General features: G+C 65.5%; 50 protein-coding genes and 1 other RNA gene (1 of these 51 running past the window's edge). 43 read left to right on the top strand and 8 right to left on the bottom strand.

The features are described from left to right. On the bottom strand, positions 1-1,372 hold the 5' portion of the coding sequence (locus VGQ44_03915; GenBank protein HEV8445934.1) for a serine hydrolase domain-containing protein. The gene continues 38 nt to the left of window position 1, outside the view; 1,372 of the gene's 1,410 nt are visible here — the first part of the coding sequence; it begins with the start codon at positions 1,370-1,372; its stop codon lies off the left edge, out of view. Between the two features lie 137 nt (positions 1,373-1,509). Here VGQ44_03915 and VGQ44_03910 point away from each other — a divergent pair, with 137 nt between their 5' ends. From VGQ44_03910 to VGQ44_03875, 8 genes are all read left to right on the top strand, one after another. Further along, a complete protein-coding gene (locus VGQ44_03910) occupies positions 1,510-2,562 on the top strand; it encodes a hypothetical protein (protein ID HEV8445933.1) in 1,053 nt (350 codons plus the stop codon). After that, positions 2,555-4,021, top strand: coding sequence for a hypothetical protein (locus VGQ44_03905; GenBank protein ID HEV8445932.1), 1,467 nt, complete (start codon positions 2,555-2,557; stop codon positions 4,019-4,021). Before VGQ44_03910 ends, VGQ44_03905 begins: the two co-directional genes overlap by 8 nt. A 76-nt stretch (positions 4,022-4,097) precedes the next feature. Further along, complete coding sequence (locus tag VGQ44_03900; GenBank protein ID HEV8445931.1) at positions 4,098-5,510, top strand: carboxypeptidase regulatory-like domain-containing protein; 1,413 nt, start codon at positions 4,098-4,100, stop codon at positions 5,508-5,510. A 65-nt stretch (positions 5,511-5,575) separates the two neighbouring features. Further along, positions 5,576-7,126: an acyl-CoA carboxylase subunit beta gene (locus tag VGQ44_03895; GenBank protein ID HEV8445930.1), complete on the top strand. Its 1,551-nt coding sequence runs from the start codon at positions 5,576-5,578 to the stop codon at positions 7,124-7,126. Continuing rightward, the gene (locus VGQ44_03890) at positions 7,123-8,652 is read left to right on the top strand and encodes an acetyl-CoA carboxylase biotin carboxylase subunit (GenBank protein HEV8445929.1); all 1,530 of its coding nucleotides are present in this window, start codon (positions 7,123-7,125) and stop codon (positions 8,650-8,652) included. The genes VGQ44_03895 and VGQ44_03890 overlap by 4 nt, the downstream gene beginning before the upstream one ends. Continuing rightward, entirely contained in the window at positions 8,649-9,908 is a 1,260-nt protein-coding gene (locus VGQ44_03885; protein HEV8445928.1) for a TRAM domain-containing protein, read from the top strand. Before VGQ44_03890 ends, VGQ44_03885 begins: the two co-directional genes overlap by 4 nt. Beyond that, complete coding sequence (locus VGQ44_03880; GenBank protein ID HEV8445927.1) at positions 9,869-10,402, top strand: biotin/lipoyl-containing protein; 534 nt, start codon at positions 9,869-9,871, stop codon at positions 10,400-10,402. Before VGQ44_03885 ends, VGQ44_03880 begins: the two co-directional genes overlap by 40 nt. A gap of 26 nt (positions 10,403-10,428) precedes the next feature. Further along, positions 10,429-11,325, top strand: a complete 897-nt coding sequence (locus VGQ44_03875; GenBank protein HEV8445926.1) for a hypothetical protein — start codon at positions 10,429-10,431, stop codon at positions 11,323-11,325. 3 nt (positions 11,326-11,328) lie between these two features. Here the strand turns inward: VGQ44_03875 and phoU are convergent, their stop codons facing one another. The 5 genes from phoU to pstC are packed head-to-tail and all read right to left on the bottom strand — an operon-like array spanning position 11,329 to position 15,487. Beyond that, positions 11,329-12,057 carry a phosphate signaling complex protein PhoU gene (gene phoU / locus VGQ44_03870; protein ID HEV8445925.1) on the bottom strand — a complete coding sequence of 243 codons (729 nt, stop codon included), beginning with the start codon at positions 12,055-12,057 and terminating at the stop codon, positions 11,329-11,331. Beyond that, positions 12,054-12,857: a phosphate ABC transporter ATP-binding protein PstB gene (pstB, locus tag VGQ44_03865; GenBank protein ID HEV8445924.1), complete on the bottom strand. Its 804-nt coding sequence runs from the start codon at positions 12,855-12,857 to the stop codon at positions 12,054-12,056. Before pstB ends, phoU begins: the two co-directional genes overlap by 4 nt. Beyond that, positions 12,854-13,609 (bottom strand): phosphate ABC transporter ATP-binding protein, encoded by a 756-nt coding sequence (locus VGQ44_03860; protein HEV8445923.1) that lies wholly within the window; start codon positions 13,607-13,609, stop codon positions 12,854-12,856. Before VGQ44_03860 ends, pstB begins: the two co-directional genes overlap by 4 nt. Before the next feature lie 31 nt (positions 13,610-13,640). Further along, on the bottom strand, positions 13,641-14,561 hold the full coding sequence (pstA, locus tag VGQ44_03855) for a phosphate ABC transporter permease PstA (GenBank protein ID HEV8445922.1): 921 nt from the start codon (positions 14,559-14,561) through the stop codon (positions 13,641-13,643). Beyond that, positions 14,558-15,487 (bottom strand): phosphate ABC transporter permease subunit PstC, encoded by a 930-nt coding sequence (gene pstC, locus VGQ44_03850; protein ID HEV8445921.1) that lies wholly within the window; start codon positions 15,485-15,487, stop codon positions 14,558-14,560. The genes pstA and pstC overlap by 4 nt, the downstream gene beginning before the upstream one ends. A 257-nt stretch (positions 15,488-15,744) precedes the next feature. On the opposite strand from pstC, the gene pstS reads away from it, so the two are divergent. The 28 genes from pstS to VGQ44_03710 all read left to right on the top strand — a co-directional run bounded on the left by pstS (position 15,745) and on the right by VGQ44_03710 (position 46,575). After that, entirely contained in the window at positions 15,745-16,770 is a 1,026-nt protein-coding gene (pstS, locus tag VGQ44_03845) for a phosphate ABC transporter substrate-binding protein PstS (GenBank protein ID HEV8445920.1), read from the top strand. Positions 16,771-16,807: 37 nt separating this feature from the next. Next, complete coding sequence (locus VGQ44_03840) at positions 16,808-18,145, top strand: hypothetical protein (GenBank protein HEV8445919.1); 1,338 nt, start codon at positions 16,808-16,810, stop codon at positions 18,143-18,145. Positions 18,146-18,285: 140 nt separating this feature from the next. Further along, positions 18,286-18,882, top strand: a complete 597-nt coding sequence (rplM, locus tag VGQ44_03835; GenBank protein ID HEV8445918.1) for a 50S ribosomal protein L13 — start codon at positions 18,286-18,288, stop codon at positions 18,880-18,882. 11 nt (positions 18,883-18,893) lie between these two features. Then, on the top strand, positions 18,894-19,280 hold the full coding sequence (gene rpsI, locus VGQ44_03830) for a 30S ribosomal protein S9 (protein HEV8445917.1): 387 nt from the start codon (positions 18,894-18,896) through the stop codon (positions 19,278-19,280). 211 nt (positions 19,281-19,491) lie between these two features. Continuing rightward, the gene (gene rpsB / locus VGQ44_03825; GenBank protein HEV8445916.1) at positions 19,492-20,412 is read left to right on the top strand and encodes a 30S ribosomal protein S2; all 921 of its coding nucleotides are present in this window, start codon (positions 19,492-19,494) and stop codon (positions 20,410-20,412) included. Positions 20,413-20,532: 120 nt separating this feature from the next. Then, the gene (gene tsf / locus VGQ44_03820; protein ID HEV8445915.1) at positions 20,533-21,132 is read left to right on the top strand and encodes a translation elongation factor Ts; all 600 of its coding nucleotides are present in this window, start codon (positions 20,533-20,535) and stop codon (positions 21,130-21,132) included. Positions 21,133-21,181: 49 nt separating this feature from the next. Next, positions 21,182-21,895, top strand: coding sequence for a UMP kinase (gene pyrH / locus VGQ44_03815; GenBank protein ID HEV8445914.1), 714 nt, complete (start codon positions 21,182-21,184; stop codon positions 21,893-21,895). Then, complete coding sequence (gene frr, locus VGQ44_03810) at positions 21,892-22,446, top strand: ribosome recycling factor (protein ID HEV8445913.1); 555 nt, start codon at positions 21,892-21,894, stop codon at positions 22,444-22,446. Before pyrH ends, frr begins: the two co-directional genes overlap by 4 nt. 7 nt (positions 22,447-22,453) lie before the next feature. Beyond that, positions 22,454-23,371, top strand: a complete 918-nt coding sequence (locus VGQ44_03805) for a phosphatidate cytidylyltransferase (GenBank protein ID HEV8445912.1) — start codon at positions 22,454-22,456, stop codon at positions 23,369-23,371. Continuing rightward, positions 23,368-24,522 carry a 1-deoxy-D-xylulose-5-phosphate reductoisomerase gene (dxr, locus tag VGQ44_03800; protein HEV8445911.1) on the top strand — a complete coding sequence of 385 codons (1,155 nt, stop codon included), beginning with the start codon at positions 23,368-23,370 and terminating at the stop codon, positions 24,520-24,522. The genes VGQ44_03805 and dxr overlap by 4 nt, the downstream gene beginning before the upstream one ends. Then, positions 24,516-25,961: an RIP metalloprotease RseP gene (rseP, locus tag VGQ44_03795; GenBank protein HEV8445910.1), complete on the top strand. Its 1,446-nt coding sequence runs from the start codon at positions 24,516-24,518 to the stop codon at positions 25,959-25,961. The genes dxr and rseP overlap by 7 nt, the downstream gene beginning before the upstream one ends. Before the next feature lie 125 nt (positions 25,962-26,086). After that, positions 26,087-26,347 (top strand): 30S ribosomal protein S15, encoded by a 261-nt coding sequence (rpsO, locus tag VGQ44_03790; GenBank protein HEV8445909.1) that lies wholly within the window; start codon positions 26,087-26,089, stop codon positions 26,345-26,347. Between the two features lie 111 nt (positions 26,348-26,458). Beyond that, positions 26,459-28,693: a polyribonucleotide nucleotidyltransferase gene (locus VGQ44_03785; GenBank protein ID HEV8445908.1), complete on the top strand. Its 2,235-nt coding sequence runs from the start codon at positions 26,459-26,461 to the stop codon at positions 28,691-28,693. Continuing rightward, positions 28,690-29,976 (top strand): pitrilysin family protein, encoded by a 1,287-nt coding sequence (locus VGQ44_03780; GenBank protein ID HEV8445907.1) that lies wholly within the window; start codon positions 28,690-28,692, stop codon positions 29,974-29,976. Before VGQ44_03785 ends, VGQ44_03780 begins: the two co-directional genes overlap by 4 nt. Positions 29,977-30,118: 142 nt before the next feature. Continuing rightward, positions 30,119-31,234, top strand: a complete 1,116-nt coding sequence (gene ald / locus VGQ44_03775; GenBank protein ID HEV8445906.1) for an alanine dehydrogenase — start codon at positions 30,119-30,121, stop codon at positions 31,232-31,234. Between the two features lie 28 nt (positions 31,235-31,262). After that, positions 31,263-32,300, top strand: a complete 1,038-nt coding sequence (locus VGQ44_03770; GenBank protein HEV8445905.1) for a rod shape-determining protein — start codon at positions 31,263-31,265, stop codon at positions 32,298-32,300. Between the two features lie 18 nt (positions 32,301-32,318). Then, positions 32,319-33,392, top strand: a complete 1,074-nt coding sequence (gene mreC / locus VGQ44_03765; protein HEV8445904.1) for a rod shape-determining protein MreC — start codon at positions 32,319-32,321, stop codon at positions 33,390-33,392. A 1-nt stretch (position 33,393) separates the two neighbouring features. Next, positions 33,394-33,882, top strand: coding sequence for a rod shape-determining protein MreD (gene mreD, locus VGQ44_03760; GenBank protein HEV8445903.1), 489 nt, complete (start codon positions 33,394-33,396; stop codon positions 33,880-33,882). Then, a complete protein-coding gene (gene mrdA, locus VGQ44_03755; GenBank protein HEV8445902.1) occupies positions 33,879-35,675 on the top strand; it encodes a penicillin-binding protein 2 in 1,797 nt (598 codons plus the stop codon). The genes mreD and mrdA overlap by 4 nt, the downstream gene beginning before the upstream one ends. After that, positions 35,675-36,934 carry a rod shape-determining protein RodA gene (rodA, locus tag VGQ44_03750; protein ID HEV8445901.1) on the top strand — a complete coding sequence of 420 codons (1,260 nt, stop codon included), beginning with the start codon at positions 35,675-35,677 and terminating at the stop codon, positions 36,932-36,934. Before mrdA ends, rodA begins: the two co-directional genes overlap by 1 nt. A 56-nt stretch (positions 36,935-36,990) precedes the next feature. Next, positions 36,991-37,857, top strand: coding sequence for an acetyl-CoA carboxylase, carboxyltransferase subunit beta (accD, locus tag VGQ44_03745; GenBank protein HEV8445900.1), 867 nt, complete (start codon positions 36,991-36,993; stop codon positions 37,855-37,857). Continuing rightward, positions 37,842-39,173 (top strand): folylpolyglutamate synthase/dihydrofolate synthase family protein, encoded by a 1,332-nt coding sequence (locus VGQ44_03740; GenBank protein HEV8445899.1) that lies wholly within the window; start codon positions 37,842-37,844, stop codon positions 39,171-39,173. Before accD ends, VGQ44_03740 begins: the two co-directional genes overlap by 16 nt. A gap of 9 nt (positions 39,174-39,182) precedes the next feature. Beyond that, positions 39,183-40,526 (top strand): histidine--tRNA ligase, encoded by a 1,344-nt coding sequence (hisS, locus tag VGQ44_03735; GenBank protein ID HEV8445898.1) that lies wholly within the window; start codon positions 39,183-39,185, stop codon positions 40,524-40,526. A 9-nt stretch (positions 40,527-40,535) separates the two neighbouring features. Next, the gene (gene proS / locus VGQ44_03730; GenBank protein HEV8445897.1) at positions 40,536-42,011 is read left to right on the top strand and encodes a proline--tRNA ligase; all 1,476 of its coding nucleotides are present in this window, start codon (positions 40,536-40,538) and stop codon (positions 42,009-42,011) included. Next, on the top strand, positions 41,993-43,288 hold the full coding sequence (gene lysA / locus VGQ44_03725) for a diaminopimelate decarboxylase (protein ID HEV8445896.1): 1,296 nt from the start codon (positions 41,993-41,995) through the stop codon (positions 43,286-43,288). The genes proS and lysA overlap by 19 nt, the downstream gene beginning before the upstream one ends. Further along, a complete protein-coding gene (locus VGQ44_03720) occupies positions 43,285-43,794 on the top strand; it encodes a metallophosphoesterase (GenBank protein ID HEV8445895.1) in 510 nt (169 codons plus the stop codon). Before lysA ends, VGQ44_03720 begins: the two co-directional genes overlap by 4 nt. Continuing rightward, positions 43,794-45,359: a glutamine-hydrolyzing GMP synthase gene (gene guaA / locus VGQ44_03715; protein HEV8445894.1), complete on the top strand. Its 1,566-nt coding sequence runs from the start codon at positions 43,794-43,796 to the stop codon at positions 45,357-45,359. Before VGQ44_03720 ends, guaA begins: the two co-directional genes overlap by 1 nt. Before the next feature lie 295 nt (positions 45,360-45,654). Further along, positions 45,655-46,575, top strand: a complete 921-nt coding sequence (locus VGQ44_03710) for a DUF3667 domain-containing protein (protein HEV8445893.1) — start codon at positions 45,655-45,657, stop codon at positions 46,573-46,575. 273 nt (positions 46,576-46,848) lie between these two features. Here the strand turns inward: VGQ44_03710 and VGQ44_03705 are convergent, their stop codons facing one another. Continuing rightward, positions 46,849-47,301 (bottom strand): PTS sugar transporter subunit IIA, encoded by a 453-nt coding sequence (locus VGQ44_03705; GenBank protein HEV8445892.1) that lies wholly within the window; start codon positions 47,299-47,301, stop codon positions 46,849-46,851. Positions 47,302-47,419: 118 nt separating this feature from the next. Between VGQ44_03705 and dusB the strand changes: the two genes are divergently transcribed. From dusB to VGQ44_03670, 7 genes are all read left to right on the top strand, one after another. Continuing rightward, a complete protein-coding gene (dusB, locus tag VGQ44_03700) occupies positions 47,420-48,460 on the top strand; it encodes a tRNA dihydrouridine synthase DusB (GenBank protein HEV8445891.1) in 1,041 nt (346 codons plus the stop codon). Positions 48,461-48,518: 58 nt separating this feature from the next. Then, positions 48,519-49,274: a nickel pincer cofactor biosynthesis protein LarB gene (larB, locus tag VGQ44_03695; GenBank protein ID HEV8445890.1), complete on the top strand. Its 756-nt coding sequence runs from the start codon at positions 48,519-48,521 to the stop codon at positions 49,272-49,274. Between the two features lie 112 nt (positions 49,275-49,386). After that, positions 49,387-52,713 (top strand): hypothetical protein, encoded by a 3,327-nt coding sequence (locus tag VGQ44_03690; GenBank protein ID HEV8445889.1) that lies wholly within the window; start codon positions 49,387-49,389, stop codon positions 52,711-52,713. A gap of 90 nt (positions 52,714-52,803) precedes the next feature. Beyond that, the gene (locus VGQ44_03685) at positions 52,804-53,751 is read left to right on the top strand and encodes a hypothetical protein (GenBank protein HEV8445888.1); all 948 of its coding nucleotides are present in this window, start codon (positions 52,804-52,806) and stop codon (positions 53,749-53,751) included. Between the two features lie 7 nt (positions 53,752-53,758). After that, on the top strand, positions 53,759-54,823 hold the full coding sequence (locus VGQ44_03680; GenBank protein ID HEV8445887.1) for a hypothetical protein: 1,065 nt from the start codon (positions 53,759-53,761) through the stop codon (positions 54,821-54,823). A gap of 250 nt (positions 54,824-55,073) precedes the next feature. Further along, positions 55,074-55,432: a transfer-messenger RNA gene (gene ssrA / locus VGQ44_03675) on the top strand. A gap of 85 nt (positions 55,433-55,517) precedes the next feature. Next, complete coding sequence (locus tag VGQ44_03670; GenBank protein HEV8445886.1) at positions 55,518-56,834, top strand: integrase arm-type DNA-binding domain-containing protein; 1,317 nt, start codon at positions 55,518-55,520, stop codon at positions 56,832-56,834. A 24-nt stretch (positions 56,835-56,858) separates the two neighbouring features. On the opposite strand, the gene VGQ44_03665 is transcribed toward VGQ44_03670, so the two are convergent. Further along, positions 56,859-57,671: helix-turn-helix domain-containing protein (locus VGQ44_03665; GenBank protein HEV8445885.1), on the bottom strand; the 813-nt coding region annotated here is incomplete at its 5' end.

Here is a 57,671-nt window from a genome sequence, read left to right as displayed (position 1 = left end):
CGGGCATGACGAACGTCGACACGGAGTAGGTCTTCGGGCCGCAGCGCACGGCGTAGTCGCGATAGGTCATTCCGCCGCGCAGCGACGTCGCTGTCTGCCGCACGTCGGTGACCGTGCCGCAGGGCGCCAGGCTCGATTGGAAATCCCGAATCGCCACGTCGCTGAACCAGGCGTTGGCGTTTGACGTGAAGAGCGATCGATCGAGGTGCCCCTTCTGCAAGCCGAGGAAGATCGCCTTTGCCTGCGCAACGGACTTCTCCGTCGCCTGATCGGTCGCCGAGAACAGCAGATCGGCGATTCGATTCGCGATCACGGCCTGCACGTCGGTCGCGAAGAGGTTCGCGAACACGACGATCGCCACGCGGTCGTCCGGGAAGATCATGTTCCGCGTGGAGAAGCCGGAGACCTCGCCGCCGTGCGAGATCAATCGATGTCCTTGGAACGATCCCACGTCGACGCCGAGTCCATAGCCGGTGGAGCGCCCGTCGGCGAGCAGGATCGTCGTCTGCTGGGTGTGGTACGACGGCGGAGTCATGAGCGATTGCTTGATGACGGAAATGTCCCACGTCGCGAGATCGCTCGACTTCATCGCGAGCTCGCCGGCCGCGTAGAGCCATCCCGCCCCCTCCTTCGGCGCGATGCGCGGCGGCCCGAGCCCGAACCGCTCGTATCGCTCGGGATCGCCGGGACCGAGCGGACCCTGGTCGATGATCATGACGGATTTCATGTCGAGCGGCGTGAAAATTCGTTGCTTGAGAAAATCGACGAGCGGAATTCCGCTCGCTTTCTCGACGATGAGGCCCGCGATGACGAAGTTCGTGTTGCTGTACTGCCATTTCGTGCCGGGCTCGAAGTCGAGCGGCTTCTTCGCCCATTGGTCGATGATCGCCTGCGCGGTGATCGGCTTCAGCATCGGCGGCATCACGTAGTCCTGCGGCCAGTAGTCCTGGTAGCCGGACGTCATCGACAGGATCTGGCGGATCGTCACTTCGTCGGCCCGCGTGAGCCCGGGGACGAAGCGCGACACCTTGTCGTCGAGCGACAGCTTGCCTTGCTCGGCGAGCATCAGGATCGCGGTCGCGGTGAACTGCTTGCTCACCGAACCGATGCTGTAGCGCATCGATGGCACCGCGCGCATCGGTGGCGCGAGTCGGGCCAAACCATAGGCGTTGGTGTAGGCGATGGCGCCGTCCTTCACGACGGCGAGCGAGACGCTCGGCGCGCCGCGCGCGGCCATCTCCTGCGTGGCAATGGAGTCGATGCGCGCGCGCATCGCGCTCGGAAGGGCTGCCGCGGATTGCGGCGCCGTGCGGGCCGTCGGAACGGCGAGCGCGGCCGCCAGCGCGAGCGCGCGTCTGATTAGATCGGTCATGACGGGGAATGTGCCGACGTCCGACGCTCCGCGCCAACGTCATCTCACGTCGATGCCGCGATCGTCGACGGTAGACCAGAGCGGTGTCTTGCGTTTGACTTCAAAGCGCCCTCGGCTTCTTCGCCGAGGGGTTTTGAGTGACCGCTCGAGGAGGTCAGTTGTACGACCGGGTCTGGGATCGCATCGGGGACGTCGCGCGGCTTGCACCCACGCCGCACAACACGCAGCCGTTTCGCATCGTGCCGCGCGGTCCGCGAAACGCGGATCTCGTCGTGGTCCGAGAGCGCCTGCTGCCGCGCGAGGACCATGGCAACCTCTACATGGCCGCCGCGTTCGGGATTTTCGCGACGGCGTTGGAGCACGCCGCCCGATACGTCGGGCGGGACATCGCGATCGACGTCGCGCCGCTCGTCGACATCGCGAACCTCCACACCGCGTCCCGGCGCGTGCTTCTCGGACGAGCAACGCTCAGCGAGCCCGGTCCCGTGGATCCCGCCGAGACACGCTGGACCATGCGCATCGAGCCGCGGGACGGTCTCCGCGCCCTACTCGAGACCCGGCGAACGTCTCGGTTGCCCTATCACGACCGGCCCGTGCTGGGAGCGAGCACGAGCGCGATGGCGCACGTGGCGGGCGTGTACGGCCACCGTTTTCTCTCGTTCGACGACGCGGCGCTCGTCCGGCGCGTCCTGCGTCTCAACACCGACGCGGTGATCGACAACTTGCAGCTCGGCGACGAGCGCGAAGAGATCCGCGGGTGGTACCGATACGGCGACACGCCGCCCGACGGCGATGGGCTCTGGGAACGGCCGATGAATCAGCCGGCATGGGAGCTTCGCTCCGCCTTCGCCACGCCGTGGTTGTACCGGCTTCCCGGGTTTCGCCAATTCGCGAGGCGACGCTACCTTCGCACGCAGCGCGGCACGCGCCACGTTGGGCTGCTCTGCGGCCCGTTCGTCGAGTGGCCGGATCTCGTCCACGCCGGACGCATGCTGATGGCGTTCTGGCTCGAGATGGCGGCGCACGACATCTACATGCAGCCCATGGGATCGATGCTCACGAACGCGAAGTACGCCGACGCCATCGCACGGCAATTCGACGTCGACGACTGCTGGCTGGTCTTTCGCTTCGGATACAGCGACGTCCCGCCGCGCGCGCCGCGGCTGCGGAGCATCGTCGAGCATGAATAGGACCTTCGATCCGCTCGCCGGGCGGGCGCTCAGCCGCTTGGGCGACGTCGCGTTGTCGTCGTGGGGCGCGTACCGGACGCTCTTCGCACCGGTGTTCTCGACCAAGACGCGGCACTGGGTCGCGCGCACGCGCGCGGCGGCGGCGTTCTTCAACGCGCGCCGGACCGTGCCCGCGTACGAGGAATTCCTGCGCGAGCACGGGGCATTCGACGCCAGGCGCTTCGAGGACGTGCCGCCGATGGACAAGGTCGGCTACATCAAGCGGTGGTCGTTGGAGAAGCTCTGCCAGGGCGGACGGCTGCCGCTCCACGGCGCGGTCATCGACGAGTCGTCGGGATCGAGCGGACAGGCGAGCAACTGGATCCGCGGCCCGAGCGAACGCGCGGCCGCGAGACGTCTCCTTCAGTTCGCGACGCGGTCGGCGTTCGGCGACGAGCCGTTCGTGCTGCTCAACGCGTTTGCGCTCGGCCCCTGGGCGACGGGCATGAACGTCTCCATGTCACTCGTCGACCTCTGCGTGCTCAAGTCGATCGGCCCGGATGCGGCGAAGGTGATCGGCACGCTCAAGCTGCTCGGCCCGAAATACAAGTACGTGATCACGGGGTACCCGCCGTTCCTGAAGGGACTCGTCGACACGGCGGACATCGATTGGGCCGAGTACGACGTGTGCGCCGTCGTTGGGGGCGAAGGGATGTCACAGCCGCTCCGCGCCGCGCTCAACCGGCGGTTTCGAAAGACGATCTCGAGCTTCGGCGCGTCGGACCTCGAGATCAACATCGCCGTCGAGACGGATTTCACGATCGCGGTGCGCGACGCGCTCGCGTCGAACGCATCGCTCGGCGACGACCTGTACGGGCGGGAAACGTTGCCCATGGTGTTTCAGTACGATCCGCTCAACTACTACATCGAGAGCGACGCGGACCGGAATCTTCTCATCACCGTCAACCGGCTGGAGAACGTGTCGCCGCGGATTCGCTACAACATCCGCGACCGGGGCGTCGTCCTGCCGATGCGCGAAGTCGCGGCCGCGGCGGCGCGTCATGGTGTCGATCTGCCCGCGCCGTTGGTCGACTTGCCGCTGCTCTTTCATTGGGGGCGGCAGGACAACGCCGTTGGGTTCTACGGTTGCAAGATCACGCCCGAGGACATCCAGCACGTGATACTGCGCGTCGACAGCCTCGGCGACCGCGTGACCAATTTCGCGTTGCACCCGTACGAGGACGACGACGCGAACAAACGCGTCGACGTCTGGTTCGAGCTGGAGGCGGACGCGATCCTGCCCGAGACCGAGCGACTTCGCGAGGCGGTGCTGGCCGAGCTTTCGGCCGTGAATCAGGATTTCCGCGAGTCGATCAAGATGGTCCCGACCGAGCGCCGTCCCGGCGTCAAAGTGTTTCGGCACGGGCAAAGCCCGATTCCATCGCAGGACATACGATTGAAGCGCCAGTACATCCTGTAGAGCACGCTCTCGTGTGACGCGAGCGCTTGCGTCGAACAGTCGCCAAGCCCATGTATCGGCCACTCATTCGAGACCGATGATTCTCGTCCGTGCAGCGGCGCTGTCGCTGATTCCTTGTTTGGTGGTCGCCCAGACCGGCCACGTCGTCGGCAGCGTCGTCGACAAGGTGGCGGCCGTCGCGCTTCCATTTTCCGGCGTTTCCGTCGCCGGCCTGTCGACGGATCGGCTCACCAGCGACAGCGGCGCGTTTCAGATCGACCTGCCGGCCGGAATGATTCGCCTGCGGGTCCGCCACGTCGGATTCACGCCGGTCGATACGCAGCTCGTCGTTCGTGCCAACGACACGACGCGCGTGAGAATCGAGCTTTCGCGAATTCCGGTGACGCTGGCCGCCGTGCGGGTCACGGACGAGGCGTGCCGCTCGCCGGGCGCGCCGACGGCGAGCGACGCGCTCGCGCAGGTGTTCCAACAGCTACAACTGAATGCCGAACAGTTCCGGCTGGTCAGCGCCCGCTACCCATTCACGTCCGTCGTCGAACGACGGTTCAGTCACCTGGTCGAGGAACCGAAACCGCGACAGAAATCAGATTCGGTTGCGCGGGCCGACACCATTTCGGTCATCACGAAGACCGATTCGATTCAGGTGCCGAGCGATCAGAAATGGCACTACAAGCCGGGCGACATCATCGTCGCCTCCGGAGTGTCCGTCCTTGGCGTGCGGTACGCCGTGATGATTCCGACACTCGCGGTCTTCGCCGACGCCGAATTCGTGAAGCACCACTGCTTCCACGACGTCGGTGAGACGACGGTGGACGGCCAGACGTTCAGGCGCGTCGACTTCAAGGCCGCGCAGGACATCGACGATCCGGACATCGATGGCACGATGTACCTCGACCCGGCGACCTACGTCATTCGACGATCCGCGATCTCGCTGTCAAAAAAGTCGCGGTACACCAGCTCGTACGACTCCGTCGTCGTCGAGACGACGTTCGACGAGTTGGTGAGCGGCGTGCCCGTGATCACGTTCTCGGTCGGGCGCAACGTGTTGCCGCGCAGCGGCGGACGGCCCGGACGAGCCAACAGTCTCCCCGACGGGTCTCGCATGCTCGACGACGAAGAGTCGCAGCGTGTCCGTGAGATACGATTCATCCACGACGTCCCCGGATTGGGCGACGCGTCGACCCCCGACGGGCACGCGCCACGCGTCGTCCGCCTGGGCGGATCGAGCAGCCGCCGTCGCGTGCTCGGGGTGTTCGATGCGGAATCAGGGGCACCGGTAGCCGGCGCCGCGGTTCGCGATTCCGCGAGCGGAAAATCGGCGCTCACCACGGCGACCGGTACGGTGAGCCTCGGGTTCGTCCCACGGTCGAGCGCGACGATCCAGGTCGAGCGTGCCGGCTACGAGCGGGCATCGATGCCCGTGTCGCTCACGTTGACCGACACGCTGCCGCTCACGGTCGTGCTTCGCCGAGTTCGCGCGCCACGCTAAGGCGGCGCCCCGCACGCATCGCAAGTCTAGAATGCCGCGTCGGGCGGTCGTAGCTTTTTCCGCCTATGACCATGCGAGACAAGCTCGACCTTCTCGAGCGCCGGGCAGCCGAGTCGGAGCAGGGAGGCGGCGAGCGCCGCGTCCAGGCCCAACACGCCAAGGGCAAGCTGTCGGCGCGAGAGCGGCTCGACCTTTTGCTGGATGAGGGGAGCTTCGTGGAGTTCGACCGCTTCGTCGTCCACCGGTCCACGGACTTCGGGCTCGAGGACGAGAAGTACTACGGCGACGGTGTCGTCACGGGATACGGCCGGATCGACGGACGGCTGGTCTACGTGTTCTCGCAGGATTTCACGGTCTTCGGGGGGTCGCTCTCCGAAGCCTTCGCCGAGAAGATCTGCAAGGTCATGGATCTCGCCGTGCGCAACGGCGCGCCGGTGATCGGGCTGAACGACTCCGGCGGCGCGCGCATTCAGGAAGGCGTGGTCTCGCTGGGCGGTTATGCCGAGATCTTTCTGCGCAACACGCTCGCGTCAGGCGTCGTTCCACAAATCTCGGCGGTGCTCGGTCCCTGCGCCGGCGGCGCGGTCTATTCGCCGGCGATCACGGATTTCATCTACATGACGCGCGGCACGTCGTACATGTTCGTGACCGGGCCGAACGTCGTAAAAACGGTCACGCACGAAGACGTGACGATGGAGCGCCTCGGCGGCGCCGACACGCACGCGGGCACGTCGGGCGTCGCGCATTTCGTGCACGAGTCGGAGCCGGCGTGTCTCGCCGCGATCCGCGAGCTGTTCGCGTTCATTCCGCAGAACAACCTCGACGACCCGCCGCGCGGCAAAGGCACCGATCCGCGCGACCGGCGAGACGAGGCGTTGCTCGACGTCGTGCCGGACCATCCGAACAAGCCGTACGACATTCACCACGTCATCAGCCGCGTCGTCGACGACGGCCGATTCTACGAAGTGCAGCGCGAGTACGCACAGAACATCGTGTGCGGGTTCGCCCATCTCGGTGGAATCAGCATCGGGATCGTCGCCAACCAGCCGGCCGTGCTCGCCGGCGTGTTGGACATCAGCGCGTCGCTCAAGGCGGCGCGTTTCATTCGCTTCTGCGACGCGTTCAACATCCCCATCGTGACGTTCGAGGACGTGCCCGGATTCCTGCCCGGCACCGCGCAGGAGCACGGCGGAATCATCAAGCACGGCGCCAAGCTGCTCTATGCGTATTGTGAAGCGACCGTGCCCAAGCTCACGGTGATCACGCGCAAGGCGTACGGCGGCGCATACGACGTCATGTCGTCCAAGCACATTCGCGGCGACTACAACGTCGCGTGGCCGACGGCGGAGATCGCCGTGATGGGCCCCAAGGGCGCGGTCGAGATTCTCTTCCGGAAAGAGATCAACGACAGCTCCGATCCGGCCAAGGCGACCGACGCGAAGGTGGCCGAGTACACGGAGAAGTTCGCGAATCCGTACGTCGCCGCCGGGCGCGGTTATGTGGACGACATCATCGATCCGCGCGACACGCGTCCCCGGCTCATCGGCGCGCTCGAAACGCTTCGGGCGAAGCGCGACCGCAACCCGCCGAAGAAACACGGCAACATTCCGCTGTGAGCTTTTCCAAGGTCCTCGTCGCCAACCGCGGCGAGATCGCGCTGCGCATCGTCCGCGCGTGCCGGGAAATGGGAATCGGCTCCGTCGCCGTGTACAGTGACGCCGACGCGCGCGCGCCGCACGTTCGGGAAGCGGACGAGGCTGTGAACATCGGGCCGCCGCCGTCGAGCGAGAGCTACCTTCGCGGAGAGAAGATCATCGAGGCCGCGAAACGCGCTGGCGCGCAGGCTATTCATCCCGGGTACGGATTCCTCTCCGAACGTGAGTGGTTCGCACGCGCGGTGCGCGACGCCGGACTCACGTTCATCGGGCCGCCGGCGGAAGCCATCGCCGCGATGGGGAGCAAGACCGCCGCGCGTCAGCTGGCGATCGGCGCCCAGGTCCCCGTCGTTCCCGGCACGACGACGCCGCTCGCCGACGCCGCGGACGCGCGCAAGATCGCCGACGAGTTCGGGTATCCGGTGCTGCTCAAGGCGGCGGCCGGCGGAGGCGGCAAAGGCATGCGCCTCGTTCGCGCCGCCGCGGACATGGAAACCGCGCTCGACTCGGCGCGGCGCGAAGCGAAGAACGCCTTCGGCGACGACGCGGTCTACGTCGAGAAGTACATCGTCGGCCCGCGCCACGTGGAGATTCAGGTCCTCGGCGACCAGCACGGTACGATGCTGTCGCTCAACGAGCGCGAATGCTCCGTGCAGCGCCGCCACCAGAAAATGATCGAGGAATCGCCGAGCGTCGCCGTGACTCCGGAGCTCCGCCGCGCAATGGGAGAGACAGCCGTGCGCGCGGCGCGCGCCGCGGGGTACTTCAACGCGGGTACCTGCGAGTTCTTGCTCGACCGCGACGGCAGGTTCTACTTCCTCGAGATGAACACGCGGCTCCAGGTCGAGCACCCCGTCACCGAGTTGGTAACGGGGATCGACCTCGTGCAGTGGCAGATTCGAATCGCGGCCGGCGAGCGCCTTCCGTATAGACAAGAAGAGATCGTCCCGCGCGGCTGGGCGATCGAGTGCCGCATTACCAGCGAAGATCCGAGCAATGGTTTTCTCCCATCGACCGGGCGGATCAGCTACCTCCACGTGCCCGGCGGCCCGGGCGTCCGCTGGGACGGCGGGATCGAAACGGGAAGTGAGATCGGACTCTTCTACGATCCGATGCTCGCGAAGCTCATCGTGCATGCGCCGACGCGCGAGGCTGCGGTGGCGCGCATGCACCGCGCGCTGCTCGAGCTGACGATCGAAGGCATCGAGAGCTCGCGCGACTTTCACCTGCGCGTGATGGAAGACGCCGAGTTCAAGGCAGGGGCGATCGAGATCCAGTGGCTCGAGCGTCGACTCGATTCGATCGTGCGCGCGCCGGCTCCGCCCGCAACGGCGAAGGCCGCCGCGCTCGTCGGCGCGCTGATCGCCGACCGCGACCGTCGCGCACTTCGACAAACGCCGGCCGCCGGCACCGCACGTGTCGATGGAGGGGGAGGCGGCCGTCGCGACGATTGGGTGCAGGTGGGGCGCCTCGAGGGATTGCGATGACGCTGGCCGAGCTGGACATCGACTCCATCGCGGCCGGCGGCGACGGCGTCGGGCGCTCGAATGGTGTCGTGGTGTTCGTGCCGCGCGCGGCTCCGGGCGACCGAGTACGGGCGCGCGTCGAGGTGCAACGCCGCTTCGCCCGCGGAGAGATCGATTCGATCGTTCGTCCGTCTCCGGACCGTGTGACGCCGGAATGCCCGCACTACGTCGCCGACAAGTGCGGCGGCTGCCAGCTTCAGCACATCGGCTACGATGCACAGTTGGAGGCCAAGCGCCGCATCATCCGCGATTCGCTGGCCCGCATCGGTAAGCGCTCCGCCGACCTGCCGTCGATCGAGGCAAGCCCGCGCCGCTGGCGATATCGGAGAAAGCTGACGCTCACCATGCGTCGCGCCGGCCAGTCCGACTCCTGGACGATGGGGCTGCGTCCGTACGACGACCCGGATCGGATCTTCGCGCTCCGCGACTGTCCGATCACCGACGAGCGCGTGCTGGCGGTGTGGAAGGACATCGCGGCGGCCGGGCGCTTGTTGCCCGACGCCGACGAGCTTCGGGGCGCCGTGCAATTGGCGGGAGAGGACGTGTCCGTCGTCGTGCGAGGCGGCAACGCGTGGCCCCGGCGAGCGGAGTTCTTCGAGGCCGTTCCGTCGGCGACGACGCTGTGGTGGCAACCGACGCACCGCGCGCGCAATCTCGTGGCGTCGCGCGGAACGAGCCCGGCTCGAGATGCGAGCGCGTCGTTCGCCCAGGTGAACACCGAGGTCGGCGCCGAACTACACGCGTACGTGCTCGAGCGCGCCAGGCGTTACCGGCCGGCGAGCGTGGTCGACGCGTACTCGGGCGCCGGGGCCACCGCGGTTCCGTTGGCGAGCGACGGCGCGCGCGTTACGGCCGTGGAAGCCGACCGCGACGCCGCCGCCGAATGTGCGGAGTCGCTCGCTCCGTTCGCGGGATCTCGATCGCTCACGGCGCGCGTCGAGGACGTCATCGAGCAGACGCTTCCGGCGGACGTCATTCTCCTCAACCCGCCGCGCGTCGGGGTGCACGAGCGCGTCACGGCGTCGATCGCCGCGGCCTCGCCGGCGCCGCGCGCCGTGATTTACGTGAGCTGCGATCCCGCCACGCTGGCGCGCGATGTGGCGCGTTTGCCCGGGTTTCGCGTGGCGTCGTTGCAGGCGTTCGACATGTTCCCGCAGACCGCGCACGTCGAAACGGTGTGCGAGCTCGTACCGGCGTCCGAGACCGAGGCCGCGTGAAGTACTACGTCACGGTGAACGGCGAGGACCACGAGGTCACGCTCGACGAGAATGGCGTGCAGGTCGACGGCGAGCGCGTCTCGGCAACCGTTGAATCGGTCAGCGGGACCCCCGTTCGAATGGTCACGATCGGCGACGAGGTTCACCGGGTAGTTGTGCGACCCGCCGCCCGCGGTGCATACACGTTGTGGCTGGACGGCTATCGGTTCGAGGTCGAGGCGCTCGACGAACGCGCCCGCGCGATTCGCGAGCTCTCGGGAAAAAACGCGGGGCCGTCTGGACCGGCGCCGTTGGTCGCGCCGATGCCGGGACTCATCGTACGAGTCAACGCGCATCCGGGCGACGAAGTGCGGGCCGGCCAAGGGTTGGTGGTGATGGAGGCGATGAAGATGGAGAACGAGCTTCGCGCGCCGGCCGCGGGTCGCGTGCGCGCGATTCTCGCCACGCCGGGCACGGCGGTGGAGAAGGGCGCGGTGCTCATCGAGCTGGAGTGAACGTCACGCCACTACGGAGGATGGACATGCGCGGTTCGATTCTTCGCTCGATGCTCGCCGCCGCCGCGGTTCGCGCCGCGGGCGCTCAAACCGCTCAGACTCCCCCGGCCACCGACATTTTCCTCGCTCCAATCTCGATCTCCTCGACCGACGGCCGTCCGACGATCGGAAAGCCGGTCAACGTCACGAACCGTCCCGGCTACGACAACCAGCCCGCGTTCACGCCGGACAGCAAAGCCATCCTCTTCACCTCGATTCACGAGGACGGGCAGTCCGACATCTACCGCTACGACCTCGGCACGAAGGCGATCACGCGCGTCACCTCGACGCCCGAGAGCGAGTACTCGGCCACGATCATGCCGGGCGGACAGCGGTTCTCGGTGATTCGCGTCGAGCGCGATTCCGCGCAGCGGCTGTGGAGCTTTGCGATGGACGGCTCGGATCCGCAGCTACTTGTGCCGACGGTGAAGCCGGTCGGTTACCACGCGTGGATCGACCCGGACAATCTCGCGCTGTTCGTGCTGGGCAACCCGAACGCCCTCGTGCACTACGATCTACGCTCCGGGCACGCCGACACGCTCGCGCGCAACATCGGCCGCTCGCTCGCGCCGACGATCGGCGGCGGCGGCTTTTCGTTCACCGCGCACGACTCGACGGGCGCCGTGAAGCTGACGACGATGTCATGGCCCTACCAGACGAAAACCGACCTCGTGGCTCTGCCCCGCGGCTCGGAAGACATCGTGTGGGCCGCGCGCGACCTCGTCATCTCCTCGAACGGGTCGAAGCTCGTCTCGTGGAAGCCCGGCACACCGGACTGGCAGGACGTGGTCGACCTCGGCCCGTTCGGGCTGTCGCGCCTCTCGAGGCTCGCCGTCAGTCAGGACGGCAAGTGGCTCGCGATCGTCGCCGTTCCCGCGCCCTGAGCGTCAGCCCGTCGCGCGGGTCGACTGGGCCGTTTGCGGAAGGTGCTCCGCGTTGTGCTTGATCGTTTTGCCCTCGGCGAGGAACACCGCGTCCTCGCCGATGTTCGTCGCGAGATCGGCCACGCGCTCGAGGTTGCGGCTCACGAGTAGCAGCTCGAGCGACGGCGTGATCGTGCGCGCGTCCTCCATCATGTGCGTCACGAGGATGCGGAACACGGAGTTGTGCATCGCGTCCACTTCGTCGTCGGCGCGGCAGACGTCGCGGCCGAGCGCACCATCGGCGCGGACGAACGCGGTGAGCGCGTCGCGCAGCATCTGGCGCGCGCGGCGCGACATCTCGGCGATCTCCGGATCCGGCGTGATCAGCGTGCTGTTCGACGCGAGCCGCAGCGCGCTTTGCGCGATGTTCACCGCGTGGTCGCCGACGCGCTCGAGGTCGTTGGCGACCTTGATCGACGCGATGATGAAGCGAAGGTCGCGCGCCATCGGCTGCTGGAGGGCCAGCAACCCGATCGCCTGGTCCTCGATCTCCAGCTCGAGCGCGTCCACGTCGCGATCGGTCGTCAGCACGGCGTCGGCGAGGCTTGCGTCGCGGCTCAGCAGCGCGTCGACCGAGAGGTCGAGCAGCGACGTCGCGAGATCCGACATGTCGAGCAGGCGCTGCTTCAGCTGCGCCAATTGATCGTGGAAATGGCGGAAGCCTGTGGTGCTTGGCTCTACCGACGTGGTCATCCGAACCTCCCCGTGATGTACGCCTCGGTGCGCTCGTTCTGGGGGCTCGTGAACATCCGGTCGGTCGGGCCCGATTCGATGAGCTGTCCAAGGTAGAAGAACGCGGTCACGTCGGAGACGCGCGCCGCCTGTTGCAAATTATGCGTGACGATGACGATCGTCAGATCGCGCCGCAATTCATACACCAACTCTTCGACGCTCTGCGTGGCGATCGGGTCCAACGCGCTCGCCGGTTCGTCGAGGAGCAGCACGTCGGGCTCGTTGGCCAGCGCGCGCGCGATGCAAAGCCGCTGCTGTTGGCCGCCGGACAGCGCGAGTGCGCTGTCGCGAAGGCGCGTCTTGACTTCTTCCCAGAGCGCCGCGCGACGCAGCGCCGACTCGACGATCGCGTCGAGATCTTCGCGCTTGTTCACGCCGCCGATGCGCGGCCCATAGGCCACGTTGTCGTAGATGGACTTCGGAAACGGGTTCCACCGCTGGAACACCATACCGACGCGGCGCCGCAGCGAGACGGGATCCTTGTCGGCGAAGACGTCGGTGCCGTCGACGCGAATGCTTCCCTCGTGTCGCACCCCGGGCAGCAGCGCATTCATGCGGTTGATCGAGCGCAGGAACGTCGACTTGCCGCACCCCGACGGCCCGACGAGCGCCGTCACGGTGCGCGGCTGCATGGAGAGCGTGATGCCGTGCAGCGCCTGCTTCTCGCCGTACCAGAACGAAAAATTGTCCGCTTCGACGGAGCCGCGTCCCGCGGCGGCCGACACGGCGTTCCTCGAGGGCTCGAGCGTGATCGCGCTCACCCAAACCGTCCGGTGACGTACGCTTCGGAGCGCGGATCGCTCGGCGCGGTGAACATCGTGTTCGTCGCCGTGAATTCGATCAGCTCTCCGTTCAGCATGAACGCCGTCTTGTCCGAGATGCGCGCCGCCTGCTGCATGTTGTGCGTCACGATGATGATCGTCACCTCGGCGCGGAGCTCGTAGACGAGCTCCTCGACGCGTTGGGTGCTGATCGGGTCGAGCGACGCGGTCGGCTCGTCGAGCAGGATCACCGTCGGCGACGTCGCGAGCGCGCGCGCGATGCAAAGACGCTGCTGCTGACCGCCCGAGAGCGCGACGGCGCTCGCCGACAGCCGGTCTTTCGCTTCTTCCCAGAGCGCGGCACGGCGCAGCGCGCGCTCGACGATGTCGTCGGTCTCACGCCGCGACGGACGCTCGCCGCGCGGCAGCACGGCGAGTCCGGCCGCGACGTTGTCTCGGATCGACATGGTCGGGAAGGGCGTCGGCCGCTGGAACACCATGCCGATGTGCCTGCGGACGGCTGCGGGAGACACTCCGCGACCATAGATGTCGCGGCCCTCGAAACGGATCTCGCCCTCGACGCGGGCGGTCGGAACCGTCTCGTGCATCCGGTTGATGCAGCGGAGCAGCGTCGACTTGCCGCATCCCGACGGGCCGATGATGGCCACGACCTGCTTCGGCTGCACGACGAAGGAGACGTCGCGCACGACGCGCACGGCGCCGAAGTAGGCGTCCAGCGACTCGATCGACACGCAGGGCGGCGGGGCCTCTGCCCGCGGCGCCTCAATCGCCGCCGAGGCCGTAGCGGGCACGCGTGGCGAACCGCGCCGCGAGACTGATGATGAAGACGAGCGCGAGGAGGACGAGCGCTCCGGCCCAGGCTTGTCTGTGCCAGTCGTCGTAGGGAGAAATCGCATAGGAATAGATGGACATCGGTAAGGCGGCGATCGGCTTGAACGGCGAGAACGACCAGAACTGGTTGCCGAACGCGGTGAAGATGAGCGGCGCCGTTTCGCCGGCGACGCGCGCGACGGCGACGAGCGCCCCCGTCACGATCCCCGGCAATGCGGTCCGCAGGACGACGCTCAGCGACGTCCGCCATTTGGTGTAGCCGAGCGCCAGCGCCGCTTCGCGTAGCGACGTCGGCACGACGCGAATCATCTCTTCCGTCGCGCGCGTCACGAGCGGGATCATCATCGCGCCGAGCGCCAATCCGCCGGCGAGCGCCGAGTAGTGGTGCAGCGGCCGCACGAGTACCTGCCACGCGAAGATGCCGATCACGATCGACGGCAATCCGTTGAGCACGTCGGAGAGAAAGCGTACGGCGTTGGCGGTTCGCGTCCCGCGCTGCTCCGCGAGGAACAACCCTGCGCCGATTCCGATCGGCAGTCCGACCAGACTGGCGATGGCGACAAGGATCAGCGTGCCGACCATCGCGTTCGCCATGCCGCCGCCAGGTTCACCCGCGGGCACGGGAGGCTGGGTGAAGAACGACCACCCGACCGACGACGCGCCCTGCTTGATGAGGTAGACGAGAATCAGAATGAGCGGCAGCGCTACGACGGCCGCCGACAAATAGCTGGCGCTCACCATGACGTAGTTGACCACGCGCCGTCGTCCCCTCGTCTGGCGCGCGCGTTTGGCGAGCAATTCGCGGTGCGAGCTCACCGCCTCCGCGCGAGGACGAGCGGTCGCCGCCGTCATGGTGCGCCCGCCGGTCCGCGCGCGGTGCGCCACACGAGCCACCGCGCGATCGCGTTCACGATGATCGTGACGACGAGCAGCCCGAATCCCACCGCCATCAGGGCCGAAACGTGGATCTCGTTCGTCGCCTCGCTGAACTCGTTCGCGATCACCGATGCCATCGTGTAGCCGGGTGCGAAGAGCGAGGCCGAGATCTCGTGGCGATTGCCGATGACCATGGTCACGGCCATCGTCTCACCGAGGGCGCGGCCGAGGCCGAGAATCACGCCGCCGATGATGCCCGATCGCGCGTAGGGAAGGACGGCGTCCCAAATCATTTCCCACCGCGTGGCGCCGAGCGCGAGCGCGGCTTCGCGCTGAGACCGCGGCACCGCCATCAGCACTTCGCGCGTCACGGCGGAGATGTACGGCAGGATCATGATCGCGAGGATGCAGCCCGCGGCGAGCATGCTCGGTCCGTACGCTGGTCCGGAGAAGAGCGGCAATCCACCGAGGTGCAGCGTGTCGCGGATGAACGACATCACCGACTCGCGCAGAAATGGCACGAGGACGATGATGCCCCACAATCCGTAGACGACGCTCGGGATCGCGGCGAGCAGGTCAACGAGAAACGCGATCGGCTGCCTCAGCCATCGCGGGGCGAACTCCGAGAGAAAAATCGCGACCCCGACGGCGAGCGGAGTCGCGATGATGAGGGCGAGAATCGAAGAGACGACGGTGCCGAACACGGCCGGGGCGGCGCCGAACCTCCCATTGACGTCGTCCCATTCGCTCGTCGTATAGAAGCTGAAGCCAAAATGCCGCAGCGCCGGCCACGCGCCGCGCAGCACTTCCCAGGCGATGAACAGGAGCAGCGCCGGGATGATGAGGGCGAACGCCGTCGTCACGCCCTGGTAGAGGCGGTCGCCCACGGGGGTGCTGTCCATGGCACGGCTGTCGGCTGACGACGGCCCTTCCCCCACGGCGGGGTCGCTCGGTCGAGATGCGATGGTGGTCACCGGGATGAACCTCACGCGCGACTGAAACCGTCGGGCGGACGTTCTGTAACGGCCGCGTAACGGACCGCGGAAAATCCAGCGACGGGACGGCCATGGTCGGGTGACGGAAGTGTTACGCCAAGCGGGGCCGCTCTTTACGGACTCTGAGTTCCTTCTTCGTCTGCCACCCCTCTCCAGGAGCAGACGTGATCGAACGACTTGGCAAACTCATCGGCGCCGCGGCCGCCGTGATGATGGCCGCCACGCCAGCGTGCAGTGCGCAGGATCTGAACGGTGCTGGTGCCACGTTCCCGCAGCCGATCTACAACAAGTGGTTCAACGAGTACAAGACCGCGAAGGGTGTCGCGATCAACTATCAGGGCATCGGTTCCGGCGGCGGAATCAAGGCACTGCAGGAAGGAACCGTCGACTTTGGCGCGAGCGACGCTCCGATGAGCGATGCGGAAATCGCCGCGCTGAAGACTCCCGCGCTTCACATCCCGACGGTGCTTGGCGCGGTCGTCATCACGTACAACCTGCCGGAAGTCACGAAGCAGCTCATGCTGACCGGTCCGGTGGTCGCCGACATCTTCCTCGGCAAGGTCACCAAATGGAATGCGCCCGAGATCGCCGCGCTGAACAAGGGCGTCGCGCTGCCGAACAAGGACATTCTCGTGGTGCATCGCACGGACGCGAGCGGCACGACGTACATCTTCACCGACTACCTCACGGCGGTGAGCCCCGCGTGGGCATCGGGACCGGGCAAGGGTAAAGACGTGAAGTGGGCGGTCGGGCTCGGGGGGGCTCAGAACGCCGGCGTCATGGGTCAGGTTCGGCAGCTCCCCGGATCGATTGGCTACGTCGAGCTCGCGTACGCCAAAGAGAACAAAGTTCCCTTCGCGGCGCTCAAGAACGCGGCCGGCAATTTCGTCGAGCCATCGATCGCGTCGGTCACGGCTGCCGCCGCGGGCGTCGCGGCAAAGCTGCCGCCGACGACGGACTTCCGCGTGTCGATCGTGAACTCACCGGCGCCGGATGCCTATCCGATCGCGTCGTTCACGTACCTGTTGGTCCCCGAGAAGTGGGCGGATGCAGCGAAGGCCAAGAAGTTCACCGACTTCTTGAAGTGGGCCCTGCACGACGGTGAAAAAGAAGTGGAGGCGCTGAACTACGCTCCGCTTCCGCCCAACGTCGTCGCGATTCTCGACAAGCGCATCGCTTCGGTCAAGTAGGTCGCAGTCAGGCGCAACTCCCCCACAAACTTTCCTAATGAAACCCTCCTTCCTGCGATTCCTTGCCGGCGGCGTCGCCGCGCCCGCCTTCCTCTCTTTCCTCGCGGGCGCGCAGACGCCAACCGCACCTTCAGCTCCGCCCGCGACCGCGGGATTCGATTTCTCCGGCGTCATTTTCGGCAACTGGCAGATCAAGACGGATTCGGCGTCGAAGGCAAATCTGGGTGGCTCGAGCCCGAACCTGTTCGACCTCGGCCGCGCCTACCTCACGTTCCGTATGCCGGCCGGGGAGAACGGCGCGATTCGTATCACGACTGATGTATTCCAAAACACGAATCCCGCGCAGAACACCTACTACCAGGGCTGGGTCATTCGGGCGAAGTACGCGTACCTGCAGTACACGGGTCTGAGGAACGAATTCGGGACGGGCTCGAGTTTGGTCGGTCGACTCGGCTTGTTGCACACGGTGATGATCGACTACGAGGAGCAGTTTTGGCCGCGGTATCTGCAGCAGACGGCCATCGAGAAGAACGGATTCTTCTCGTCGTCCGACATGGGTCTCGCCGGGGTCGCCACGCTTGGCAACCGCTGGGGCGAGATCTATGGCACGATCACGAACGGCAGCGGCTACACCTCGTACGACAACCCGGGAGCCGCCGGCCAGGCGCAGGCGGTCGGAACGAACCGGTTCAAAGATTTCGGCATTCGAGCGTCGATCACGCCGTTCGGGCACGATCAGAACCTCAACAGCTACATTCGCAACATCTCGATCACGCCGTGGGGATACTTGGGGTGCAACGGCAGTGCGTTCCAGTCCGGCGGCGCGGGACAGGTCGGACCGGGCACCAACGGCGCCATCACGGACTGCATGTCCCGCAATCGCTTCGGCGTGTTCGCGGCGATGAAGGATTCCACGATTTGCGACATGCGAAATGGCGGGCGCTGCCGACTGACCGCCGGCCTACAGTTCGCCCAGCGCCGCGACGAGAGCGATAACGGCGGCAACACGGTCGCGAGCCCGCGCGTCGTGCACGACTCGACGGGTCGGGTCTTCGACGGCTTCCTCTTCATTCGTCCGGTCGAGGTTTTCAATCCGTCGCAGCACTCGCCGTTCAGCCTGGTCGCGCGGTTCGACCACTTCACGCCGCAGACCGATCCGAGCTCGAGCGTCCCCGGTGCGGCCAACTATGGTGGGGACACGCCGGCCTACAATTTCTGGGTCCTCGGCGCCTCGTACGATGTGAACCAGAAAATCACGCTGACGGCGGACTATCAGAACCAGACGCCGACCGATTTTCCGCTGGCGATCGGGACGAACGTTCGCCCGACCCCGACGTCGTCGATCTTCTTCCTGCATTTCGTGGTGAATTTCTAGGGCACGGTATCAGGTGGCCGGTCACCGGTCACCGAAACGCAAAGGGGCAACGACGGCCCGGCGGTTCGCGCCGGGCCGTCGCGCTCGCTGCCTGCCATCGAGCCTCTAATCAGTTCCCGGTGACCGGTGACCGGAGACCAGTGACCGGTGACCGCAGTTTTCAGATTGACACTCTCTCTGCGCCTATCTACCTTAAAGGTCTGTCAAAAAAGGCCTTAGCCGGCCTTGCCGAGACCCGGGTTGCACTACGCACCGGTGAGGCGCTGGACCCACATCAGTTCGTCGGATCAATGAAAACGTTTTCCGCCACGCCGCGCGACATCGAGCAGCGGTGGTTCATCGTCGATGCGGACGGCATGGTGCTCGGGCGCCTCGCCGCCGAGGTCGCGCGTGTCATCCGCGGCAAGCACAAACCGATCTTCACCCCGCACATGGATACCGGTGACAACGTCATCGTGATCAACGCGTCGAAGGTGAAGGTGACCGGCAAGAAGAGTGAGCAGAAGCAATACTTTCGTCACACGGGCTACATGGGGCACGAGCGATTCACGCCGTTCGGCACGATGCTCGCCAAGCATCCCGAGCGCGTGATCGAGAAAGCGGTCCACGGTATGCTGCCGAAGACGGCGCTCGGCCGTCAGGTGCTGCGGCGCAAACTGCGCGTGTTCGCGGGTGCCGACCATCCGCATGCCGCGCAGCAGCCGACGCCGTTGACCTTCAAAAAGAGCGAGAAGTAGCAATGGCCGACATGCAATCCATTCACGCGATCGGCCGCCGCAAGGAAGCCGTCTGTCGTGTGTTCGTGAAGCCCGGCTCGGGCAAGTGGGATGTGAACGGCCGGACGCTCGGCGACTACTTCCCGCGGGCCGCGCTCGTGAGCGCGATCCAGCAGGCGTTCGTCGCGACCGACACGCTCGGCCGCTTCGACGTCCGGGCGAACGTGGACGGCGGCGGGCAGACCGGTCAGGCCGGCGCGCTCCGTCTCGCGGTGGCTCGTGCGCTGGTGAAGATCGACGAGGCGCATCGGCGCAAGCTGCGCGACCTCGGTCTGCTCACGCGCGACGCACGCTCGGTCGAGCGCAAGAAACCGGGCCGTCCGAAGGCCCGTAAGCGGTTCCAGTTCTCGAAACGGTAGGCGGACGGGTGGACCGGTGGACAGGTGGACCGGTCACGACGCAGCATCGAGGACGCAGGTCCGAGGTTGCAGTTGCGGTCCGCCGGTCTACCGGTCCCCCGGTCCACCGGATTTCACAGGGTGTTCGAGCAGTGGCCGGGTGCCGGATTTCTCCGGTCGGCCGAGCGGTGAAGACACCCGACGACAAAAAACCAAACGAGGTTCGTTTCGCATGGCAGATCAGCAAAACTCGCATTCACCCACGCTCGAGGCGCTTCTTGCCGCCGGCGTGCACTTCGGCCACCAGACCCGTCGGTGGAATCCGAAGATGCGCCGGTTCATCTTCGCCGAGCGCAACGGCATCCACATCATCGACCTGCAGAAGACCCTTCGGCAGATCGATCTGGCTCAGAAGCTGGCGCGCGATGTCGTGCTGCGCGGAGAGCACGTGCTCTTCGTGTGCACGAAGCCGCAGCTGGCGAGCCTCGTGAAGACGGAAGCCGAACGCGCCGGCGCGCTCTACATCACCGAGCGCTGGCTCGGCGGCCTGCTCACCAACTTCCAGACGGTGAAGAAGCAGGTGCGCCGCATGAAGGAGCTGGAGACGGGCGGCGAGGAAGGCGGCGAGTTCGAGAACTACACGAAGAAGGAACAGCTCATGCTTCGGCGTGAGCGCGAGAAGCTCTCGAAGTATCTCTACGGCATTCGCAACATGACGCGGCTGCCGGGCATTCTCTTCGTCGTGGACTCGAAGAAAGAGCGCATCGCCGTGAACGAGGCGAACAAGCTCGGCATTCCGATGATCGCCATCGTCGACACGAACGCCGATCCGGATCTCATCACGGTGCCGATCGCCGGCAACGACGACGCGATTCGTTCGGTCGAGCTGATCACGAAAGCGATCGCCGACGCCGTCATCGAGGCCCGCCGCGAGGCGCCGGTCCGCGAAGAGGTCGAAGAGGGCGAGAGCTACACGTACAGCTCGGACCGTGGCGCGGAGCCGGCCGGCGAAGAAGATCGCCGTCGTCGTCGCCGTCCACGCCGCCGCCGCGCCAAGCCCGAGGCGATCGCGGCGCGACTCAAGGGACCGGGCGAGGGCGGAGCGGGCGCGGAAGCAGGGGGAGAGGGGAGCGCGGAGGCGTCGGAGGGGTAATCCTCTGACCGGTTGTCTCCAACCGACCGTATCACCCGCCGCCGCCGGACTCGTTGCCGGCGGCGTTTCCATGACCAAGTACACTTCTGTCTGAACTTTTTGTCTGACTGGTATCCGACAATGACTGCTACGATCACCGCCAAAGACGTTGCCGCGCTGCGCGAGAAGACCGGCGCCGGCATGATGGATTGCAAGAAGGCCCTCGAGGAGACCGAAGGAAATCTCGACAGGGCCGTGGAGTTGCTGCGCTCGAAGGGCGCCGCGAAGGCCGAGAAGCGCGCGGGGAGGCAGACCATGGAAGGCGTCATCGCCAACTACGTCCACCACAACGGCAAGATCGCCGTGCTGGTCGAGGTGAACTGCGAGACGGACTTCGTGGCGCGCACCGAGGACTTCCAGCAGCTGGGGAAGTACCTCGCGGAGCACATCGCCGCCGCCGACCCGATCGCCATCGACAAGGAATCGATCCCGCAGGAGAAGATCGACTCCGAGCGCCGCATCTTCACCGAGCAGGTGAAGGCGGAGGGTAAGCCGGACCATCTCATCGACAAGATCGTCGAGGGGAAGGTGCAGGCGTTCTATAAGGACGTCGCGCTGCTGCACCAGGCTTGGGTGCGCGACACCGCCAAGACGATCGGCGATCTGGTGAAAGAGGTCTCGGCCAAGACGGGCGAGAACGTCAAGGTTCGCCGGTTCGTGCGGTATCAGCTGGGAGCGTAAGTCGGGAGGGCAACATTCGGACGCTGACACGAGGGATGAACACACCCGCATGCCAGAGCTGAAATACCCGCGCGTCTTGCTGAAACTGTCCGGCGAAGCCTTGGCCGGCGACAAGGGTTTCGGATACGACTTCGATACGGTGAGTCGACTCGCCGACGAAGTCGTTTCCGTGTTGAGCACCGGAGCATCCGTCGGCCTGGTGATCGGCGGCGGCAACATCGTGCGCGGTTCGCAACTGTCGAAGACCGGCATGGATCGCGTCGCCGCCGATTACATGGGCATGCTCGGCACGGTGATCAACGCGCTCGCGCTGCAGGACGTGCTCGAGCGCCGCGGCGTGGACACGCGCGTCATGACGGCGATCCGCATGGAGGAGTTGGCGGAGCCGTACATTCGCCGACGCGCGGTCCGCCACCTCGAGAAGGGGCGCCTGGTCATCTTCGCCGGCGGTACGGGCAATCCGTACTTCTCCACGGACACCGCGGCGGTATTGCGCGCGATTCAGATCAAGGCGAACGTCATCATCAAAGCGACGAGCGTGGAGGGCGTCTACTCGGCGGACCCGAAGCGCGAACCGAACGCGAAGTTCTACGACGAGATCAGCTTCCGCGATGTGATCGTGGAGGAGCTCAAAGTGATCGATCAGACGGCGATCACGCTCTGCCGCGAGAACGCGCTTCCGCTGATCGTTCTCAACATCCACCGTCCGGGCTCGGTCGTCGCGGCGATCCGCGGCGAACGGGTCGGCACCCTGGTTCGATGAGCAACATCCAACAAACGCTGAAGGACGCTCGCGCCGGCATGGACAAGGACATCGCGCACGTGAAGCACGAGTTCTCGTCCGTGCGCTCCGGCAAAGCCAGCCCCAACATGCTCGACACCGTTCGCGTCGAGATGTACGGGCAGCAGATGCAGCTCAACCAGGTCGCGACGATCAACGCGCCGGAGCCGCGCGTGCTCATCGTGACTCCGTTCGACAAGAGCCAGATCAAGATCGTCGAAAAGGCGATCCGCGAGGCCGAGCTGGGTCTCGAGCCGTCCGCGCAGGGCGCGATCATCCGCGTTCCGCTTCCGGCGATGAACGAACAGCGCCGCAAGGAGCTGGTGAAAGTCGTTCACAAATACGCGGAAGAAGGGAGGGTCGCGATCCGTCACGCGCGCACGCACGCGCGCGAAGCGCTCAAGAAGCTCGCCGGCGTTTCGGAGGACGACGTCAAGCACGCCGAGAAGGACCTCCAGAAGCTGCACGACGATTACATCCACAAAGTGGACGAGCTGATCAAGGCGAAAGAAGCCGAGATCATGGAAGTGTGAGCACCGTTTGAGCTCCGAGCTCGCGCGCCGCGTAGCATTTGGCGTCGTCGCCGCGCCGATCGCGGTTGCCATCGTGTTGTACGGCGGAGCGCCGCTCGCGGCGCTCCTCGCCATCGCCTCGGCGCTCGCGGCGTCGGAATTCTTTCGCATGGCGCGCGCGACCGGGCTGACGCCGATCGACAACGCGGGAGTCGTCATCGCCGGACTGACGCCGCTCGTCGTACACGCGCGCTTTCTGCACCTGTACGATCCGGACGCATCGATCGGCGTCCTGTCGCTGGCGTCGATCGCCATGCTCGTCGTGCTGACGCTGGCGATCTGGCTGCGCGGCGTGACCGGAAAGCCGATCGGCGCGGTGGGCGCCACGATCTTCGGCGCGGCGTACACGGGCGGGATGCTCAGCTTCGCCTACGGCATCCGCTATCACGACTACGCGTTCGCGCCGGCCGCCGTCACGCTGGGCGGCTGGAGCTTCTCGGTCGCGTCGGGCGGCCTGTTGCTCCTCGTTCCCGTGTTGGCGACTTGGGCGTCGGACACGGGCGCCTACGTCGTCGGGCGCACGATGGGGAAGCACAAGCTCATTCCTTCGGTGAGCCCGGGAAAGACGATCGAGGGTACAATCGGGGGATTGATCGCCAGCGTGCTCGTATCCTGGGTGCTCGTGCGATGGTTGCTGCGTCCCGCCGCGCATCTCGATTTCCGCTCGGCGCCGGTCGGCGTCATCGCGTACGGCATCGTGGTGAGCATCGTCGCTCAGATCGGCGACATCGCCGAGTCGTTGCTCAAGCGCGATGCGGGGGTCAAGGACAGTTCGACCCTCATTCCCGGCCACGGCGGTGTCCTCGACCGCGTCGATAGTCTTCTATTTGTGTTTCCCGTCTCGTACGTCCTTTTCGGTTGGTTGCTGACGTGGGCGCCGTCATGACCGCGGCGTCCGATCGCCCTCGTGGCGTCGCGATCCTCGGGTCGACGGGGTCGATCGGTACAACCGCGCTCCGTGTGCTCGAGCGCCAGCGCGATCGCTTTCGCGTGGCCGCGCTCACGGCATACGACAACGCGCGTCTGCTCGCCGAACAGGCCGATCGCTTCGCGCCGAATTTCGTCGGCATCGTCGGCAACGGAGGCGGCGCCGCATCGCACCCGGGCTGGCACCTCGGCGAGTCGTGTCTCGTCGACGCCGCGCGGCGCGACGACGTGGACATCGTCCTCAACGCCGTCGTCGGCGCGGCCGGACTCGAAGCGACGCTCGCCGCGCTGAGCGCCGGAAAGCGCGTCGCGCTCGCCAACAAGGAAACGCTGGTCATGGGCGGGCCGCTCGTGACCGAGGCGTGCCGGACGGGCGGCGGCGAAATCATCCCGGTGGACAGCGAGCACAGCGCGATTTTGCAGTGCATCACGGGCAAGCCGGGCGTCGAGGTTCGGAGAATCATCATCACCGCGTCGGGCGGGCCGTTCCGCGGATGGAGCGGTGAACGACTGGAGCGCGCGACGCTCGAGGACGCTCTTCGGCACCCGACGTGGCGGATGGGGCGGAAGATCACGGTCGACTGCGCCACGCTGGCGAACAAGGCGCTCGAGGTCATCGAGGCGCACTTCCTCTTCGGGCTGCCGTACGACAAGATCGAGGTCGTCGTACATCCGCAGAGTGTCGTCCACTCGATGGTCGAGTTCGTCGACGGCAGCGTGCTCGCACAGCTGGGGGTGCCAAGCATGGAGCTTCCCGTGCTTTATGCCCTCACGCATCCGGACCGCGTTCCGGACTCGGGGGTACCACCTTTTGACCCGGTCGCGCTGTCGCCGCTCACCTTCGAGCCGCTCTCGGTGGAGCGGTTTCCGGCGTTCGCGCTGGGGGTCGCCGCGGGCCGGCGCGGAGGGGTCGCGCCGGCGGTGTTCAATGCCGCGAACGAGGCGGCCGTGGCACTTTTCCTGTCGGGACGAATCCGGTTCGCCGAGATCGGTCCGGCGATTCGTGATACGCTGGACTCGCTCAGCCACGTCGGCGGCGACAATCGCGACGCGATCCTCGCCGCCGACGCGGCGGCGCGTGCTCATGTGAAGGAACGGTTCGGATGCTAGGTCACGTTGTTCAGGCGATTCTCGCGCCGGTGTTGGTCTTCGGCCTCGTGATTTTCGTTCACGAGTTCGGACACTTCATCGCGGCGAAGGCACTCGGCGTCTATGCGCCGCGGTTTTCGATCGGCTTCGGACCGGCCATCTTCCGCAAGCGCCGCGGCGAGACCGAATACGTGCTCGCATGGTTGCCGCTCGGCGGCTACGTGCGCATGGCGTCCCGCCACGATGCGGAGACCGCGTTTCTCGAGGGAGGCACGGAGGAAGGAACCGCCCGCACCGAGAACGATCCGGACTACGATCCGAACGCGATGATCCCGTTCGGACCCAAGAAGGTGCCGGAGGATCGCTGGTTCGAGAGCAAGCCGCTCTGGGCGCGCGTGGTCATCATGAGCGCCGGCGTGGCGATGAACACGGTGCTCGCCGTGGCGGTCGCGACGTGGATCGCTCTGCACTACGGTGTCGTCGTTTATCCGGCGTCGGTCGTTGGCGCCGTTCGCGCGCCATCGTCCGTTCCGGCTCTCGCGCAGCTGCAATCCGGTGACTCGATCGTCGCCGTGAATGGGCACACCGTCCGCGACTGGGACGAGGTGGACGAGAAGGTGCTCGAGTCGGCGGGGTCGGTCGAGCTGACGACGCAACGCGGACGCGTTTTGGTGCCGCTCGCCGACGCGACGACGCCCGTGACGGTGCTCGAGTCGCTGGTTCCGTTCCTGCCGCCCGTGATCGACACGGTGTTCCCGAACGATCGCGCGATGGCCGGCGGACTGCGCGAAGGTGACTCGGTTGTGAGCGTCGGGGGCGCGCCGGTGCGCTCGTGGAGCGACATCGTCGATCGCGTGTCACCGTCGGCGGAGCACTCGATCGATTTCGTCGTGCGCCGCGGCGCGGCCACGGACACGCTGCACATCACTCCGAAGGCCGTCACCGAAACGGATTCGGCGACGTCGCGTTCGAAGACCGTTGGCAAGATCGGCGCGGGCGCGAAGAATCCTGTGTACGTGTCGTCGGTGAACCTCGCGGGCGCGTTCCGGTGGGGCGCGAGAAAGACGAAGTCCGATGCGGGCGGCGTGTTCACCGTGTTGCACCAGATCGGCAGCGGTCAGCGGTCGGTTTCGGAGCTCGGCGGTCCGATCGCGATCACGCGACAAGCGGTGACGGCGGCGGGGCTGGGATTCGACAAGGTGCTCTACCTGATCGTGCTGTTGAGCATCAACGTCGCGGTGCTCAACCTGCTCCCGATTCCGATTTTGGACGGCGGTCAAATCCTGATCAACGTTCTGGAATCGGCGAAGGGGAGTCCGTTCAGTCTTCGGACGCGCGAGTACATCCTGCGCTTTGGGTTGCTGGCGATCGCGCTGTTGTTCGTGATCGTGATGTACAACGACACCCGCGCGGGATTCGTGAGCTTCTTCGGCTGGATTCAGCACCTCTTCGGCGCTTGAGTCGTGTCGCGTAAGGCGTTGCAAGCGGCCCCTTTACAACGGGTCCCAGCGCGCTTAACCTTCTCAGCTGTCAACGAAAACAGACACGCCGCCAGGCCGGCGGAGACATCGGGACACACCAGCACATGGCTTTTGCAAAGGGTTCGACGATCCAGAAGTACAAGTCGCACGAGACGGACACTGGATCGACGCGCGTTCAGGTGGCGTTGCTCACCGAGCGCATCAGGTTTCTGGAAGACCATTTCCGCGCGCACAAGAAGGATCACCACGGCCGACGTGGGCTCCTCAAGATGGTAGGCAAACGCCGCCGTCTACTGAACTACATGAAGCGCACGGATGTCTCCGGATACCGACAGACCGTTTCAGAGCTCGGACTCCGCTACTGACCGGCGGACGAGCATAACCGCGCGGGCGCACACTCGGTGCGACCCGCGCGTTTTGTCATTGTCGTCAATTTTTTTCCAGGCTGATCTCAGCCGCACTCAGGCACACAAGCAATGATGCATCGCGTTGAAAAGACCTTCGCCGGGCGCCGCCTCGTCATCGAGACCGGGCGCATGGCCAAGCAGGCCGCCGGTTCCGCGCTCGTTCAATTCGGCGACACGATGGTGCTCGCCGCCGTCACCGTGAGCGACACGCAGAGCCCGCTCGACTTCTTCCCGCTTCTCGTGGAGTACCGCGAGAAGACCTACGCCGCCGGAAAGATCCCCGGCGGCTACATCAAGCGCGAAGGCCGGCCGAGCGACACCGAGATCTTATCGGCGCGGATTGTCGATCGTTCTGTTCGCCCGCTCTTTCCCGAGGGCTTCAAGAACGAAGTCCAGGTCTTCATCTACGTGATCTCGGCCGACCAGGAGAACGCGCCCGACGTGCTCGCGCTCGTCGCCGCGTCGGCCGCGCTCAACGCGTCGAAGATTCCGTTCACGACGCCCGTCGCCGCGACGCGCATCGGCCGCATCCAGGACAAGTGGGTGCTCAACCCGACGTACGAGCAGCTCGCCTACAGCGACATGGAGCTCGTGGTCGCCGGCTCCGCCGACTCGATCAACATGGTCGAAGGCGGCGCGCTCGAGGTGAGCGAAGAAGACGTCGTCGAAGCGCTCACCGTCGCGCAGAAGGGCATCCGCGAGCTGATCGCCGCGCAGGAAGAGCTGTTCAAAGCGATGGCCAGCGAGCGGCCCGCCAAGATGGAGTGGACGAAGGCGCCGATCGATCACACGCTCCACGCCAAGGTGCAGGATCTCGCCAACGGCAAGATCAAGGACGCGCTCAATCAGAAGGACAAGCACGGGCGCATCGCCGCGGTCGAGCGGGTGAAGCAGGAGATTCAGACGCAGCTGCTCGTCGATTTCCCGGACGGCAGCAAGGACATCAAGTCGCTGCTCGGCGACGTCGAATACAACCAGCTTCGCTCCCAGGTGCTCGAGAGCGGTCACCGGGTGGACGGCCGCAAGCCGAACGAAGTCCGCCCGATCACGATCGACACCAGCGTGATTCCGCGTGCCCACGGCTCGGCGCTCTTCACCCGCGGGCAGACGCAGGCGCTCGTCGCGGCGACGCTGGGTACCGCGAACGACGTGCAGCGCTACGAGACCGTGAACGAGCCGAAAGAGTCGACCAAGTCGTTCATGCTGCACTACAACTTCCCGCCGTTCTCGACGGGCGAAGTGCGTCCGATGCGCGGCACCTCGCGTCGCGAGATCGGCCACGGCAACCTCGCTGAGCGCGCGCTGCAGGGGGTGCTCCCCGCGTTCGACGAGTTCCCGTACACGATCCGCATCGTCTCCGACATTCTCGAGTCGAACGGCTCGTCGTCGATGGCATCGGTGTGCGGCGGCTCGCTCGCGCTCTTCGACGCCGGCGTGCCGATTCGTTCGGCCGTGGCCGGCGTGGCGATGGGCCTCATCAAGGAAGGGAAGAAGTACGCGATCCTCACCGACATCCTCGGCACCGAGGATCACCTCGGCGACATGGACTTCAAGGTCGCCGGCACGAAGACCGGGATCACCTCGATTCAGATGGACATCAAGATCGAGGGACTCGATCTGAGCATCATGAAAGAGGCGCTCGCGCAGGCGAAGGAAGGCCGCCTTCACATCCTCGGCGAGATGGACAAAGCGCTCACCGCGGCGCGTCCGGATCTTTCGCCATTCGCGCCGCGCATCGTCACGATGCAGATCAGCCCCGAGAAGATCGGCGATCTCATCGGACCGAAGGGCAAGACGATTCGTGGGATTCAGGACGAGACGGGCGCCGAGCTCACGGTCGATGACACCGGTCTGGTGACGATCGCCGCTGTCGGCGGGGAGTCGATGGAACGCGCGCGTCAAATGGTTCAGGCTCTCACCGCCGAGCCGGTCGTCGGCGAGACGTACGAGGGTATGGTCAAGACGACGACGCCGTTCGGCGCGTTCGTGGAGATCATGCCGGGCACCGAAGGGCTCGTGCACATCTCGGAGATGCGCCACGAGCGCACCGAGAAGACCGAGGACGTGGTCAAGAAGGGCGACCGCGTGAAGGTCAAGCTCATCGACCGCGACGAACGCGGACGGCTCCGTCTGTCGATGAAGGCGCTCTTGCCGCGGCCTGAAGGGATGCCGGAGCCCGAGCCGGGCAACGGCGGCGGGGAGCAGGGCGGTCGCCGTGAAGGCGGCGACCGTGGCGAACGCGGTGATCGTGGCGGACGTCCGCGCCGCGGATCGCGGGGCGGGGAACGCTCGCGTCGGGAGTGAGCTCCTCGCTGGTGATCGGCTCCGCTTCGCGCGACGGCGGAAGCGGACTGCATCGAACAGTTCTGCCCAACGGACTGACCGTACTCTCGGAGCACATGCCTGGAGTGCGGTCCGTGTCGTTCGGCGCATGGGTGCGCGCCGCCTCGCTGCACGAGCCGCGGGAGAGGATGGGCGTGTCGCACCTGCTCGAGCACATGGTGTTCAAGGGGACGAGGCGCCGAAGCGCGCACGAGATCGCGCTGTCACTCGAGGCGCTGGGCGGTTCGCTCGACGCGTATACCTCGCGTGAACACACGGTGTACCAGGGGCGCGTCCTCGACGAACATCTGACGGAGGCGGCCGACGTGATCGCCGACATCGTGTTCCGCCCGACGTTGCGCGCCTCCGATCTCACCCTCGAGCGCAAAGTGATTCTCGAGGAGATCGGGATGGTCGAAGACACGCCCGACGATCTCGTATTCGAGATTCATAACGAAGCCCTCTGGGGGAACCATCCCTACGGCTACTCGATCCTCGGCACGCGCGACACGGTCAACGCGCTCGGCGTACCGGAGCTGAAGGAGCTTCACGCGCGAGCGTATCATCCAGGGCACGTCGTCGTGGCCGCGTCGGGAAACGTCGAACACGACCGGCTGCTCGAGGTGCTCGCGCGCACCGGCTGGACCGACGCCCAGAGCGGCGACGCATCGCCGCTCGTCTCACCGACGCCGACGGCGTCGGCACCGACCACCGTGCACATTTCACGCGACGGCGCGCAGACGCACGTCGTCGCCGGCTGCACCGGCGTCTCGCACTCCGATCCGGAACGATTTCCGTTCCTGCTCCTCAGCACGTTGCTTGGCGGCGGGATGAGCTCACGCCTCTTTCAGCGCGTGCGCGAGGAGATGGGACTCGCCTACGCCATTTACACCTTCCAGTCGTTCCACGCCGACAGCGGCATGCACGGGGTGTACGTGGCGACGGCTCCGGAATCCGCCGGTGCGGCGCTAGACGCGATTCGGCACGAGCTCCGCCAGGTCGTGAGCGAGGGGCTCCCCGCCGACGAGGTCGCGATGGGCCGCCAGCAGCTCAAGGGGCAGGTCACGCTGTCGCTCGAGAGTGTGTCGTCGCGTATGTACCGCGCCGCCTCCGTGGAGCTCTACGACGAGCCCTATCGCACGCTGGACGAGGTTTTGGCTCTCATCGACGCCATTTCCGTCGACGACGTGAGCCGCGTCGCACGCGCCTACTTCGCCCCCGAACGCATGACCGTCGTAAGTCTGGGGCCAAAAGGGACAGATTGACCGCGTGGTTGATTAGGTTGGTATCGAACTCAGGTCTCCGGTTTCCGGTCACCGGTATCCGGAACCAGCGTTTCCGGTGACCGGTGACCGGTGACCAGTGACCGAAACGAAAGACTCGTCCTCCGCACAGCACACGACCACCATGAAGATCGGCGTCCCGAAAGAGATCAAGACCAACGAGAACCGCATCGCGCTCGTGCCCGCGGGCGCTGAGGCCTTGGTAGCGGCTGGACATTCCGTGTCGATCGAAGAAGGGGCCGGGCTCGGAAGTGGCTTTGCCGACAAGGACTACACGGCGGTCGGCGCCTCGATCGCTCCCGACGCGGCCACCGTGTGGCGCGAGAGCGAAATGATCATGAAGGTGAAGGAGCCCATCGAGCGCGAATGGCGGCACATGCGCCGGGGCCAGCTGATCTTCACCTATTTCCACTTCGCCGCCGACGAAAAGCTCACCAAGGCCCACATCGCCAGCGGGGCCACCTGCGTGGCGTACGAGACGGTGGAGCTCCCGACCCACGAGCTGCCGCTCCTGACCCCGATGTCCGAAGTCGCGGGCCGGATGGCCGTCCAGGAGGGGGCCAAATATTTGGAGAAACTCTACGGCGGCCGAGGAGTCCTTCTGGGTGGAGTCCCCGGCGTCGCTCCCGCCAAGGTCGTGATCCTCGGCGGCGGCACCGTCGGAATCAACGCGGCGAAGATGGCCGCGGGGCTCGGCGCCAAGGTGACGATACTAGATCTGTCGCTCGAGCGTCTTCGTTACCTATCCGACGTAATGCCCGCCAACTGCGTGATGATCCACTCGAACCGACAAAACATCCTGGAGCAGATCGAGACGGCCGATCTGGTCGTCGGGGGCGTGCTCATCCCCGGGGCCAAGGCGCCCAAGCTCGTTCGCCGGGAGGATCTCAAGCGAATGCAGGCGGGGGCGGTCATCGTGGACGTGGCGATCGACCAGGGCGGGTGCGTCGAGACGATCAAGGCTACCACGCACGAGAACCCTACCTACGTCGTCGACGGGATCATCCACTACGGCGTGGCCAACATGCCGGGCGGCGTGCCCAGGACGTCCACGCTCGCTCTGACGAACGCGACGCTGCCGTACGCGGTCCAGCTGGCGAACAAGGGATGGAAGCAGGCGCTGCGCGACAATTCGGCGCTGCTGAAGGGGCTCAACATGACGGACGGCCACGTCACGTATCCGGGCGTCGCCGAAGCGTTTGGGTTGACTTACGAAAATCCTTCCGGTTTCATTTCCTAAGTACTGACGCCTCAATACCTTGAAGGGAATGCGCTGGCCTTTCCTCAAAGCGGGCTCACTCTTTCCCGCAAACGCGATCGGAGTCGACCTCGGGACCGCCAACACCCTCATCTATGTGAAGGGTGAAGGCATCGTCCTGAACGAACCCTCCGTCGTCGCGATCGACCGGGAGACCAAGAAGATCAAGGGCGTCGGGCTCGAGGCCAAGCGAATGCTCGGCCGAACCCCGGACGGCGTCATCGCCGTGCGCCCGATGAAAGACGGCGTTATTGCCGACTTCGACGTGACGGAAAAGATGTTGCGGTACTTCCTCACGCTCATCATCGAGAACCACGTGTTCAAGGTGAAACCGCGCGTCATCGTCTGTGTACCATCGGGCATCACCGAGGTCGAGAAGCGCGCCGTGCGCGACTCGGCTCTGGGCGCCGGCGCCAAGGAAGTGTTCATGGTCGCCGAGCCGATGGCAGCCGCGATCGGAGTGGGGCTGCCGGTGGAGACTCCGACGGGCAACATGGTGATCGACATCGGCGGGGGAACGACCGAGATCGCGGTCATCGCGCTCTCCGGCATCGTGAGCGACACCTCGATCCGCACCGGCGGCGACGAGCTCGACATCTCGATCGTTCAGTTCATGCGCAAGAACTACAACCTGCTCATCGGCGAGCCGACCGCCGAGCAGATCAAGATCACGATTGGGTCGGCGGCCCCGGTCGGGGACGACCGCGAGATGGAAGTGAAGGGGCGCGACCTGGTCTCCGGCATCCCGAAGACGGTTCGCGTGCACTCCAGCGAAATTCGCGAGGCGATCCAGGAACCGATTCAGCAGATCGTCGACGCCGTGCGGCGCGCGCTCGAAATCACGCCGCCCGAGTTGGCCAGCGACATCGTCGACCGCGGCATCGTCATGACGGGTGGGGGCGCGCTCATTCGCGGCCTCGACCTGCTGCTCAGCCAGGAAACGAGCCTGCCAATTCACGTCGACGAAGACCCGCTGACGTGTGTCGTACGAGGAACGGGTCGGATTCTCGACGACGAGGAAAAGTACTGGTCCGTCCTCAGCGCGTGAGGTAGGCGGGACACACCGGTGGCAAACCCTGCACGCCTTGGCAATCGAGTCGACGCCGGTCTTCTGATCGCGTGCGTCGGATTGTCGTTCATCGCCATCGTGCTCCGGGACCAAGACCGCGAGCCGATCGCCAGCGCGCTGCGCCGAACCGTCGTCGCGCCGCTCGTCGGGTTGCAGCGCGGCGCCGAACGTTGGCGCGTCGCCTACGTCACGAACGACGCCCGGCAGATGGCGGTCGATTCCGTCGTGATGCGCACCATGAACTCACAGGCGCTCCAAGTCGAGAACGACCAGCTGCGGCGGATTCTCGGACTGGGCTCGCGCCTCGAGTGGGGCTTCGTGCCCGCGGACGCGCTGCGCGGCACCGCGCCGAGCGAACAGCTCGTCACGACGCTCACGCTCACAGCGGGAAGCACCGCCGGCGTCACGCGCTACAGCCCGGTCGTCGCACCGGAAGGGTTGGTCGGCACGATCCAGACCGCCGACCCGACGATGAGCATCGCGATCCTCTACACGAATCCCGACTTCCGCGCGAGCGCGATGGCGGTGGACGGCTCGACGTTCGGGATCATCTACCCGCACGCGCAGCGCGGGAGCGGGAGCGACGCCTACATGCTCGAGATGCGCGGCGTCCCCACCAAGATCCAACTCAAGCCCGGAACGACGATCTACACGTCCGGGCTCGGCGGAACGTTCCCGCGCGGCATCACGATCGGCACGATCGTCGTCGAGCTCAAGACGTCGGAAGTGTGGACGCGAACGTATCTCGTGCGTCCGGCGGTGACCCCGTCGCAGGTGACGACGGTGCTGATTCTCACGCCAAAGCGCATCTCGCAGGGAACCGGCAACATCTGGGGCGCGGCGTCGGCGATGAACGCTGATTCCGCCTCGAAGCGTATCGCGACGGCGGGAGACTCGCTCGCCAAGCGGGCCGCGGCGGCCGACGCTCGCGCTCGCGCCACCGCGCTCGATTCGCTGCGCCAGGCGGCGGTAGACTCGGCCCTTCGATCCCTCGGCATGTCGGTGCCAAACCGAGCGCGCCCCGACTCCGTGAAATCCCGTCCCCCCCCCGACAGCGTCAGGCGGCCGTAAGGTGACCTGGAATACGGCCGTTCGGACGATCGTCGCCTGCGCGATCCTCATCGTGCTTCACTACACGCTCCGTCCGCTCCTCGCGTGGCGCGCGTCGATCGACTTTCTCGTCATCGCGCTGCTGATCGGATCGGTGCGGATGCGACCCGGCGCGGCCGCGGTGTACGGGTTCATGCTTGGCTTCGTCGCCGATTCCGTGGACGTGAGCGGTTTTGGCGCGGCAGCGCTCGCCATGTCGCTGGTCGGGTTCTCCGCGTCGTGGCTCAAGGCGGTATTCTTCGCTGATAATCTCGTGCTGAACGGATTCTTTCTGTTCATCGCGAAGTGGGTCTTCGATGTGCTGTTCCTGATTCTCGGCCGAAATGCGCATGGCACCGAGCTGATGGTCCAGATGTTCGTGTGGTCCCCGATCGCCGCCGCCGTCACGGCCGTAGCCGGCGTCGTAGTGTTGACGATTTTACGGCCGTTGATGGAGACGCGGACGGCATGAGCTTTCATCCGAACGACGTGATTCGCCGCGGCCGGGCGGCGAGCTTGATCGTTTCGGGCGTGGTGTTGTTTCTACTCGGTGCGTTCTTCCGCGCGCAGGTGATTCGGAACGAGGAGTCGCTGCTGCAGTCGGAGGAAAACCGGTTGCGCCAGGTTCCGACCGCCGCGCCGCGCGGACGCATTCTCGACCGCAATAACCGACCGATCGCCGAGAACGTGGTCGGGTACTCGGTCGCGCTGCTCGCGCTGTCCGAGGACACGCTGCGCGCGACGCTCGACCGGCTCAAGTCCACGATCCAGCTCACCCCCAAGCAGTACCAGGACGCGATTCGCCGCTACAGACAGGCTTCGAATCGTCCGACGGTGATCGTGCAAGACGCATCGCTCGACGTCGTGTCCGTGCTCGAAGAGCACCACATGGACTTCCCGAGCCTCATCATCCAGTCCGCACCGAAGCGGATCTATCCGGATGGCCAGGCGGTCGGCGCATTCGTCGGCTACGTGGCGGAGATCAGCGAGCCCGAGCTCGCCAACATGAGCGCGGACGGCTACAAGCCGGGCCAGCTCGTCGGCAAACAAGGGCTCGAGAAGCAGTATGAAAAGCTCTTGCACGGACGCGAGGGGATACAGTTCGTCGAGGTGGACGCGCACAACCGGGTGGTGACGAACGGCCGCGCCCGCGAAGCGGTGACGCCCCAAGAAGGGCCGCCGCTCTACACGAGCATCGATCTCGACCTTCAGGAATACATCCATTCGTTGTTCGGCGATTCCCTCGCCGCGGCCGCCGTCGCGATGGTTCCAACGACGGGAGAAGTACTCGCCCTCTATAGCTCGCCGGCGATCGATCCAAATCGGTTCGTGGGCGGCGTCTCGCAGTCGTACTACGACTCGCTGCGCACCGACCCGCGTCAACCGCTTTACAACAAGGCGCTGCAGGCGATTCAAGCGCCCGGCTCGACGTTCAAGCTGGCTACGTCGGTGATGGCGCTCGAGGACAGCCTCATCAACTTCGACTCACACATGCCCGAGCGGTGCACGGGGTTCTACTACTTCGGCAACCGCGCCTGGCACTGCTGGAAGAAGGAAGGACACGGGAGCCTGAACCTCCTCGGCGCGATCGCCCAATCGTGCGACGTCTATTTCTATCAGCTGGGCCAACGGCTCACACTGTCCCGGCTCGTTGCGGGCGGCGTCAGTCTCGGATTCGACAAGAAGACGGGCGTCGACTTGCCCGAAGAGAGCAAACCCAGATTCCCGAACAGCTATCCGGACTACTTCAACCAGCGGTACGGGCGCAACTGGACCGTGGGCTCGACCGAGTTGAACATGGCGATCGGCCAGGGTGAAAACGCGCAGACCGTGATCAACATGGCGCGGTTCTACAGTGCGCTCGCCACCGACGGCAGCGAGCCGACGCCGATGCTCAAGCGCGGCACCCCGAAGTTCACGAAAGCGATTCGACTGCCGCCCGACCAGATGACCCAACTCCGCAAAGCGATGATGGGCGTCGTTTCGGAGGGCGGCACGGCGGCCGGTGCGGCGATCAGCGGCGTCAACATCGCCGGCAAAACCGGCACGGCACAGGTACCCGGATTCAAGACGGACAAGAACGGCAAGTCGCTCTACTACGCCTGGTTCGCCGGCATGGCGCCCGCCGAGAGCCCGCAGATCGTGGTCGTCGTGATGGTGCCGAACGTGACGTTCGAAGGCGCCACGGCGGCGACCTTCGCCACGAAGATCATCGCGCACTTTCTACATAAGCAGATCAACAACACCATCGAGAACACGGGCTGATGCCAGCGGCGCGACGAATCAACGTCGATCTGCCGCTGCTCCTCACGGCGATCGCGCTCACGATCTACGGTCTGGCCGTCGTCTACTCGGCCGGGCAGACGGACGTGCGCACGCCGGCGACCGGCGCGTACAGGCTCCAGGCCATCTGGACGATGGTCGGCATCCTCGGCGCGTTTGCCGTGAGCCGAGCGTCCGTGCGGCTCGTCGAGTGGATGACGGTACCAGCCTACGCGTTGACACTCGTGATGCTCGTCGCGCTGCTCGCGGGTTTCGGATCCGGCGCCGGCACGGCAACGAGCACGTCGGGCTGGCTCACCGTCGCGGGACATCGCCTCGGACAACCGGCCGAGTTGGCAAAGCTCACCGTCGTGCTCATGCTCGCGCACGTGCTGAGTCAGAATCGCGTGACGCCGAAATCGATGATCGAGCTGTGGAAGCCGCTCGCCATCGCCGGCGTGCCGCTGCTGCTCATCATGGCGCAGGGCGACCTCGGCACGTCGATCGTATTCGTCGGAATCTTCTTCGCGATGTTGTTCTGGGCCGGCGTGCCGTGGCAGCTGCTCATTCTGCTCGCGAGCTTCGTGATCAGTCTGATCCTCGGCTTCGACCCGTACGTGTGGGGAGCCTGGTTCCTGTTGCTGCTCGGCCTCGTGCTTTGGTACAAGCCGTTCCTCGGCGAAGGACTGTTCGTCGTCGCGGGAAATGCGATGATGGGCATCGTCGGGCCGCTGCTCTGGGAGCACTTGAAGCCGTATCGGCAGAATCGGCTCAGAGTGTTCATCGATCCGTCGGTCGACCCGCGCGGCAGCGGCTATCACGTCATCCAGTCGATCACGGCGATCGGATCCGGCGGCTGGTTCGGGCGCGGCTACCTGCAGGGTCCGCAAAAGCGCGGCGGCTTTCTCCCCGAGCAGTACACCGACTTCATCTTCGCCGTGGTTGGCGAGGAGCTCGGATTCATCGGCGTGATGATCGCGCTCACGCTCTTTCTCTTTCTCTTTCTGCGCGTGATTCGCATCTCCGAACGAGCGAACGATTCGTTCAGCAGTCTCGTCGCGTTCGGTCTGCTCGCCAGCTGGTTCACGCACGTGTTGGAGAACGTGGGCATGACGCTCAACGTCATGCCGATCACCGGAATTCCGCTGCCCTTCTTCAGCTACGGCGGATCGTTCATGCTCGCGTGCTGGCTCTCCGTCGGATTGCTCGCGCGCATCTCGAGCGAAGGGCGCGGAGGGCTTGCTGGGCCCCTCAAGGTGTGACGGCGCGGCGACCTCGGCCCTAGCCGGGGGCTCCCGGTAACCCCCAAATTTCCACCATGGCTTGGTGGAACAAGAAAGACAAAAAGGCCCGGCAGCCGCGGCGCGAACGACTCGAGATTCCCGCGGACGTTTGGGAGAAGTGCGAGGCGTGCGGACACACGGACATCCGTGAAAAGTTCGCGCGCAATATGAACGTCTGCCCGAATTGCGACTATCACCGCCGCATTCGCGCCGCTGAATACTGCGCGCTGCTGTTGGACGAGGGGTCGATGGAAGAGGTGGAAGTCGACCTCAGGTCGACGGACCCGCTCGGCTTCCCGGAGTATCCGCAGCGTCTCAAGAAGGCGTCGGCGAAGGTCGGCGAGACCGACGCGCTCCTCGCGTGCACGGGCACGCTCGACGACCTCCCGGTCAACGCCGGGGTGATGGACTTCGCGTTCATGGGCGGGTCGATGGGGTCGGTCGTCGGCGAAAAGATCTCGCGCCTTGCCCAACGCTCGCTCGAGCGCAAGTATCCGCTCATCATCGTGTCGGCGTCCGGCGGCGCGCGCATGCAGGAAGGCGTGCTGTCGCTCATGCAGATGGCGAAGGTCTCGGCCGTGCTCGCGCAATTGGCCGAGCGCCGCATTCCGTACATCTCGATTCTCACGAACCCGACGACGGGCGGCGTGAGCGCCAGCTACGCGATGCTCGGCGATGCGATTCTCGCCGAACCGGGCGCCGTGATCGGCTTCGCCGGACCGCGCGTGATCAAGCAGACGCTCGGCCAGGATCTGCCGGAGGGATTCCAGACGTCGGAGTTCCTGCTCGATCACGGCATGCTCGACTCCGTCACGCACCGTCGCAATCTCAAGCGCACCGTCAGTCAGCTGCTGCGCCACATGTCCGGCCGCCCGGCGGCGTCAGGATGGACGTCGCCCTGAGCCTGCCTCCGCTGTCCGTGGCAACTCAACCGAAACTCGCCGACTACCGGGACGCGCTCGCGTTCTTGTTCGCGCGCACCACCGGCGCGTTCAAGTTCGGTCTCGAGCGGACGACCGCGCTGCTCGCCGCGCTCGGCAATCCCGAGCGGCGATATCCATCGATCCACGTGGCCGGCACGAATGGGAAGGGGAGCAGCGTGGCCACGATGTCGGCCTTGCTCACCGCGAAAGGGTTCAAGGTGGCAACGTATACGTCGCCACATCTCATGGATTTTCGCGAGCGCATGGTCGTCGGCGGTTCCATGATCTCGTCCGACGACGTCGTCGCGTTCGTGACCACCCACCTGCCGTTGATCGAAGAGATTGGCGCGAGCTTCTTCGAGGCGACGACGGCGATGGCGTTCGACTTCTTCGCTCGCGCCGCCGCCGACGTCGCCGTGATCGAGACGGGACTCGGCGGCCGTCTCGATTCGACGAACGTCCTGCGCCCGATCGTCGCCGGCGTGACCTCGATCGGCCTCGATCACACCGAGTATCTCGGAAACACGCTCGCGGCGATCGCCGCTGAGAAGGCCGGAATCTTCAAACCGGGACGCCCCGCGGTGATCGGCGAACGCGATCCGCGCATCCGCGACGTGCTCATCGAGCACGCCATGTACGCCGGCGCCTCCGTCGTTCGCGCCACCGACGAAGTCGGAGTCGATCGCGTGATCGTCGACGCGAGCGGCACGACGTGCGACGTCGATTGGCGCGGCCAGCGTACGACGCTGCACACGCCGCTTGCCGGAAGACATCAGGCGGACAATCTCGCGTTCGCGCTGGTCGCGCTCGATGCGGCCGGATCGGATTACGCGTTCTCGGCTACCGAGGCCTCGAAGCATCTCGGCGACGTGCAGGTGCCCGGCCGCTTTCAGCAGCACGGCCGCTTCATCTTCGACGTCGCGCACAACCCGGCCGGGATCGAAGTGCTGGTGCGGACGATCGGCGCCGTGTCACCGGCGCGCCCGATCACGGCTCTCGTCTGCGTGCTCGGCGACAAAGATTGGCGAGAGATGCTGCGCTTGCTGAGCGGCGTGGCGTCGCGATTCGTCTTGACGATGGCGCCGACCGCGCCGGCGAGCCGGGCGTGGAACCTCGACGAGGCGGCGGCGTTCGCGTGCTCGCTCGGTGTGGAGGTCGAAGCCATCGCCGATTTCGCCGCCGCGCTCGACCGCGCGGAATCCAGAGCGGGGGGCGGCACGGTGCTCGTCACCGGCTCGTTTCACACGGTAGGAGATGCTCTCGCGCTGTTGCACGTATCCCCAATGGCCCGATAGCTTTAGAGGATGGCCCAGGGCGCCCTCCCCGGCTTTCGCGACTTCTATCCCGAACAATTCGCCGAGCGCGCGCACCTGATGGGTGTGTGGCGCGAGGTGGCGCGTCGCTTCGCGTTCGTCGAATACGACGGACCGCCGCTCGAAACGCTCGAGCTCTACACCAAGAAGAGCGGCGACGAGATCGTCGGCCAACTGTACAATTTCACCGACAAGGGCGGCCGAGAGATCGCGCTGCGCCCCGAAATGACCCCCACGCTCGCGCGTATGGCGGCGGCGAAGGCGAACTCGTTGCGCAAGCCGGTGCGATGGTTCTCGGTGCCGCAGCTCTTCCGCTACGAGCGTCAGCAGCGCGGGCGTCTTCGCGAGCACTTCCAGCTCAATGTCGACATCATCGGCGAGGCCGACGTCACGGCCGACGCCGAGTTGCTCGCCGTGGCCATCGAGATCATGCGCGGCTGCGGCCTCACGTCCAACGACGTGCATGCGCGCGTTTCGGATCGGCGCCTCCTTCAGAGTGTGCTGTCGGGTCTCGGTGTCGAGGAAGCTCAGCTGCCGTTGGTGTTCGACGTGGTCGACAAGGTCGACCGGCGTCCCCGAGAGTCGTCGATCGAAAAGCTGGCGGCCGCGGGGATGTCGGGTGCATCCATCGAGGCTTTTCTTCGCCTGCTCGAACATTCGAGCCTCGACTATATCGAGCGTGAGTTTGCGAACTTCCCTGACGTGCGCACACGTACGGCCGAGATCCGCCGCTATTTCGGATTCCTGGATGGATTGGGGGTGTTCGAGTGGGTGAAGTTCGATCTCAAGATCGTCCGCGGCTTGGCGTATTACAGCGGCATCGTCTTCGAGCTGTTCGACAAGGCGGGCGAGATGCGCGCCATCTGCGGCGGGGGGCGCTACGATAGTCTGCTCAAGATCGTCGGCGACGCCGACTTGCCGGCGCTCGGATTCGGCATGGGCGACGTCGTGCTGAGCGATCTGCTGCGGGAGCGCGGGCTCATGCCGTCGAGGGTGCTTGGACCTGAAGTTTGGTTGGTCGGGTCGGACTCCGGCGACCGGTCCGCGGCGCGTGTTCGAGAGGTGGCGACGAACCTTCGTCGCTCGGGGCTGAGCGTCGAATACGCGTTGCGGCAGCAATCGCTCAACTCGCAGCGAAGCTCGGCGAAGCAAGCCGGTGCCACTTTCGTCGTTGCTCTGCCGACGGCCGCGGAGACAGAGTCGCTGTGGAACACGACCCAGGCCCAGATCCATTCGTTCGAGGACAAGGAGCCGCGCTCGTCCACGGTGCCTGAACTCGCCCAATATCTCCGCGCCGAAATCGACAAGCTTCGCGCGCCCAAACCAACCGACTAAGAAATCAGCATGGCCCCCCCCGACGACAAGAAGCTCACCACCCGCGAAGCCGACTTCAGCGCCTGGTACAACGAAGTCGTCCTGCGCGCCGAGCTCGCCGATTATTCGCCCGTCCGCGGATGCATGGTCATCCGTCCGAACGGCTACGGAATCTGGGAACGGATGCAGCGCGCCCTGGACGACATGTTCAAGGCGACAGGACACGAGAACGCCTACTTCCCGCTGTTCATTCCCGAGAGCTACCTGCACAAGGAAGCGCAGCACGTCGAGGGATTCGCGCCCGAGGTGGCGGTCGTCACGCACGGAGGCGGCAAGAAGCTCGAGGAACCGCTCATCATTCGGCCGACGTCCGAGACCATCATCTATTCGATGTTCGCCAAATGGGTGCAGAGCTACCGCGACTTGCCGCTGCTCATGAATCAGTGGGCGAACGTCGTCCGCTGGGAGATGCGCACGCGTCTCTTCCTGCGCACACTCGAGTTCCTCTGGCAGGAGGGACACACCGCTCACGCGACCCACGACGAGGCGGAAGAAGAGGCGCGTCGCATGCTCGGCGTGTACAGCGACTTCATGGAAGGCCACATGGCGATGCCCGTCATCACCGGCCTCAAGTCCAACGCCGAAAAGTTCGCCGGGGCGCTATGCACATACGCGTGCGAGGCGCTGATGCAGGACAACAAGGCGCTCCAGGCGGGCACGTCTCACGACCTCGGGCAGAACTTCGCCAAGGCGTTCGACCTCAAGTTCCAGGCGGAGCACGGCGGGCAGGAGTTCGCATGGAACACCAGTTGGGGCGTGTCCACGCGTCTCGTCGGCGGCCTGGTGATGACCCACGGCGACGACGTCGGCATTCGCATTCCTCCGCTGCTGGCTCCAACGGAGCTGGTCATCGTTCCGATCTACAGGAGCGACGACGAGCGCAATCGAGTCCTCGAAGCCGCCGACCGCGTCGAACAACGGCTGCTCGACTGGGAGCGCCGCGATCCCGGCCGTTTACGCGTGCACATCGATGACCGCGAAGGGGTAAAACCCGGCGCCAAGTACTACGACTGGGAGTTGCGCGGCGTCCCCCTGCGTATGGAGCTCGGCCCCCGCGACATCGATAGTAATCAGGGCGTCCTGGTGCGCCGAGATAACCGCGCCAAGAAGCCCGTCTCGCTTGACACAGTGGGCGAGGAAGTCGCCGAGCTGCTGATGCGCATTCAGGAAGACATGCTGATCGCGGCCCGTGACCGGCGTGAGGCGAACAGCATCCGACACAAGATCAGCTACGACGACTTCAAGGAGCTGATGGAAGGGAAGGGGGCGTTCGTCTACGCCGGCTGGTGCGGCGGCGAAGAGTGCGAGGCGAAGATCAAGGAGGAGACGAAGGCGACGATTCGCGTGCTCCCCGACGAGGAGTTCCGCTCGGCCGAAGCGCCGGCGACCTGCCTCAAATGCGGACGCGCGTCGGTCGCCGAGGCCGTATGGGCCAGAGCGTACTGACGACGGGGTTCGCCCGCGTTGATGGTGTGATGCGCTGCGAGGGCGTGTCCCTCGAGCACATCGCGCGCGAGGTGGGCACGCCGGTCTTCGTGTACAGCACCGCGACCATCCGCGACCGGTACGAGCGGCTTCAAAGGATGCTCGCGCCGGCCCCGCATCGCATTCACTACACGCTCAAGGCGAACTCGAGCCTCGGCCTTCTCCGCGTGATGCGCGAGCTCGGGGCCGGCGCGGACGTCGTGTCGGGCGGCGAGCTGCATCGCGCGCTCCGCGCGGGCTTCGCGCCGTCGGACATCATCTTCGGCGGTGTGGGCAAGACGGCCGCCGAGCTCGCGCAAGCGATCGACGCCGGAATCCTGTTCATCAACGTCGAGAGCGAAGGCGAAGTCCACCTGATCAGCCAGATCGCGGCCGAGCGAAACAAGACCGCCGGCGTCTCGATCCGGGTGAATCCGGAGATCACGCTCGACGCGCCGCACGACTACATCAAGACGGGCGGCAAGGGGCACAAGTTCGGGATTCCGTACGACGACGTCGTTCACGTCGCGCAGATCGCGACGTCGCTGCCGAACGTGCGGCTCGTGGGTCTCGACATGCACCTCGGATCGCAGCTCTCGCGAATCGATCCGTACCGCGAGGGCACGGAACGCCTGGCGTCGATCTTCGGCGAGCTGTCGAAGCGCGGAATCACCGGGCTTCGCTATCTCGACATCGGCGGCGGACTTGGCGTGCGCTACGACACCGAGCAGCCGCCAGATCTCGACCGGTTCGCGGAGCTCGTTCTGCCGACCGTGGCCGAGACCGGGCTTCAGCTCATCATGGAGCCGGGACGCTTCCTCGTCGGCAACGCCGGCGTGCTGGTCGGCCGCGTATTGTACAGAAAGCACAGCGGTGGAAAGGACTACGTCATCACCGACACCGGAATGACGGAGCTGTTGCGGCCGTCGCACTACGGCGCGTTTCATCGCGTGGACGCGATGCGTGAGCGCGGCCGCACGCGGCGCGTGGACGTCGTGGGGCCGGTGTGTGAGAGCGGCGACTTCCTCGCGCTCGACCGCGAGCTCGACGATCTCCAACCCGGCGACTTCATCGTCGTGTCGGACGTCGGCGCATACGGTTACGCGATGGCGTCGAACTACAACAGCCGCGGGCGGGCCGCCGAGGTGCTGGTCGATGAGGATCGCTTCGCGATCATCACCGCGCGCGAGTTGTACGACGATCTCACCCGCCTCGAGGTCGACGCACCAACGTGGGAAGCCGGAGAATCGCACGAATGAAGATCGGATTGATCGCCGACACCCACGACCGTCTTCCCGCCATCGCCGAGCTGGTGCGCCAACTTCAGGCCGGCGGCGCGAACATGCTGCTGCACGCCGGGGACTACTGCTCGCCCTTCTCGCTCACGCCGATCGAGGAAGCGCAGATTTCGCTCGCCGGCGTTTTCGGCCGTAACGACGGCGATCCGCAGGGACTCATCACGCGCGCACAGTCGGCCCTCGGCATCGAGCTGTTCGAATCGCCGCACAGCTTCGAAGTCGGCGGGCGGCGCATCCTTCTCGTCCACGACATCGGCGACGTCCACGAACGGTCGGTGCTCGGCCACGAGATCGTCGTGCACGGGCACACGCATCAGCAGGAAATGAAGACGCGCGGGGAGACGCTGATCGTGAATCCGGGCGAAGGATGCGGGTGGCTCTACGGCAAGCCGTCCGCCGCGTTGCTCGATCTCGACGCCCGACGCGTCGAGTTCCTGACGCTCTCCGGCCAGGAATGGGTCTATTGATGTCGCGTATTCTCATCATCGACTACGGATCGCAGTTCACCCAACTCATCGCGCGCCGCGTCCGTGAAGCCCGTGTCTACTCGGAGATTCATCCGCCGACGCGGTCGCTCGAGTGGATCCGCGAGTGGAAGCCTACCGGGATCATTCTGAGCGGCGGTCCGAACTCGGTGTACGAGGAAGGTGCGCCAACCGTCGATCCAGCGGTGCTCGACGTCGCTCCCGTGCTGGCGATCTGCTACGGCATGCAGGTCGTTGCCCGGGTCTCCGGCGGCGACGTGATCGGCGCCGGACGCCGCGAGTACGGCCGCGCCGAGCTGCGCGTGGACGAGAACTGCGGCCTGTTCGACGGATTCGCCGACCACGACAAGATGCAGGTCTGGATGAGCCACGGCGATCACGTCGACGCTCCGCCGCCGGACTACGTCGCGACGGCATCGAGCGCGAGCGTCGCGATCGCCGCGATGCGGCACAAGACCAAACCGATTCACGGCGTCCAGTTTCATCCCGAGGTCGCGCACACACCGCGCGGCGGCGAGATCATCGCGAACTTCCTCTTCGAGGTCTGCCACGCCGAGCCGAGTTGGACGCCGGGGGCGTTCGTCGAGAGCGAAGTGTCGACAATCAAACAACTCGTCGGCGACGCCCGCGTCGTGTGTGGCCTGTCGGGCGGCGTCGACTCGGCGGTGGCGGCGGCGCTCGTGCATCGGGCGATCGGCGATCAGCTCACGTGCGTGTTCGTCGACACCGGGTTGCTCCGCCTCCACGAGCGCGAGCAGGTCGAGCGCACGTTTCGCGCGAACCTCGGGATCAAGCTCATCACCGTGGACGCGTCCGAGATCTTTCTCGACAAGCTGGCCGGCGTCGACGACCCCGAGAAGAAGCGGACGATCATCGGCCACACCTTCATCGACGTCTTCGAGTCGACGACCGACGCGCTGCGCGACGACGGCAAAGGTTCGTCGGACGGCGAATACAAGTTCCTGGTGCAGGGCACGCTCTATCCCGACGTGATCGAGTCGTTCTCACCGCGCGGCGGACCGTCGGTGACGATCAAGACGCATCACAACGTCGGCGGCTTGAAGCCGGGCATGAAGTTCCAGCTCATCGAGCCGCTGCGCGAGCTGTTCAAGGACGAGGTGCGCAACGTCGGCCGAGAGTTGGGGCTGCCCGAAGAAATGGTCGGCCGGCACCCGTTCCCGGGGCCCGGTCTTGGCATCCGCGTCCTCGGTCCGGTCGACGTCGCGGCGCTCGACGTGCTGCGTCGCGCCGACGCGATCTACCTCGAGGAGATCCGCGACGCCGGTCTGTACAACGAGATCTGGCAAGCCTTCGCCGTGCTGCTCCCCGTGCGCAGCGTCGGCGTGATGGGCGACTTCCGAACGTACGAAAACGTCGTCGCGCTCCGTGCCGTGACGAGCACCGACGGCATGACCGCCGACTGGTACCACTTCCCTCACGATTTGCTCGGCAGGATTTCCACACGCATAATCAATGAAGTGAGGGGAGTGAATCGAGTGGTATACGACGTGAGCTCCAAGCCGCCCGCGACCATTGAGTGGGAATAGGGCTTGGCGGGTTTCGGAGTGAGATGGCCGAAGTCCGAAACGTCCGAACACCGACGTACTCCGAGACGGCCATACTCCGAGACTCCGAAACGGCCTAACTCCGAAAACGGCCATCCTCCGAAACTGCCGTACTCCGAACCAGAACAAAAGCGAGTGACGCCGGCGAATGGACTCGATTCGCGCGTGACGCCGTTCATGGGTCTTCGGCGTTAGGTCGTCTCGGAGTTTGGCAGTCTCGGAGTTCGGAAGTCTCGGTGGTCGACAATTTCGCTCAAAATGAGTCGACGAGGCCCGCATGAAGACCGGAGTCCAGCGCGAGACGAGCTGGGTCATGGAGTCCGACCGCGTGAGCGCCGAGATCGAGCATCTCTGTCTCAATTGCGGCGAGCCGCTACACGGCGCCTTCTGCTCGAACTGCGGGCAGCGCGCCGTTCCTCCGCGTCCATCGCTTCGCGAGCTGCTCGGCGAAGCGTTCGCGGAATTCTCGGGTTGGGATGGGAAACTGGCGGCGACGCTGCGGCTCCTCGTGACACGTCCCGGGCAGCTCACCGTCGATTTCCTCGACGGCAAGCGGGCGCGCTACATCACGCCGCTGCGTCTCTATCTGAGCGTGAGCCTCGTCTACTTTCTGCTCTCAGCGGCCGCGCCTTCGTCGATTGCCCCCGGAGAGTTGGCGAAGGTCGGCGACGTAGGGAACGCCAAGATCACGGTCGGACTCGGAAGCCACACGCCCGACCAGCTGACGGCCGATCAACGTGAAGTGATCCTCGCTTCAGTGCCCAGCGCTCCGAAGCCTCTCCGTCCCGCGTTGCGACGCCTCGGTACCGATCCGCAGGGGTTTCAGAAGGATTTCACCGAGGTCATGCCGAGGCTGATGTTCGCCTTGCTGCCCGTCTTCGCACTCATCGTGGCGCTCTTTTACCGCGGACGGGGTTTCGTCGAACATCTGTACTTCACGATCCACGTGCAGACCTTTTTCTTCGTCGCGCTGGGAATCGGCGTCCTTTCGCGATTCACGCACGTCATGGCACTGATCATCGCGGCCGGAATTCTTCAGTTCATTTGGGCGCCGCTCTACGCCCACTTTTCGTTGCGCCGCGTATACGGCGGAAGCAACGGAAGCACGCTGCTCAAAGAATTGGGGATCGGAGCGTTGTACGCCGCGGTGTATGTGCCGAGCGTGGTCTCACTGGCTGTTTGGATAGGAGGGAGGTGACGTGCGGCCGTCCGGTGAGAGGGCCATGCTCCGAAACTGCCTCACTCCCAAACGTCCGTGCTCCGAAAACTGCCGAACGCCGAGGGCCAAAGCCAAACAGCGCCAGGCGATCGGACTCGATCACGCTTGTCGCCCCTGGTCGGTCTCTCGGAGCTCGGTAGCCTCGAGCTGCGGCAGTCTCGGAGTCCGGAAGTTTCGCAGTCTCGGAGTTAGGACGTTTCGGAGTTCGGCAGTCTCGGACTTCGGCAGTCTCGGAGTCTGGCAGTCCTCAGCTCAGACTCCCTTTTCTTCCAATAACGCCAAGAACTGCTTCGGTTCCGTCAGCTCCAACAGCCTCGCCGGAACGTCAGCCTCTTTGCTGAACTGCGCGATCTTGCCGAGCACGGGGAGGTACTGATTCGAGACCTCGAGCGGCGGCGCGACGATGAGGAAAAAGAAATTGACCGGCTTCTCGTCGATCGCCTTGAAGTCGATCCCCTCTCTTCGGCGGCCGAAGGCGACGCGCAGCTTGTTCACGACGAGCGAGCGGCAGTGAGGAATCGCGATGCCTCGCCCGATTCCGGTCGAGCCGAGGTTCTCGCGCCGCTTGAGCATCTTGAACAGCATTCCCTCTGATTTCTCGTCGAGCTTGAGGAGCCCGATCAGCTCTTTGAGGACCTCGTCCTTGGTCGTCCCCTTGATGTTGAGCTCGATCGCGTCTTCGCTGAAAAACTCTCGCAGTTCCATCCGTTGCGGGTCGAAAGGAAGGCAGTCAGTAGGCGTGAACCTGCGAAGCTATTCGACCCCGGAACGTGTGTCAAATGCGCGCGTTGCTTGGACTTCGGGCGTCTCTTAGCTTTTGAGAATGGCGCCTTTCCCGTTTCCGCTCGATGCGGCCGTCCCGCTCTACCTCGCGCCGATGGCCGGCGTGTCGGAGTCGCCCTTCCGGCGGCTCTGCCGCGGCTTTGGCGCGGACGTCGTCATCACGGAATTTCTGTCCGCCGAAGGCATCCGGCGGGAGAACCCCGCGACCATCGACAAGCTCCGGTTCGGCCCCGACGAGCGGCCGATCGGCGTCCAGATCTTCGGGGCCGATCCCGCGGCGATGGGCGAAGCCGCCGCCTTCGTGACCGACGTGTTCCAGCCCGAGTTCATCGACATCAACTTCGGCTGCCCGGTCAAAAAGGTCGTGAAGCGAAATGGCGGCTCGGGCTGTCTAAAGGACCTCAACCTCGTGCAGGACGTCCTTCGCGCCGTCGCGCGGAGCACGTCGCTCCCCGTCACGTGCAAGATCCGCAGCGGGTGGAATGAGGAGATGCGCGATCCGGTAACGATCGCGCTACGCTGCCAGGATGCCGGCGCCCGCGTGCTCACGCTCCACCCGCGGACGCGCACACAGATGTACACCGGCAACGCGTGCTGGGAGGAGATCGCCGCCGTCGTCGACGCGCTCGACATCCCGGTCCTCGGCAACGGTGACATCAAGACGCCCGAGGACGCCGTGCGCATGTACCACGAGACCAAATGCGCCGGCGTCATGATCGCTCGAGGATCCTTCGGTCAACCATGGATCTTCGATCAAACGCGCGACCTGCTCGAGGGTCGGCCGATGCGCCCGGCGCCGACCATCGACGCGCGATTTGCAATCGCGCTGGATCACGCACGCATGGCGGCTGCCTACGAGCCCGACCGCCGCGGTGCGGCGATCGAGTTCCGCAAGCACCTCGGCTGGTACGTCAAGGGACTGCCGGCGTCGGCCGACCTCCGCAAGAAGCTCCACGCCGTGAACTCGCTCGACGAAGTCGAAGGCATCTTCGACGAGTATCTGCGCATGCGCGACACGTTGGTGATCGAGGGCTCGATCGATGGCGACGAGTCGGATTCGGTGGAGACCGCGGCGGCGTGACGGACCTCGCCCGGCGAGGCGGAAGAAGTCCGATGTGCGGAGACCTGGAACGGGTGCGGTGAGACGAGAACACGTTCGCGACCTATTGAAGCAAGTGGCCGACGGCACGCTCGACGTCTCGCGCGCGCTCGACGCGTTGGCCGTCGAACCGGCCGAGTCGCTCGGCTTCGCTACCATCGATCACCACCGCGGGCTCCGGCAGGGATTCCCCGAAGTGATCTATGGAGCGGGGAAGAGGCCCGAGCACATCGCCGAGATCGCCCGCCGCATCGCCGCGCGCGGCGACAGCGTCCTCGTGACTCGCATCGCCAGCGACGCTGCTCAGCATCTGCAGTCGGTGCTTCCCAACGTCGGGCTCAACGAGCTCGCGCGCACCGCGTTCATTCGCGGCAACTCTCCCGCGCCGCGCGGCACGGGAACGGTGGCCGTCGTCACCGCGGGGACGAGTGACCTGCCCGTCGCCGAAGAGGCCGCGGTCACCCTCGACGTGCTCGGCGACTGCATCATGCGGGTGACTGACGTCGGCGTCGCCGGGATTCATCGCGTGCTGGCCAAGCACCAGGAGCTCGCGTCGGCCGCCGTGGTGATCGTCGTCGCGGGCATGGACGGCGCGCTGCCGTCGGTCGTGGGCGGCATGGTCCGCGCGCCCGTCATCGCCGTGCCGACGAGCGTCGGCTACGGAGCGTCGTTCGGCGGTATCGCTGCGCTCCTTACAATGCTCAACAGCTGCGCCGCCGGCGTGACGGTGGTGAACATCGACAACGGCTTCGGCGCCGCTGTCGCCGCGTCCCGGATCACCCACGGAGTGAGCTGATCCAGCTTCCGAGCTGAGCAGGCACCCCGAGCCAGGCGCAGGGAATGCCGACCGTAGTTAGTGCGAATCGGCCAACGGGGCGTATCTTCCCGGCATCCTCACCCCGCTTGCCATGCCGCGCATTCCAGTTCTTAGACACGCCGCCGTAGCGATCGTCGTTTCGAGTTCGTTGAACGCGCTCGACGCGCAGACTCCGCCCGCATCGGCCGTTCCCACCTCGATCGACTCCGTGACGCTCGCCGGCTTCCGCTGGCGGAACGTCGGGCCGGCCAACTTCGGCGGGCGCGTCGCCGACATCGCGGCGATCCCCAGTCCGTCCAAGACCTTCTACGTCGCCACCGCCGGCGGCGGCATTTGGAAAACGACGAACGCCGGGACGACGTTCCGGTCGATCTTCGAGAACCAGCGCGTCGTGTCAATGGGCGCGCTCGCCATCGCGCCGTCGGACACGAACCAGGTATGGGCGGGGACGGGGGAGCAGAACTCGCGCAACACCATCGAGCCCGGCATGGGCATCTACAAATCCACGGACGGCGGGAAGACGTGGAAGCTCATGGGCCTCGAGAAGACGCAGCACATCGGGCGCATCGTCGTGCATCCGACGAACCCCAACATCGTCTACGTCGCGGCACTCGGCGCGGCGTGGAAGGCGAATCCGGAGCGCGGACTCTACAAGACCGAGGACGGCGGAGCGACCTGGACGCTCATCAAATTCATCAGCGACTCGACCGGCTTCGTCGACGTCGCGATGGATCCGTCGAATCCGAACGTGCTTTACGCCTCGGCCTACCAGCGCATCCGCGGCGCGTACTTCCTCACGTCGGGCGGTAGAGGGTCGGGGCTGTGGAAGACGACCGACGCCGGCGCGACGTGGACCGAGGTCAAAGGCGGCGGCTTCCCCGAGACGGCGAAGGGGCGGATCGGAATCACGATCTCGCGATCCAACCCGAACATCATCTATACGCTGGTCGAAGCCGACACGCTTCCGAACCCCAAGCCCGATCCGGCGGCGAAAGCACAGACGAAGAGTGGTCTGTATCGGTCTGACGACGGCGGCCAAACGTGGTCGTTCCGAAACGACCAGGACACGCGCCCTTTCTACTACTCGCAAGTGCGCGTGGACCCGAAGAATCCGGATCGCGTCTACTGGTCGTCGACGCCGATTCTATTCTCCGACGACGGTGGAAAAACGGCGCGGACGGCGACGGGTGGGGTGCACGTCGATCATCACGCGATGTGGATCGACCCGAACGACCCCGAGCACTTCATCGTCGGGAACGACGGCGGCATCGCACAGACGTGGGATCGCGGCGGCAACTTCGTCTCGAGCACGGTGCTGCCCGTAGGGCAGTTCTACGCCGTGAGCTTTGATTATGCGGTGCCGTACAACATCTGCGGTGGCGCTCAGGACAATGGGTCGTGGTGCGGCCCGAGCCGGCGCCGCAACGGCGGCGTGAGCAACGCGTACTGGTTCACCTATTCCGGCGGCGACGGATTCTGGACGGCGCAGGATCCGACCAACCCCAAGATCATCTACGGCGAATCGCAGGGCGGCTTCATCCAACGCTGGGATTTGGCGACCGGCGACGTCCGCGGCGTCTTCGCTCCGTCTTATCGGCCGCGCTACCGGCAGTATGAAGATTCCGTCATCATCGCGCGGGGCGACACGACGCAGCCCGAATCGCGCGACGTGCGGAATCGCGTCGCCGACCTCCGCAATCGTCAAAAGGCCGACTCGGTCGCGATGACCTCGCGGTTCAACTGGGAAACGCCGTTCTTCCTGTCGCCGCACAACAAGGACGTCGTATACGTCGGCGGCAACCACGTGTTCAAGTCGACGCAGCGCGGCGACAACGTCTACTCGATCTCGCCCGACCTGTCGAAGCAGGACGCGAAGAAGATCGACATCAGCATGAACAAGACCGGCGGCATCACACTCGACGCGACGGGCGCCGAGACCTATGGGACGGTCGTCGCGCTGGCGGAATCGCCGGTCAAGCCGGGGTTCCTCTATGCGGGGACCGACGACGGCAACGTGTGGTACACGGCGAACGACGGCGCGTCGTGGACACAGGTGGATTGGCGGAAGTTCCCGGGACTCCCGAACAACGAAGTCTATGTGAGTCGAGTCGAGCCTTCGCATTTCGACACGCTCACGTGGTACGTGTCGTTCGACAATCACCGGACCAACGACTTCACGCCGTACCTGTACGTGACGGCCGACGGCGGAGGCACCTTCAAGTCGCTCGCGGCCACGCTGCCAACCGGCGGGCCGGACTACGTTCGCGTGATCCGTGAGGATCCGTACAACCGCGATCTGCTCTTCGCCGGAACGTCGGTCGGGGCGTACGTATCCGTCGATCGGGGCGGACACTGGTCAAAGTTCATGGCTGGCATGCCGACGGTGCCGGTGTTCGACCTCAAGATTCATCCGCGGGACCGCGAGCTGATAGCGGCGACGCACGGCCGCAATTTCTTCATCGTCGACATCGCGCCGCTCGAGCAAATGGCCGGCAAGCAGATCGCGGATGTGACGCTGTTCGAGCCGAAACGAGCGTGGCAGTTCGGCGAGGCGCCGCGGATGGCGGCGTCGGGGAATGGAGACGGGCAGTACACCTACAGCTCGCCTCCCGCGCAGTACGGAGCGGAGATCGTCTATCGCATCGCGCCGAGCGCGACGGCCGGGCCGACGCTCGCCGGGTCGCCGGCGTCGCCAGCCGCTGCCCCGGCTCCCTCTGCGCCTACAAACGCTGCCGCCACTGCGACAACGCCGGCCGGCGGAGCTACGCCGCCTCGCATCCCCCCGCCGGCGCCGCTCAAGGTCGTGATCCAAGACGCGAGCGGGGACACGATCGCCACGCTCAACGGTTCGTCGTCTCCTGGATTGCAACGTGTGCTGTGGGGTTTCAACGGAACGCGACGACTGGCGACGGTGCCGCCGCTCGGCCCCGCCGATCTTCGCGACAGCATCGTGCGCGCTCGCAAGACGACGACGATCCTCGACTCGCTCGAGAAGGCGGGTTGGGACTCGACACTCATTCGTCAGGGACGACAACTGCTGCTCGGCCCCGGCGGACCGAACGCGCCGCAGATGAACATCAACTGCGGCGGTGGTCCGGGAGCCTCACCCGATCGTCCCGCGGAAGGCGCCGTGGTGCGAAGTGGGAGCGCGGCGGGCGGCTGCACGATGACGGTCGGCGGCGTCAACGTGGATTTCGACAAGTATCAGGAGGCACAACGCCTGATCAATCGCGCGATCAACGGACCGAACCCGAACGCCGGAGGCAACGTGTTCTTCTTCGGCGGACCGGGAAACCGAGGCACGCAAGGCTTCCAGGCGTCGACGGGCGACTACCTCGTGAGCATCAGCATAGGGGGAAAGACGTACAAGCAGGTGCTACACGTGGATCGTGTCACTCCAGGTGAATTGAAGTACTGACCACGACGACGACTTCCGTTCGGCCACGCTCGGCGAACGGTTCGTCCCGAACCGTTTGGCAGCGGGCGCGGCGAGGCACAAAAAGCCTTCATGCCCGCGACTGTCTTCTTGCCCGCGACGTTCGGGCTGATCGTCCTCGCGATCGGCCTTTGGACGTATCGCCGCGACCTGTTCGCCTTCGACGCGACGGGCGATACGCGACTCCGGTCCCTTGGTCCCGTCTTCATCGCGAGCGCAATCGCGACCTTCTCCGGCGAACACCTCTCGGCCGTCCACGACCTCGCGCAGATGGTCCCGAAGTGGTTTCCGCTTCCGATTCCCACGACGTATGTCGTCGGCGTATGTCTCCTCGCCGCGGGCGTCAGCATCGCGACGAAGCGAGGCGTCGAGTGGTCGGCGCCCTTGTTGGGATTGCTGTTCGCGCTCTTCGTGCTGCTGATCTACGCGCCCAGCGCGGCTCGTCATCCGCGCTTGCACCTCGTCTGGATTTTTCCGTTTCGCGAGGGGACGTTCGCGGTGGCCGGCTTCAGCCTATTCGTGTTTGCCACGAGACCCGCGTGGTCGGACGGATTCGCGCGCTTCGCGAGATTCTGGGCGGCGTTCGTCATCGCCTTCTACGGCGTGCTGCACCTCTTGTATCCCGCGTTTGCCCCCGGCGTGCCGAGCGAAGTGAAGACGGCAGCCTGGGTGCCGTTCCCGCAGGCGGTCGCGTACGTCACCGGCGTGATTCTCGTCGTCCTCGGAATGGCCGCGTCTTTCAGGAAGACCGCCGTGCCCGCCATAACGTCGGCCGGCGCTCTCATGACCGTGGCGACGGTCGTCCTTTACGTGCCCAATTTGTTTCTGGCCACGGGACCGGCGCAGGAGATCACGGCGATCAACTTCGTCGCCGACACTCTGCTCTTTGCGGGCGCGATGTTCGCCATCGCGACCGCCGTCGGCGCCGGACGGGGGGGCGGGGCCCTGACCGATTCGACGCGGCCGCTGCGTTTCAAGGGTAAGAGCTTCGAGCTCCAGTCCCAATTCAGCGGCGAATAACCGACAAGTGATTTCTTTTCGATCGAAGTACGGCGCGCCCAGTCGGCGCGCCGCGCGCGTGCTCGCGCTCGCATCCGTGTTTTCCGTGCTGGCTTGCAGCGATGAAGTCGCGCCGAACCGCGGGTCTCGTGCGTCGATTACCATCGTCGCGCCGGCCGACAGCGTCTTCGAGGGCGACGTGATTCACGTTACCGCGAGAGTGTTCGACGACGCCGGCGTCGAGATTCCGGGCGCACCGGTGTCGTGGACCGCCGGTGACACGGCGCTCGCGAGAGTGACTGCCGGCGATAGTCTCGCGCTCCTGCGTCCTGGCAGGGTACGCGTCACCGCGCGAAGCGGCGCGTCTACGGCGACCTACGATCTCGCCATCGGCCGGCTCGTCGCGGCCAACATCGAGCTCACGCCCCCAACGCTGAGCCTCGGCCGCGGCGACCGCGTGCAAGTCACGGCCCGCGTCGTGGGGCAGGGAAACAGGACGATTCAAGGACGACCGGTCGTATTCGGTTCGGCCGATTCGTCCGTCGCGATCATCGGCTCGCCGGCGAATACCGTCGGAGCGCCGGGTTTTCTCATCGCCGTCGGCCCTGGTTCGACGACGATCGCGGCGAGTGTGGATGGGATCACGGGAACAGCTCACGTCGGTGTCGTCGTCGCGGACACGAATTTCGTGCTGACGCACTTCAATGGCGCACCGCTCCCCGCGCTGATTGCCGCCGACTCGGTCACGTTCAACGGCGTGCCGGAGTTCGACGAGGTCTACGCCGATTCCGGAACGTTCGTGTTGTCGGGCCTCGCCCAAGAGCGCTACGCGCTCGCCGTGCACTTTTCGCAGTATCACGTCGTGCGCGACGGAGAAAACGTTCAGCGCGAGCTACGCTTCAGCTTCTTCGGCGAGATCGACCGCGGCGTCGTGACCGGCACTGCCGCGGGAAATCTCTCGATGCTCTCGGAGCTCATCGGCCCGCACCTCGAGCACAGCGCGGGGCTGCAGTCCGACGGTTATCTCGTACACTTCCACGAACCGGGCGACGACTTTTTCTTGGACCTCCGCTTCAAGCGGATGGCCCCGTAACGCCCCTACTCTGTGCCGTCTGTCCCGCCGAATCGGACGTCCCATGTCCGATATCAGACGTCCGATTTCGAGCGCAAATCCGTCCTTCCTGTGGCGCGCGATCTCGCGTGGGAGCTCTGACTTCTGAAGCTGAATGAGCTGTGCTGCCCAACCGCCCATCAGACGGTGACTTAGCCACAGCCTCGGTGCGCGCCACCAGGCGATGTTTTCGTTGCGCCGTCGGTCTAAATCGTCTAAATTTCGGTCTGTAGGGGGCGACTGGCTTCGACGGGGTATGTGAAGCCGTGGCTGCGTGCCGAGGTCGTGGGGCACCTCGTTAAACACTCCGCAAACATCCAACTGCGAACAACAACTTCGCCCTTGCCGCCTAACTTTTAGTTAGGCCCGCAAGTGCCTGAGAGGAAGCCCGCCCGGGGCGGCTTCTCAGGTATCGGAAATCCGGGATTGCTGGCTCGACCGCCTCCGGCGGGCCGGTGAAATCAAGGAGGCTCATCCGCGAGTGGGTCGTTCGCCAACCAGCGCGCGGAGACATCTAACGGCGGACTACGCACGTAGTAGCTGTGGTCGATCTATTCTCGGACCCGGGTTCAATTCCCGGCGCCTCCACTAGAAAGACAGTTCAAGACGATCCAGCGGCGTCCAGCAATGGGCGCCGCTGTTCGTTTTCCCTCTGAGAACGGCGTCTAGACGCATCTTGACCCGTCCGTCTGAATCCACCATCGTTGGGGGCATCAGAGGGGGGTATTTGGAAACAGCAGGGGGTATCGTCGAAAATCGCGTCGGTAGGGGGTACGATCGTTTGAGCGATCGCGCCGTCAAATCATTCGTCGCCAAGGCTCGAGCGGGGACGGCCACAAGGGGCAAATTGAGCGACGGCGGAGGCCTCTACCTGACGCTCACCCCGGCCGGTACGGCGGTGTGGCGGGTCAAATACCGCATCGACGGTAAGGAGCGTGTGTTCGCCGCGGGGATCTATCCCGACGTTTCGCTCGCAGCCGCCCGGGAGCAGCGTGCTGAGGTGAAAGCGCACCTACGCGCGGGCCGCGACCCGGTCCAGTCGCGGGTCCTCGAGCGTCATGCCGCCACGCTTTCCAGCAATAGCACGTTCAGTAGCGTGGCTTCGTTGTGGCTCGACAAGCAGAAGCGCGGCTGGTCTGGCATCCACTACAGCAAGTCTGAACGTGCTTTGAAGCGGGACGTACTGCCGATCATCGGCGAGCTCCCGATCGACCAGATCACGTCTGCCATGGTTGCCAACGTGGTCGAGAAGATCGCCGCACGTGGTGCCGAAGAGACGGCCGGGCGAATCCTTCAACACATCACTGGAATCTTCAGGCTGGCTCGCTCTCGGGGCCTCATCCACGAAAACGTCGCGATTGACGTTCGTGAGGTGTTGCCCAAGCGCAAGCGCCGGATGGGACGACCAGCGCTGATCGTCTTCGACGAGCTGCGAGATGTCCTACGGCGCGCCGACCTCGCTCCTGTTTCCCCGTCAGTCCGACTCGCCAATCGCCTCATCGCGTTCAGCGCACAGCGCATTGGCAATGTCGTTTCGGCAACATGGGACCAGTTCGATCTGGAGTTGACCGCGCCAACGTGGACGATTCCGCGCGAGCAGATGAAGGTGCGAGACCGCGACGGCGACCATCGCGTGCCGCTCGGGCCCACGATCGTTGCCGAATTGCTCGCCTGGCGGAAAGCGACGGGAGGGAAGGGCGTAGTGTTTCCGTCCCCATCGGGAAAGCGCCCGTTTGTTGGCCGCGAAGCGATTGAAAAGCTCTACTCGGAAGTACTCGAGCTAGATGGCCGACACAGTCCCCACTCGTGGCGCACGGCATTCAGCACGCTGAGTCACGAGTTGGGAGATTTTGACCGCGACGTCATCGAACTAGCGCTGGACCACGTCTCCGACGGCAAGGTGATTCGAGCATACAACCGCGCGCAGCGATTCGATCAGCGCCTGCGACTCGCGCGATGGTGGGATGCGCAGCTTTGCGGTCAACGATCCTAACCAGCAATCGGATGAGAGCCGGTATCACCGGTCGACGCTCAATCGTGCCGTGATCGACTCGGCAATTACGCCAAAATCTGCGCTCCGCGTTTCGCGCACGCGCAATCCGGTGAAGCGCACGACATGGGCGGCCAGATACTCCGACTTTGAGTATCCCAGGCGAACCGCCGCCTCACGAAGCGTTTGCTGTGGATCGCGCAGCAGGCTGATGGTTCGCACGACGCTGCTCGCCGCGAGCAGCGATCGTGGCGAGGAGAGGCCCAACGGCTGGAAGCAGCGGTAGAACGAGCGGCGGGGCATGTGCGCCGCCTCGGCGAGGTCGCCGACTGATCGGTACCGTTGCGGCGAGCCGAACGCGTCGCGGATGGCATGCCGGAGCATGGGCGGGGCAGAGCTGAGCATCGGCTCCAGGCGGTGGAGAACGTGCCCGGTCAGCGACGCCGACTGCGCGAGGTCGGCCAGCTCGACGAAGCGCGTTGGGCTATCGTCGAAATCGGCAAGCAGGACCTGCGAGAAAGGAAAGTGTGCAAGCTGCTGTATGTGTCGAACTACGCCCGGGGTGAGTCGAGCGTAGACGATCGGTATCAATCCAGGAACGCGGCGGCAGAGTTCCACCATCTCGTCGCCGGCAGCCCCGCCATCGGCCGTCGGGTCGGCGATGAGGACTCCGCCGCCGGCCTGGAGGACGAGATTGGTTGCGTCGCGCATCGAGTCCACGGTGCGGATCCGCGTGTCGGCACGTTCGACTCGGCGGCGGAGCGGCGCCGGCAGGAATGCTACTGAGCGAGCCGGCGACTGGTCCCGTAGGCAGCGCGGGGCGAGAGAGGGGGCGGGGTC

This window comes from Gemmatimonadaceae bacterium, from assembly GCA_036003045.1.
In the GTDB taxonomy this organism is placed as follows: Bacteria; Gemmatimonadota; Gemmatimonadetes; order Gemmatimonadales; family Gemmatimonadaceae; genus JAQBQB01.
This window is presented reverse-complemented; position numbering and strand designations above follow the sequence as displayed.

Excerpts from the sequence above, each read along its gene's own strand:
- VGQ44_03905 (HEV8445932.1), top strand. The coding sequence starts at position 2,555 with ATGAATAGGACCTTCGATCCGCTCGCCGGGCGGGCGCTCAGCCGCTTG.
- VGQ44_03900 (HEV8445931.1), top strand. The coding sequence starts at position 4,098 with ATGATTCTCGTCCGTGCAGCGGCGCTGTCGCTGATTCCTTGTTTGGTG.
- VGQ44_03895 (HEV8445930.1), top strand. The coding sequence starts at position 5,576 with ATGACCATGCGAGACAAGCTCGACCTTCTCGAGCGCCGGGCAGCCGAG.
- VGQ44_03885 (HEV8445928.1), top strand. The coding sequence starts at position 8,649 with ATGACGCTGGCCGAGCTGGACATCGACTCCATCGCGGCCGGCGGCGAC.
- VGQ44_03875 (HEV8445926.1), top strand. The coding sequence starts at position 10,429 with ATGCGCGGTTCGATTCTTCGCTCGATGCTCGCCGCCGCCGCGGTTCGC.
- phoU (HEV8445925.1), bottom strand. The coding sequence starts at position 12,057 with ATGACCACGTCGGTAGAGCCAAGCACCACAGGCTTCCGCCATTTCCAC.
- pstA (HEV8445922.1), bottom strand. The coding sequence starts at position 14,561 with ATGACGGCGGCGACCGCTCGTCCTCGCGCGGAGGCGGTGAGCTCGCAC.
- pstC (HEV8445921.1), bottom strand. The coding sequence starts at position 15,487 with ATGGACAGCACCCCCGTGGGCGACCGCCTCTACCAGGGCGTGACGACG.
- VGQ44_03840 (HEV8445919.1), top strand. The coding sequence starts at position 16,808 with ATGAAACCCTCCTTCCTGCGATTCCTTGCCGGCGGCGTCGCCGCGCCC.
- rpsI (HEV8445917.1), top strand. The coding sequence starts at position 18,894 with ATGCAATCCATTCACGCGATCGGCCGCCGCAAGGAAGCCGTCTGTCGT.
- rpsB (HEV8445916.1), top strand. The coding sequence starts at position 19,492 with ATGGCAGATCAGCAAAACTCGCATTCACCCACGCTCGAGGCGCTTCTT.
- tsf (HEV8445915.1), top strand. The coding sequence starts at position 20,533 with ATGACTGCTACGATCACCGCCAAAGACGTTGCCGCGCTGCGCGAGAAG.
- pyrH (HEV8445914.1), top strand. The coding sequence starts at position 21,182 with ATGCCAGAGCTGAAATACCCGCGCGTCTTGCTGAAACTGTCCGGCGAA.
- frr (HEV8445913.1), top strand. The coding sequence starts at position 21,892 with ATGAGCAACATCCAACAAACGCTGAAGGACGCTCGCGCCGGCATGGAC.
- dxr (HEV8445911.1), top strand. The coding sequence starts at position 23,368 with ATGACCGCGGCGTCCGATCGCCCTCGTGGCGTCGCGATCCTCGGGTCG.
- rseP (HEV8445910.1), top strand. The coding sequence starts at position 24,516 with ATGCTAGGTCACGTTGTTCAGGCGATTCTCGCGCCGGTGTTGGTCTTC.
- rpsO (HEV8445909.1), top strand. The coding sequence starts at position 26,087 with ATGGCTTTTGCAAAGGGTTCGACGATCCAGAAGTACAAGTCGCACGAG.
- VGQ44_03785 (HEV8445908.1), top strand. The coding sequence starts at position 26,459 with ATGATGCATCGCGTTGAAAAGACCTTCGCCGGGCGCCGCCTCGTCATC.
- ald (HEV8445906.1), top strand. The coding sequence starts at position 30,119 with ATGAAGATCGGCGTCCCGAAAGAGATCAAGACCAACGAGAACCGCATC.
- VGQ44_03770 (HEV8445905.1), top strand. The coding sequence starts at position 31,263 with ATGCGCTGGCCTTTCCTCAAAGCGGGCTCACTCTTTCCCGCAAACGCG.
- mrdA (HEV8445902.1), top strand. The coding sequence starts at position 33,879 with ATGAGCTTTCATCCGAACGACGTGATTCGCCGCGGCCGGGCGGCGAGC.
- rodA (HEV8445901.1), top strand. The coding sequence starts at position 35,675 with ATGCCAGCGGCGCGACGAATCAACGTCGATCTGCCGCTGCTCCTCACG.
- accD (HEV8445900.1), top strand. The coding sequence starts at position 36,991 with ATGGCTTGGTGGAACAAGAAAGACAAAAAGGCCCGGCAGCCGCGGCGC.
- VGQ44_03740 (HEV8445899.1), top strand. The coding sequence starts at position 37,842 with ATGGACGTCGCCCTGAGCCTGCCTCCGCTGTCCGTGGCAACTCAACCG.
- hisS (HEV8445898.1), top strand. The coding sequence starts at position 39,183 with ATGGCCCAGGGCGCCCTCCCCGGCTTTCGCGACTTCTATCCCGAACAA.
- proS (HEV8445897.1), top strand. The coding sequence starts at position 40,536 with ATGGCCCCCCCCGACGACAAGAAGCTCACCACCCGCGAAGCCGACTTC.
- lysA (HEV8445896.1), top strand. The coding sequence starts at position 41,993 with ATGGGCCAGAGCGTACTGACGACGGGGTTCGCCCGCGTTGATGGTGTG.
- VGQ44_03720 (HEV8445895.1), top strand. The coding sequence starts at position 43,285 with ATGAAGATCGGATTGATCGCCGACACCCACGACCGTCTTCCCGCCATC.
- guaA (HEV8445894.1), top strand. The coding sequence starts at position 43,794 with ATGTCGCGTATTCTCATCATCGACTACGGATCGCAGTTCACCCAACTC.
- VGQ44_03710 (HEV8445893.1), top strand. The coding sequence starts at position 45,655 with ATGAAGACCGGAGTCCAGCGCGAGACGAGCTGGGTCATGGAGTCCGAC.
- VGQ44_03705 (HEV8445892.1), bottom strand. The coding sequence starts at position 47,301 with ATGGAACTGCGAGAGTTTTTCAGCGAAGACGCGATCGAGCTCAACATC.
- dusB (HEV8445891.1), top strand. The coding sequence starts at position 47,420 with ATGGCGCCTTTCCCGTTTCCGCTCGATGCGGCCGTCCCGCTCTACCTC.
- VGQ44_03690 (HEV8445889.1), top strand. The coding sequence starts at position 49,387 with ATGCCGCGCATTCCAGTTCTTAGACACGCCGCCGTAGCGATCGTCGTT.
- VGQ44_03685 (HEV8445888.1), top strand. The coding sequence starts at position 52,804 with ATGCCCGCGACTGTCTTCTTGCCCGCGACGTTCGGGCTGATCGTCCTC.